The 57,671-nt window shown below is 45.5% G+C and carries 57 protein-coding genes and 2 tRNA genes (1 of these 59 only partly in view); 25 read left to right on the top strand and 34 right to left on the bottom strand.

The window, feature by feature from the left end; all coding sequences use genetic code 11:
• The 3 genes in view from SD450_RS02330 to radC are tightly spaced (each overlapping or abutting the next) and all read right to left on the bottom strand, a layout consistent with a single transcriptional unit that may run on beyond the window.
• On the bottom strand, positions 1-289 hold the start of the coding sequence (locus tag SD450_RS02330) for a YjjG family noncanonical pyrimidine nucleotidase (RefSeq protein WP_318343024.1). 401 nt of this gene lie to the left of the window's left edge; 289 of the gene's 690 nt are visible here — the first part of the coding sequence; the start codon lies at positions 287-289; its stop codon lies off the left edge, out of view.
• On the bottom strand, positions 282-1,583 hold the full coding sequence (locus SD450_RS02335) for a polysaccharide deacetylase family protein (protein WP_404828213.1): 1,302 nt from the start codon (positions 1,581-1,583) through the stop codon (positions 282-284). Before SD450_RS02335 ends, SD450_RS02330 begins: the two co-directional genes overlap by 8 nt.
• Positions 1,580-2,278, bottom strand: coding sequence for a RadC family protein (gene radC / locus SD450_RS02340; protein WP_318343025.1), 699 nt, complete (start codon positions 2,276-2,278; stop codon positions 1,580-1,582). The genes SD450_RS02335 and radC overlap by 4 nt, the downstream gene beginning before the upstream one ends.
• 52 nt (positions 2,279-2,330) lie before the next feature.
• Between radC and SD450_RS02345 the strand changes: the two genes are divergently transcribed.
• Entirely contained in the window at positions 2,331-2,783 is a 453-nt protein-coding gene (locus tag SD450_RS02345; protein ID WP_318343026.1) for a DUF1569 domain-containing protein, read from the top strand.
• Between the two features lie 2 nt (positions 2,784-2,785).
• Here the strand turns inward: SD450_RS02345 and SD450_RS02350 are convergent, their stop codons facing one another.
• Positions 2,786-4,144, bottom strand: a complete 1,359-nt coding sequence (locus SD450_RS02350) for a UDP-N-acetylmuramate--L-alanine ligase (protein ID WP_318343027.1) — start codon at positions 4,142-4,144, stop codon at positions 2,786-2,788.
• A gap of 96 nt (positions 4,145-4,240) precedes the next feature.
• Between SD450_RS02350 and SD450_RS02355 the strand changes: the two genes are divergently transcribed.
• From SD450_RS02355 to SD450_RS02365, 3 genes are all read left to right on the top strand, one after another.
• Positions 4,241-4,552, top strand: a complete 312-nt coding sequence (locus SD450_RS02355; protein ID WP_318343028.1) for a cupin domain-containing protein — start codon at positions 4,241-4,243, stop codon at positions 4,550-4,552.
• Positions 4,553-4,554: 2 nt separating this feature from the next.
• The gene (locus tag SD450_RS02360; RefSeq protein WP_318343029.1) at positions 4,555-5,340 is read left to right on the top strand and encodes an SDR family oxidoreductase; all 786 of its coding nucleotides are present in this window, start codon (positions 4,555-4,557) and stop codon (positions 5,338-5,340) included.
• A gap of 96 nt (positions 5,341-5,436) precedes the next feature.
• A complete protein-coding gene (locus SD450_RS02365) occupies positions 5,437-5,814 on the top strand; it encodes a DoxX family membrane protein (protein ID WP_318343030.1) in 378 nt (125 codons plus the stop codon).
• A 36-nt stretch (positions 5,815-5,850) separates the two neighbouring features.
• Here SD450_RS02365 and SD450_RS02370 read toward each other — a convergent pair whose 3' ends face one another.
• The 6 genes from SD450_RS02370 to SD450_RS02395 form a co-directional block, all read right to left on the bottom strand.
• Positions 5,851-6,576, bottom strand: a complete 726-nt coding sequence (locus tag SD450_RS02370) for a LytR/AlgR family response regulator transcription factor (protein ID WP_318343031.1) — start codon at positions 6,574-6,576, stop codon at positions 5,851-5,853.
• Complete coding sequence (locus tag SD450_RS02375; protein WP_318343032.1) at positions 6,573-7,631, bottom strand: sensor histidine kinase; 1,059 nt, start codon at positions 7,629-7,631, stop codon at positions 6,573-6,575. Before SD450_RS02375 ends, SD450_RS02370 begins: the two co-directional genes overlap by 4 nt.
• Positions 7,632-7,690: 59 nt before the next feature.
• A complete protein-coding gene (locus tag SD450_RS02380; protein WP_318343033.1) occupies positions 7,691-7,900 on the bottom strand; it encodes a hypothetical protein in 210 nt (69 codons plus the stop codon).
• Positions 7,901-8,121: 221 nt separating this feature from the next.
• Complete coding sequence (locus SD450_RS02385; RefSeq protein WP_318343034.1) at positions 8,122-8,643, bottom strand: DUF4136 domain-containing protein; 522 nt, start codon at positions 8,641-8,643, stop codon at positions 8,122-8,124.
• Positions 8,644-8,708: 65 nt separating this feature from the next.
• Positions 8,709-9,710, bottom strand: coding sequence for a GTPase ObgE (obgE, locus tag SD450_RS02390; protein WP_318343035.1), 1,002 nt, complete (start codon positions 9,708-9,710; stop codon positions 8,709-8,711).
• Between the two features lie 44 nt (positions 9,711-9,754).
• Positions 9,755-10,861: an adenylate kinase gene (locus tag SD450_RS02395; RefSeq protein WP_318343036.1), complete on the bottom strand. Its 1,107-nt coding sequence runs from the start codon at positions 10,859-10,861 to the stop codon at positions 9,755-9,757.
• 119 nt (positions 10,862-10,980) lie between these two features.
• Here SD450_RS02395 and SD450_RS02400 point away from each other — a divergent pair, with 119 nt between their 5' ends.
• The 6 genes from SD450_RS02400 to SD450_RS02425 all read left to right on the top strand — a co-directional run bounded on the left by SD450_RS02400 (position 10,981) and on the right by SD450_RS02425 (position 16,036).
• A complete protein-coding gene (locus tag SD450_RS02400; RefSeq protein WP_318343037.1) occupies positions 10,981-12,138 on the top strand; it encodes a 5-(carboxyamino)imidazole ribonucleotide synthase in 1,158 nt (385 codons plus the stop codon).
• A gap of 62 nt (positions 12,139-12,200) precedes the next feature.
• On the top strand, positions 12,201-12,692 hold the full coding sequence (gene purE, locus SD450_RS02405; RefSeq protein ID WP_072881179.1) for a 5-(carboxyamino)imidazole ribonucleotide mutase: 492 nt from the start codon (positions 12,201-12,203) through the stop codon (positions 12,690-12,692).
• A gap of 18 nt (positions 12,693-12,710) precedes the next feature.
• Positions 12,711-13,112 carry a hypothetical protein gene (locus SD450_RS02410; RefSeq protein ID WP_318343038.1) on the top strand — a complete coding sequence of 134 codons (402 nt, stop codon included), beginning with the start codon at positions 12,711-12,713 and terminating at the stop codon, positions 13,110-13,112.
• The gene (locus SD450_RS02415) at positions 13,109-15,139 is read left to right on the top strand and encodes a M3 family metallopeptidase (RefSeq protein ID WP_318343039.1); all 2,031 of its coding nucleotides are present in this window, start codon (positions 13,109-13,111) and stop codon (positions 15,137-15,139) included. The genes SD450_RS02410 and SD450_RS02415 overlap by 4 nt, the downstream gene beginning before the upstream one ends.
• A gap of 109 nt (positions 15,140-15,248) precedes the next feature.
• Positions 15,249-15,803: a sigma-70 family RNA polymerase sigma factor gene (locus tag SD450_RS02420; protein ID WP_318343040.1), complete on the top strand. Its 555-nt coding sequence runs from the start codon at positions 15,249-15,251 to the stop codon at positions 15,801-15,803.
• A gap of 2 nt (positions 15,804-15,805) precedes the next feature.
• Positions 15,806-16,036: a hypothetical protein gene (locus tag SD450_RS02425; protein ID WP_318343041.1), complete on the top strand. Its 231-nt coding sequence runs from the start codon at positions 15,806-15,808 to the stop codon at positions 16,034-16,036.
• Here SD450_RS02425 and SD450_RS02430 read toward each other — a convergent pair.
• Positions 16,033-16,857, bottom strand: a complete 825-nt coding sequence (locus SD450_RS02430; RefSeq protein WP_318343042.1) for a UbiA prenyltransferase family protein — start codon at positions 16,855-16,857, stop codon at positions 16,033-16,035. The two genes, SD450_RS02425 and SD450_RS02430, sit on opposite strands and share 4 nt — an antisense overlap.
• A gap of 126 nt (positions 16,858-16,983) precedes the next feature.
• Here SD450_RS02430 and gcvP point away from each other — a divergent pair, with 126 nt between their 5' ends.
• From gcvP to SD450_RS02455, 5 genes are all read left to right on the top strand, one after another.
• Positions 16,984-19,833, top strand: coding sequence for an aminomethyl-transferring glycine dehydrogenase (gene gcvP, locus SD450_RS02435; RefSeq protein ID WP_318343043.1), 2,850 nt, complete (start codon positions 16,984-16,986; stop codon positions 19,831-19,833).
• A gap of 164 nt (positions 19,834-19,997) precedes the next feature.
• Entirely contained in the window at positions 19,998-21,056 is a 1,059-nt protein-coding gene (locus tag SD450_RS02440) for a 3-oxoacyl-ACP synthase III family protein (RefSeq protein ID WP_318343044.1), read from the top strand.
• A 151-nt stretch (positions 21,057-21,207) separates the two neighbouring features.
• Complete coding sequence (locus SD450_RS02445; RefSeq protein ID WP_318343045.1) at positions 21,208-21,726, top strand: methyltransferase domain-containing protein; 519 nt, start codon at positions 21,208-21,210, stop codon at positions 21,724-21,726.
• A 190-nt stretch (positions 21,727-21,916) separates the two neighbouring features.
• Positions 21,917-22,759, top strand: coding sequence for a glycosyltransferase family 2 protein (locus SD450_RS02450; RefSeq protein ID WP_318343046.1), 843 nt, complete (start codon positions 21,917-21,919; stop codon positions 22,757-22,759).
• Between the two features lie 211 nt (positions 22,760-22,970).
• Positions 22,971-25,961 (top strand): MopE-related protein, encoded by a 2,991-nt coding sequence (locus SD450_RS02455; protein ID WP_318343047.1) that lies wholly within the window; start codon positions 22,971-22,973, stop codon positions 25,959-25,961.
• A 7-nt stretch (positions 25,962-25,968) separates the two neighbouring features.
• On the opposite strand, the gene pafA is transcribed toward SD450_RS02455, so the two are convergent.
• Positions 25,969-27,645 carry an alkaline phosphatase PafA gene (pafA, locus tag SD450_RS02460; RefSeq protein ID WP_318343048.1) on the bottom strand — a complete coding sequence of 559 codons (1,677 nt, stop codon included), beginning with the start codon at positions 27,643-27,645 and terminating at the stop codon, positions 25,969-25,971.
• A gap of 119 nt (positions 27,646-27,764) precedes the next feature.
• On the opposite strand from pafA, the gene SD450_RS02465 reads away from it, so the two are divergent.
• Both SD450_RS02465 and SD450_RS02470 read left to right on the top strand, forming a co-directional pair.
• On the top strand, positions 27,765-28,502 hold the full coding sequence (locus SD450_RS02465) for an MlaE family ABC transporter permease (RefSeq protein ID WP_318343049.1): 738 nt from the start codon (positions 27,765-27,767) through the stop codon (positions 28,500-28,502).
• The gene (locus SD450_RS02470) at positions 28,502-29,269 is read left to right on the top strand and encodes an ABC transporter ATP-binding protein (RefSeq protein WP_318343050.1); all 768 of its coding nucleotides are present in this window, start codon (positions 28,502-28,504) and stop codon (positions 29,267-29,269) included. The genes SD450_RS02465 and SD450_RS02470 overlap by 1 nt, the downstream gene beginning before the upstream one ends.
• A gap of 171 nt (positions 29,270-29,440) precedes the next feature.
• On the opposite strand, the gene SD450_RS02475 is transcribed toward SD450_RS02470, so the two are convergent.
• The 9 genes from SD450_RS02475 to porV form a co-directional block, all read right to left on the bottom strand.
• On the bottom strand, positions 29,441-30,895 hold the full coding sequence (locus SD450_RS02475) for a DUF389 domain-containing protein (RefSeq protein ID WP_318343051.1): 1,455 nt from the start codon (positions 30,893-30,895) through the stop codon (positions 29,441-29,443).
• Between the two features lie 3 nt (positions 30,896-30,898).
• A complete protein-coding gene (locus SD450_RS02480) occupies positions 30,899-31,978 on the bottom strand; it encodes a mannose-1-phosphate guanylyltransferase (protein WP_318343052.1) in 1,080 nt (359 codons plus the stop codon).
• 14 nt (positions 31,979-31,992) lie between these two features.
• Positions 31,993-32,616: a SprT-like domain-containing protein gene (locus SD450_RS02485; RefSeq protein WP_318343053.1), complete on the bottom strand. Its 624-nt coding sequence runs from the start codon at positions 32,614-32,616 to the stop codon at positions 31,993-31,995.
• A 49-nt stretch (positions 32,617-32,665) separates the two neighbouring features.
• Entirely contained in the window at positions 32,666-33,343 is a 678-nt protein-coding gene (locus tag SD450_RS02490) for an SDR family oxidoreductase (protein ID WP_318343054.1), read from the bottom strand.
• 101 nt (positions 33,344-33,444) lie between these two features.
• Positions 33,445-34,434: a M28 family metallopeptidase gene (locus SD450_RS02495; protein WP_318343055.1), complete on the bottom strand. Its 990-nt coding sequence runs from the start codon at positions 34,432-34,434 to the stop codon at positions 33,445-33,447.
• Between the two features lie 107 nt (positions 34,435-34,541).
• Positions 34,542-36,173, bottom strand: a complete 1,632-nt coding sequence (locus tag SD450_RS02500) for a pyruvate dehydrogenase complex dihydrolipoamide acetyltransferase (protein WP_318343056.1) — start codon at positions 36,171-36,173, stop codon at positions 34,542-34,544.
• A 4-nt stretch (positions 36,174-36,177) separates the two neighbouring features.
• A complete protein-coding gene (pdhA, locus tag SD450_RS02505; RefSeq protein WP_318343057.1) occupies positions 36,178-37,176 on the bottom strand; it encodes a pyruvate dehydrogenase (acetyl-transferring) E1 component subunit alpha in 999 nt (332 codons plus the stop codon).
• 81 nt (positions 37,177-37,257) lie between these two features.
• Entirely contained in the window at positions 37,258-37,749 is a 492-nt protein-coding gene (gene cdd / locus SD450_RS02510; protein ID WP_318343058.1) for a cytidine deaminase, read from the bottom strand.
• Positions 37,750-37,829: 80 nt separating this feature from the next.
• Positions 37,830-38,981 (bottom strand): type IX secretion system outer membrane channel protein PorV, encoded by a 1,152-nt coding sequence (gene porV / locus SD450_RS02515; protein WP_318343059.1) that lies wholly within the window; start codon positions 38,979-38,981, stop codon positions 37,830-37,832.
• A gap of 376 nt (positions 38,982-39,357) precedes the next feature.
• Between porV and gldJ the strand changes: the two genes are divergently transcribed.
• Both gldJ and SD450_RS02525 read left to right on the top strand, forming a co-directional pair.
• Positions 39,358-41,010, top strand: a complete 1,653-nt coding sequence (gene gldJ / locus SD450_RS02520) for a gliding motility lipoprotein GldJ (protein ID WP_318343060.1) — start codon at positions 39,358-39,360, stop codon at positions 41,008-41,010.
• Between the two features lie 68 nt (positions 41,011-41,078).
• The gene (locus tag SD450_RS02525; protein ID WP_318343061.1) at positions 41,079-42,353 is read left to right on the top strand and encodes a UDP-N-acetylmuramoyl-tripeptide--D-alanyl-D-alanine ligase; all 1,275 of its coding nucleotides are present in this window, start codon (positions 41,079-41,081) and stop codon (positions 42,351-42,353) included.
• 135 nt (positions 42,354-42,488) lie between these two features.
• On the opposite strand, the gene SD450_RS02530 is transcribed toward SD450_RS02525, so the two are convergent.
• From SD450_RS02530 to SD450_RS02540, 3 genes are all read right to left on the bottom strand, one after another.
• Positions 42,489-43,412, bottom strand: a complete 924-nt coding sequence (locus SD450_RS02530) for a toll/interleukin-1 receptor domain-containing protein (RefSeq protein WP_318343062.1) — start codon at positions 43,410-43,412, stop codon at positions 42,489-42,491.
• Positions 43,413-43,595: 183 nt separating this feature from the next.
• Positions 43,596-44,708: a YaaC family protein gene (locus tag SD450_RS02535; protein ID WP_318343063.1), complete on the bottom strand. Its 1,113-nt coding sequence runs from the start codon at positions 44,706-44,708 to the stop codon at positions 43,596-43,598.
• Between the two features lie 102 nt (positions 44,709-44,810).
• On the bottom strand, positions 44,811-45,017 hold the full coding sequence (locus SD450_RS02540; protein ID WP_318343064.1) for a helix-turn-helix transcriptional regulator: 207 nt from the start codon (positions 45,015-45,017) through the stop codon (positions 44,811-44,813).
• Between the two features lie 166 nt (positions 45,018-45,183).
• Between SD450_RS02540 and SD450_RS02545 the strand changes: the two genes are divergently transcribed.
• Positions 45,184-45,345 (top strand): hypothetical protein, encoded by a 162-nt coding sequence (locus SD450_RS02545; RefSeq protein WP_318343065.1) that lies wholly within the window; start codon positions 45,184-45,186, stop codon positions 45,343-45,345.
• A gap of 6 nt (positions 45,346-45,351) precedes the next feature.
• Here SD450_RS02545 and SD450_RS02550 read toward each other — a convergent pair.
• Positions 45,352-45,426, bottom strand: a tRNA-Val gene (locus SD450_RS02550).
• Between the two features lie 30 nt (positions 45,427-45,456).
• Entirely contained in the window at positions 45,457-45,867 is a 411-nt protein-coding gene (locus SD450_RS02555) for a 6-pyruvoyl trahydropterin synthase family protein (protein ID WP_318343066.1), read from the bottom strand.
• A gap of 168 nt (positions 45,868-46,035) precedes the next feature.
• Between SD450_RS02555 and SD450_RS02560 the strand changes: the two genes are divergently transcribed.
• Positions 46,036-46,719, top strand: a complete 684-nt coding sequence (locus SD450_RS02560) for a metal-dependent hydrolase (RefSeq protein WP_318343067.1) — start codon at positions 46,036-46,038, stop codon at positions 46,717-46,719.
• A gap of 37 nt (positions 46,720-46,756) precedes the next feature.
• Here the strand turns inward: SD450_RS02560 and SD450_RS02565 are convergent.
• From SD450_RS02565 to SD450_RS02575, 3 genes are all read right to left on the bottom strand, one after another.
• Positions 46,757-46,831 (bottom strand) — tRNA-Val (locus tag SD450_RS02565).
• Between the two features lie 73 nt (positions 46,832-46,904).
• The gene (locus SD450_RS02570) at positions 46,905-48,149 is read right to left on the bottom strand and encodes an OmpP1/FadL family transporter (RefSeq protein ID WP_318343068.1); all 1,245 of its coding nucleotides are present in this window, start codon (positions 48,147-48,149) and stop codon (positions 46,905-46,907) included.
• Positions 48,139-49,473: a DUF4270 family protein gene (locus tag SD450_RS02575; RefSeq protein ID WP_318343069.1), complete on the bottom strand. Its 1,335-nt coding sequence runs from the start codon at positions 49,471-49,473 to the stop codon at positions 48,139-48,141. The genes SD450_RS02570 and SD450_RS02575 overlap by 11 nt, the downstream gene beginning before the upstream one ends.
• 223 nt (positions 49,474-49,696) lie before the next feature.
• On the opposite strand from SD450_RS02575, the gene SD450_RS02580 reads away from it, so the two are divergent.
• From SD450_RS02580 to SD450_RS02595, 4 genes are all read left to right on the top strand, one after another.
• Positions 49,697-50,692, top strand: coding sequence for a Kelch repeat-containing protein (locus SD450_RS02580; RefSeq protein ID WP_318343070.1), 996 nt, complete (start codon positions 49,697-49,699; stop codon positions 50,690-50,692).
• 75 nt (positions 50,693-50,767) lie between these two features.
• Positions 50,768-51,109 (top strand): DUF4907 domain-containing protein, encoded by a 342-nt coding sequence (locus SD450_RS02585; RefSeq protein WP_318343071.1) that lies wholly within the window; start codon positions 50,768-50,770, stop codon positions 51,107-51,109.
• A 6-nt stretch (positions 51,110-51,115) separates the two neighbouring features.
• On the top strand, positions 51,116-52,147 hold the full coding sequence (locus SD450_RS02590) for a sensor histidine kinase (RefSeq protein WP_318343072.1): 1,032 nt from the start codon (positions 51,116-51,118) through the stop codon (positions 52,145-52,147).
• A gap of 22 nt (positions 52,148-52,169) precedes the next feature.
• On the top strand, positions 52,170-52,901 hold the full coding sequence (locus SD450_RS02595; protein ID WP_318343073.1) for a LytR/AlgR family response regulator transcription factor: 732 nt from the start codon (positions 52,170-52,172) through the stop codon (positions 52,899-52,901).
• Positions 52,902-52,905: 4 nt separating this feature from the next.
• On the opposite strand, the gene SD450_RS02600 is transcribed toward SD450_RS02595, so the two are convergent.
• From SD450_RS02600 to nhaD, 5 genes are read right to left on the bottom strand one after another with little or no spacing between them, the layout of a single operon-like run.
• On the bottom strand, positions 52,906-54,117 hold the full coding sequence (locus SD450_RS02600; protein ID WP_318343074.1) for a bifunctional folylpolyglutamate synthase/dihydrofolate synthase: 1,212 nt from the start codon (positions 54,115-54,117) through the stop codon (positions 52,906-52,908).
• Entirely contained in the window at positions 54,117-54,995 is an 879-nt protein-coding gene (locus tag SD450_RS02605; RefSeq protein ID WP_318343075.1) for an energy transducer TonB, read from the bottom strand. The genes SD450_RS02600 and SD450_RS02605 overlap by 1 nt, the downstream gene beginning before the upstream one ends.
• Positions 54,995-55,381, bottom strand: coding sequence for an ExbD/TolR family protein (locus tag SD450_RS02610; protein WP_072881092.1), 387 nt, complete (start codon positions 55,379-55,381; stop codon positions 54,995-54,997). Before SD450_RS02610 ends, SD450_RS02605 begins: the two co-directional genes overlap by 1 nt.
• 13 nt (positions 55,382-55,394) lie before the next feature.
• Positions 55,395-56,087, bottom strand: a complete 693-nt coding sequence (locus tag SD450_RS02615; protein WP_318343076.1) for a MotA/TolQ/ExbB proton channel family protein — start codon at positions 56,085-56,087, stop codon at positions 55,395-55,397.
• Positions 56,088-56,144: 57 nt separating this feature from the next.
• On the bottom strand, positions 56,145-57,530 hold the full coding sequence (gene nhaD, locus SD450_RS02620; protein WP_318343077.1) for a sodium:proton antiporter NhaD: 1,386 nt from the start codon (positions 57,528-57,530) through the stop codon (positions 56,145-56,147).
• Positions 57,531-57,671 lie beyond the last annotated feature (141 nt).

The raw sequence follows: 57,671 nt of genomic DNA on the forward strand, positions 1-57,671 counted from the left end.
ATTCATGGGACAGCGCATGGATGACCTCATCGGTTATGGATTCCTTCAAGGTGTCGAAGGTACGTCTGAGCCGCTGATAGCGCAGTTCCGATTGTGTGATCCCATTTTCGCGGTACAGCTTCCACATCTCTAGGTTGATCGGGGAATAAATTTCCAAAAAGCCATCGAGATCGACTTTCACCCGATTGCTTTCCAAAATCTTGGCAAAGGCCAGTGCCGAATTCTTTTCAAAGTCCCACAACGTATGATCTAGATCAAAGAAGATGTCCGTAATCTTATGATCAAACATAATATCGTTTTAAAAAAGATTGATAGAGCTCCATCCAGTCCAAATGTTGCTTGCTGCCCAAAAGTTCATTGGAGAACACCACGATGAAATCCCCTTTCACCTGTTTCACCATACGGTACATCTTATCCATTTTTTCAAAGATTTCCTCTTTGTCCCGATAGTTGACCAAGGCATAATCGTGCATGGCGAAGGGATGCACTTTCAGCGGTTGCCTTACTTCCATATTGATGTCATAAAAATGGAAAGGCGTGCAGGTCCCTGCCCGAAAACCGACTTCGTGGGTATAGCCCATGGAGAAATCGTCTGTAAACTCCGTTTCTACCAAATTGCGATAGGTCGCGGGGACATTCACCCTATTGTACCGAAGTCTGGAATAGCTGATGGGCCTATTGATGAGGTTGCCCAACTGCTTCTTCTCTTCCTTCAGCACGGTTTTGTCCGTGGAGGACAAAAACGAAGTACTCAGCGAAACCACACTATAATCCGCCACTGCTTTTATCAAATACCTGAACTTGTTATGGTTCGTGGAGACATTTTTGTCATGGGCCGAATGCTTGGCAAACTGAAAGAAAAACATGGTCCTTATGGGAAACTTTTTATGGATGTCGATCAGCTCATAAAAGTTGTCATAGGGATCTTTCTTCAAGCCCAGAAGCACCGAAAAACGGTCTAGCACACTACGGAACCTCAAATTTCCGAGGTCCAGGAAAAAACCTCCGAGTGTCCGCGCCAATCCCCTCATGGCAAAGGCATGTGAGGTAGTGACATTGATGATGGATGTAAAACTATAGGCCTTTTCCTTGTGCTCAAGGTCGGGGAAACGCTGTTTGAGCGCATCCAATAGCTTGAAGGCCCATAGATCCACCACGGGCAGTTCCAAGAATTTGTTTTGATAGGCAATGCTTTCCTTGACCGGAAATCGGCCCACACTGTCCTTCACATGGGGAAGGTATTCCTCATACCTGCTGAGGAGAAAAAAACTTGCCGAAAAAATGTCGAAGGGCAAGGTACTTTTGTCCCCTGCCGAGAAAAAACAGGGCACCCCTTCCCAATCCATCACTTTGATATCCAAATCATTGATCCCCTGCTCGAACAAGAGGTCATTGCTCCGTATAAAAAATTCATTTTGGAGGGGCTGCTTGGAATAGGTCATCTTGGGCCCGGAATGCTTGATAAAATCCTCGACCTTAGTGGTAAAGGTGATTTCCATCCCCAGTATTTTCTCAAATAGCTGCTTCGCCGTATAGGTGAGCCTGTTCGTGATCTTGTGGGTGAATATCAGCAACATGGTCATAAGATTCCTTTATCCGCAAAGCTCAGGTATTGGTGCTGGGCCACGATCAAGTGGTCCAAGATCTTTATATCCAACGCTTCCGATGCTTTTTTGAGCTTTTCCGTAATCTGTTTGTCCGCCAAACTGGGTTTGAGGGTACCGGATGGATGGTTGTGTGCCAAAATGATGCCCACGGCCCCCAGTTCCAACGCCTGCCTCATCACCAGCCTCACATCTACCAAAGTACCCGTGATGCCTCCTTTGCTCAGTTGCGATTTATGGATGACCTTGTTGGAGTTGTTCAGGTAGAGGATCCAGAACTCTTCGTGTGGCAGCTCGCCTATCAACGGGCACAAGAGTTCAAAAGCATCCTTGCTGCTGGTTATGACAGTGATTTTCTTGGTATCGTCCTTCCTCCTTCGGCGACCCATTTCAAGTGCTGCAGCTATGCTGACTGCTTTTGCCTCCCCGATGCCTTTGAACTTCATCAACTGGTTCACGGAAAGCTTGCCCAATTCATTGAGATTGTGGTCCACAGAGGCCAAAATGCGTTTGGCGAGCTCCACGGCGCTTTCATCACGACTTCCAGAGCCTATCAGAATGGCGATCAGTTCGGCATCCGACAAGGCAAAACAGCCCTTCTGCACCAATTTTTCCCTTGGCTTGTCATCGTCTGCCCAATTTTTGATGGAAAAAGAAGCTAATTTTTCTTGCATGGTCTAAAGATAGGAGATTAATTTTATGTAATTTCCATCATAAACGCCACCAATGAAATCATTGTTCAACACAGAGGTCCATGCCGAAATCGTGGCAAGGACAAATCAACTGACCGAATCATCCCAAGGCCTTTGGGGCAAAATGACCGTGGGCCAAATGCTGTGCCATTGCCAGTTTCCGCTCAAGATTGCCCTTGGAGATCATGACAACTTTAAAAAAGTGAATCCCCTGATGAAACTCCTTATGAAAAGTTTCAAGAAAAATATGTATGATGACAAGCCCTGGCGACACAACTTGCCCACGGCCAAGGGCCTCAAGGTCACAGATGACAAGGATTTTTCAACAGAAAAGAAAAAATTGACCAAGCTAATCGATGATTTCCATCAGCAAAAGGGCAAGAAAGTGTGGGACCCCCATCCTGTTTTTGGTTCTTTCACCTATGACCAATGGGGACAGATGCAGTACAAACACCTGGACCACCATTTAAGACAGTTCGGCGTTTAAGCCTATTTCAAAAAGATAGTCCCGAATTTTTCAAAATCGATGCCGCCATAGTTCCCGGAGCTCATGAACAATAATGTGGTATCCTTAAAATTCTGGGCGAACAGGTAGTCCTGAAAGGCGAAGGAATCCGTGAAAATTTGGGCATCCATCCGATTCAGGGCCTCCATGATCTGTTCTTTGGTCACTTCCTGCAGCCCTTTCACCTTTACCGATTCCGGGGAATAAAAGACCACTGCAGTGTCAGCGGCATCCAAAGCCCCTCGGTATTGTTTCAGGAATTCGGGGTTCAAACTGCTGTAGGTGTGCAGTTCCAAACAGGCGATCAGCCGGTGTTGGGGATATTGCTCCTTCACCGCTTTTGTGGTGGCACTGACCTTGCTCGGCGCGTGGGCAAAGTCCTTAAAGGCTACCCTATCTTTTCCTTCCACCAATTTTTCCAAACGTTTGGCCGCACCTTTAAAGGTGGCCATGGCCTCATAAAAATCCATTTCGTCCACCCCCATTTGCTGGCAGATCCATTTGGCGCCTGCCAAATTGCCCAAATTATGTCTTCCAAAAATTTCAAGCGGCATTTCGCCATCTGGCGTATCCAGTAGGGTTTTCCCGTCTTCTACTCGGTACGAAGGCGTGCTGTACGGGAACTTTCGTATGGGATTTTCCGTGGTCTCCACTATTTTGCTTACTTCGGGATTTTCCGAATTGTAGGTGATGCTCCCTCCCTTTACAATGCTGTCCACAAAAATGCGGAACTGTTCCACGTAGTTTTCAAAAGTGGGGAAAACGTTGATATGGTCCCATGCAATGCCGCTCAAAAGGGCAATGTTGGGCCTATACAAATGGAACTTGGGCCTTCTGTCCGTTGGTGATGAAAGGTATTCGTCCCCCTCCAAGACCATAAAATCGTTTTCCTCGGTAAGGTGCACCATTTTATCAAAGCCATCCAGCTGGGCCCCCACCATATAGTCCACCTCAATGTCATGATAGCGAATCACATGCAGGATCATGGAGGTAATGGTGGTCTTGCCATGGCTCCCACCAATGACCACCCTGGTTTTGTGTTTGGAATGTTCGTAGAGAAATTCAGGATAGGAAAAGATTTTCAATCCCAGCTCTTGGGCCTTCAACAGTTCTGGGTTGTCGGCCTTGGCATGCATGCCCAAGATCACGGCATCCAGACCGCCATGAATTTTTTCAGGGAACCAACCAAACTCTTCCGGCAACAGGCCATTGGCCTGCAACCTGCTCCTGGACGGTTCAAAAATGACATCGTCACTCCCTGTTATTCCATGTCCCTGTTCCTGCAATGCTAGGGCAAGATTGTGCATGGCACTGCCCCCGATGGCTATAAAGTGTATGTGCATCAATACGGTTTATGGTCCAAAAATAGCCATTGGACCTACCAATGCAAACAAAGAAACCATCTTATTAATTTATATCTTGCCAAAAAATTTGTCACGATGAACCTATCTGAACTACAATCAAAGGAAATCATGCCGGGCTACCACGGAAAATTGGTCCATGGGGAGCAGATGAGCTGGGCATTCTGGGAGGTGGAAAAAGACGCCGTTGTGCCTGAACATAGCCACATGCACGAACAGATCATGCACGTGGTGGAAGGAACTTTTGAATTTACCCTTGACGGAAAAACAGACACATATGGCCCTGGGGATGTGGTAATCATCCCTTCCCATGCGCCACATAGTGGAAAAGCCATCACAGCTTGTAAATTGATGGACATTTTTAGTCCCGTTCGCGAAGAATACAGATAGCCATGAACATTTCACTCAAAGGAAAAACTGCCCTCGTGGGCGGGAGCAGCAAAGGAATCGGCGAGGCCATAGCCAGACAATTGGCATCCAGTGGGGCCAGTGTAACGCTTATGGCACGGAGCGAGGAACGCATGAAGGCCATCGTAAGGGAAATGGACACCTCCCAAGGGCAGCAACATCACTATCTAGTGGTCGATTTCTCCAACTTTGAAGCGTTCAAGGCCCGTATTTCTACATTTTTCAATCACCATACCATCGATATTTTGGTGAACAACACCCAAGGTCCACAGGCAGGTGGCGCCTTGGAAAAGAAGGTCGGGGACTACCAAGAGGCTTTTGACCTGTTGTTCAAATCCGTGGTTTTTACCACAGAACTTGCATTGAAACACATGCAACAGAAGAAATGGGGAAGGATCATCAACGTGGCATCCATTTCGGTGAAGGAACCACTGAACTATTTGGCGCTCTCCAATTCCATCAGGGCGGCCGTGGTGACCTGGGCCAAAAGTCTGGCCTATGATGTGGCCAAGGACGGAATCACCATAAACAGCACCTTGACGGGTTATTTTGACACGGACCGCATTGCCCAACTCAACACAAAAAAAGCAGAAGCCCTCGGCATATCATCCGATGAAGTACGCTCCAATATGGAAGAACAAGTTCCTATGAAGCGGATAGGCAAACCCGAAGAATATGGTTTTTTGGTCACTTTTCTAGCTTCGGACCAAGCTGCTTTCATTACCGGGATCAACATCCCCATTGATGGAGGATTATTGAAATCTCTATAATCATTTTTTTATTATAAATAAAAATATATACCAAAAAAATTAACATATGTTTATTTTTTGAATACATTTATTGGATAAACCCTAAAATCCAACTCTATGAATTCAAAAGTTTTTTTGGTGGTCCGCATACTTTTAGGACTCCTAATCCTAGTATTTGGGCTCAACAAGTTCTTAAATTTTATACCTGCTGGCGGTGAAATGCCCGAACCTGTCATGAACTATTTCGGTGCAATCTCTTCCACACACACCATAAGCTTGGTGGGCATTGTTGAGGTATTGGCGGGACTTGCCTTGATACTCAACAAGTATGGTGCCCTCATGTCGTTGATCTTGATGAGCGTATCTGTAAATGCCGTTATGTTCCACGCTACATTGGCTCCTGAGGGCATTGGTCCTGCCTTGGGTCTTTTGATATTGAACATTGTTGTATTGGTCGGATACAAAGACCGGTACAAAGATTTGTTGCGCGCATAACTCCAAAAGAAAAGCCTTCAGACCTGAAGGCTTTTTTTATAAACTCATCCGGTCTTTAAAAATATAAGATTGCCGACGGGACACTTCCACCTCTTCCCCGTTCCTTAGGGTAAGTTTTAACTTGCCATTGAACCAAGGCACCACGTTTTCGATGTAGTTGGTGTTGACGATCTGTTGCCGGTTGGCCCTAAAAAAAGTATCCTCTGGAAGTTTTTCCTCCACTTGGTTGAGCGATTTGTACAGCAACGGTTTCTTATCGTCAAAAAACACCCTGGTGTAATTGCCGACAATCTCGAACAACGAAATGTCCCCGATCTTTACCAACCAGCAAGACTCGCCATCCTTGATGAATATCTGGCTGCCCTCCGTCAGTTTTTTTGTCTTGTCACTGTCTCGTTTCGAGGTTTCCATCTTGGCCCTTACTTTTTCCAGTGCCATGGCAAAGCGCTTTTCGTTCACGGGTTTGAGCAGATAGTCGAGGGCATTGTATTCAAACGATTTGATGGCATACTCATCAAAGGCCGTGGTAAAAATGGTCATGGGCACCTCATCCAACATCTCAAGAAGCTCAAAACCATCTTTCTCCGGCATATTGATGTCCAGGAACAAGAGGTCTGGATTTTCGGACTGTATCAACCCATACCCTTCATCCACGTTCTCCGCTTCCCCAACCAGCGTTATGTCATCATATTTTTTCAAGAGCTCTTTGAGCTCATTGCGTGCCAATCTGGAATCTTCTACTATGACTGCCCGGATATTCATGTGAGTGGAATGGTTATTTGGGCCACGACCTCATTGGCCACTTCCTCCAATTTAAACGATGCACGGTCGGCATACAACAATTTCAGTCGTTGTTTTATGTTTTTCAGTCCCAATTGCGTGGAATCCTTGGATATGTTCAGTTGTCCCGTGTTCCTTACCTCTATGAGCAAATGATCTTCTTTTCGGACAATTTTCAAAAGGATCCTGCCCCCGTTTTTCAGATTGGCGATTCCGTGCTTGGCAGCGTTCTCCACCAGCAATTGGATCACCATGGGTGGGATCCTGAGGTCGAGGGTGTCGGCATCCACTTCTTTTACAAATTCCAACCTGTCCTCAAACTGTATCTTGGAGAGGTCGATGTAATTGTCCACCACTTCCAGTTCTTCCCTCACCGCAATATCGTTGATGTTGTTCTTGGTCAATGAGTACCGCAAGATCTCCGAAAGCTTTGTGAGCATTTCCCTAGATTTTTCCACATCTTCCAACATCAAACCACGGATATTGTTCAAACTGTTGAACATAAAGTGGGGGTTGATCTGCCCCTTCAAAGTGTTCAGTTGCGCCTGTTTCAAATTCGTGTTGAGTTCCAAGCGTTCTATCCTGTCCTGATTGAGCTTGAGCAATAAAGTAATGACCAAATAGGTGACTACCCATGCACCGACCAAGAAGAGTGAGTTCATCACTTGGATCCAGAAATTGTCATAGCTCTTGAACATGTAGATCTCATTCTCGGTGAGTGGCGGTCCAAATTTGGCATATAGGAATCCAAAAAAAATGTTGAGCAGCCCAAATACCAAGGCCGTCAATGCCAATGAAACAAGAATCCGCACCACATCCTTTGCGCCAAAAGCATCAAAATGCACATTCCGTTTGAGATACCCTCTCAATATGGAAGTGGGGAGAATCCCAATGAAAGTTCCGACTACCACCGAATAAATGGTCAATTCCACACTGATACCCTTCGGCACGAAGGCCGCTATGGAATTGATGAAACCCCAACCCAAAAACTGCAGGATCCAAAAAATCTGGTTTCTTCTTTTTTTGCTTAATTCCATATCACTTGGCTATGCTGCCAAATATAATCCATTGTTTTCTTGAAAATTGACCAATGTCCCTAGGATTCCTGTGCCCTTTTTCTTTTGAAAAGCCCACAACATGATTTGCTGGAAGGCAAAAAGACGATCCAGACCATGGTCATGCCAGTATAGAAGAATGGAAAATAATCCCCATACTCCCAACCATTGAACCTGCCATATATACCAGTGATTCCTCCTAGAATTCCCATGGCCATGACCACTTTTTGGGATGTGTTGAATTTTTTCATTGGATTGAATTTTTAACTGTTGATCTAAAGAAGAATGCTAACCAAAAGGGTGATGATCAATTTTGCCAGTGCTATCATGATGGTTTGCTTTTTATGTTACGCAAGGCTAAAGTAGTGGATGGGGACCTTGTACCAAATGGGTTTATGACCAATGGTCATATGGATCACCTGAACGGTAATGACACTCAGACATCCTTCAAAAAAGCTGTGGAAAAACTGTGCTAATTTTTCGGGGGGAATTTGGAAAACACCTTTTTCACCAATACTTCGAGCCTGTGCTCCCTTTCACTGGGCGATGCATTTTCCCGATACCCGCTTTCCGCAGTGGCCTGCCAGAACAGGGCATCCCTTTGGGCATCCACAAAATCGAACTGAATGCTACGCTGGACGCTTGGGCTTCCCAAGGGCAGTCCCACGGATATGCCCCCACCCACATTTCTTCCGCCCCCACCAAGACCTACGCCCACGGAATTGTTCGGGGCCGCTTGGAACTCGTTGCTCATTATATTGACAAAGATTTCGGGTTCCTCGGCCAAGCGATATCCCCGCGATTGAAGGGTGGAATCCAAAATGCGGACGAGCCGCTTTTCATCCAACTGGCTCAACCCAGAATTCATTTCAGGGAAATAATTATAGGTGGTGTAACTGGAGAAATCGACTTCCTTGTCGTAGTCATAATTCACTCGAACTGAAGAACAGGACGCCAACAACAAGCTGAAAACCACGATCAAAGTATTGCGCATAACGGTCGTTTCTGGATTCCTTAAAAATAATCAATATATTGATTATGAGTGCAGAAGTGAAAGCTTTATTCGTTCAAAAACACCCAAAGCTTATCCTTGAGTTCCTGTATGCCCAAACCACTTACCGATGAGATGAAGAGATAGGGAACATCCTTGAAATCTTCCTTCATGTCCTCCTTCATTTCTTCGATGAGTTCAGCGTCCAGCATATCACATTTGGAAATGGCCACCAATCGGTTTTTGTCCAACAGCTCTGGATTGTACCTTCGCAATTCGTCCAAAAGAATGGCATATTCCTGACTGATGTCCTTGCTATCCGCAGGGATCAGGAAAAGCAGGGTGGCATTCCGCTCGATATGGCGCAAGAAATAGTGCCCCAGCCCCTTGCCTTCGGCTGCCCCTTCAATGATTCCGGGGATGTCCGCCATCACAAAGCTCCTAAAGTCCCTGTACTCCACAATACCCAAATTGGGCTTGAGGGTGGTGAACTCATAATCGGCGATCTTAGGTTTTGCCGAAGTCATCACCGAAAGCAGTGTCGATTTTCCTGCATTGGGAAAACCGACCAGGCCAACATCGGCCAGTACTTTGAGTTCCAAGGTAATCTTGGCCTCTTGCCCGGGAATGCCCGGTTGCGCATAGCGCGGTGTCTGGTTGGTGGGACTCTTGAAATGCCAGTTGCCACGGCCTCCCATCCCCCCTTCCAGGACAATTTTTTCCTCTTGGTCCTCGGTAATCTCGAAAAGCACCTCGTTGGTCTCCGTATCCCTGACCACAGTGCCCAACGGCACTTCCAGATACACGTCGGACCCATCGGCCCCGGTGCTCCGGTTTTTACTGCCGTGCTCCCCGTGTTCGGCCTTAAAATGCTTTTTGAACTTGAAATGGACCAAGGTCCATAGGTTTTTGTTACCCTTTATGATGACATGTCCGCCTCGGCCCCCATCACCTCCATCGGGACCTCCCTTGGCCACATACTTTTCGCGGTGCAAATGCGCAGAGCCCTTGCCCCCGTTTCCGGAGGAGACAAACACTTTCACATAATCCACAAAATTCCCCTCGGTCATCTTCTTGGTATTTTTATAGCAGCCTTAAAACTGCTTCTCCTTTATTACAAGGTATCGATTATCTTGCTCAGTCGCTCTGTAATGTCGTCGATGTTGCCTATCCCGTTCACGGAATGGAATTTCCCCTGTTTTTCGTAGTAGGCCTTTAACGGGGCCGTTTTCTCGTTGTATTCGTCAAAGCGGTTACGGATTTTGTCCTCATCCTGATCATCGGAACGACCACTGCTCTTGCCGCGTTCCAGTAATCGTGCCACCAATACGTCATCATCGGCCTCGAGGGCAATGGTAGCGTTCACCTTCATGTTCTTGGACTCCAAAAAGTTGTCCAGTGCCTCGGCTTGGGCGGCCGTGCGTGGAAAACCATCAAAAATGAATCCTGCTGCGTCCGGGCTTTTCTCCACCTCGTCCTTCAGCATGTCTATCGTTACCTCGTCCGGTACCAAATCGCCCTTATCGATAAAGGATTTGGCCAATTTGCCCAGATCGGTGCCATTTTTAATGTTGTAGCGAAACACATCCCCTGTGGAGATATGTTTCAGGTTATACTTTTCCTTCAAGAACCCTGCTTGGGTCCCTTTTCCAGCTCCTGGCTTTCCAAAAAGCACTAGGTTGATCATATCTGATTCATTTAATTGGTAAACTTCCCTAAGATTTCTGCCCAACTCATTGTAATCCAATCCATACCCCACGATAAAATTGTCGGGGATCTCCAGACCCACATAGTCGATGGCATACTCACCATTATATATTTCGGCCTTGTAAAAAAGGGCCGCTATCTTAAATTCCTTCACATTGGTATGGGAAAACAGGTGCACCAACTGTTTCAGGGTACGGCCCGTATCCACCACATCCTCCAAAATAATCACGCTCTTGCCCTCCATATCTTCCGGCGCGTCCAGTAAGGTTTCCACAATTCCCGTGGAAGTCAACCCATGGTAGGAACTCAGCCGCACAAAGGAAACCTCACAGGGATTCTGGTAGGCCTTCAAAAAATCGGACACGAACATAAAGGCCCCGTTCAGCACACCCACAAAGAGAGGCGTCTCATCCTTGTAATCCTTGGCAATTTCATCGGCCATCTTTTTTATGGCGGCAAGAATCTCCTCTTCCTTCAAATAGGGTTTAAAAAACTTGTCGTGAAGCTTGATCAATGTTCTGCAATTATTAAGTCAGGTTGGCAAAGATAGTATTTTTGGGGTGGTATGTCCACCTATCTTTTATCCCTTCAAGGAATTCATGTATTTTTGCTTTCATTCCAATTCGCTGATCAATGCAATTTTTTTCATCCGATTTTAAACTGGGCATCTTGGGAGGAGGACAGTTGGGCAAAATGATGCTCTACGAGACCCGCAAATGGGACATTCGCACAAAGGTGATGGATGCCTCGCCCGAAGCCCCCTGCAAAATAGCCTGCAACGAATTTGTACTGGGCGATCTGATGGATTTTGACGCCGTTTACCACTTTGGGAAGGACGTGGACGTGCTCACCATCGAGATCGAGAACGTAAATGTGGACGCCCTTGAAAAACTGGAACATGAAGGCATCAAGGTGTACCCGCCTACCAAAACCCTTCGGACCATACAGAACAAGGCCACACAGAAGCTTTTTTATACGGACCATGGCATCCCTACGGCACCGTTTACCCGTTTTGCCTATACTTCGGAAATCGAGGACAGCATATATAACGGAGGCCTTCAACTGCCCTTTGTATGGAAAAGTGCCCAGTTTGGCTACGATGGCCAGGGCGTGAAGGTGGTCAGGAAGATGGAAGACCTGCAAGGCCTGCCCAATGTGGAGTGCATTGCGGAACAAATGATCGGTTTCAAAAACGAATTGGCCGTTATCGTGGCAAGGAGCCCCAAAGGTGAGGTGAAGACCTACCCTGTGGTGGAGATGGAATTCCACCCCGAGGCCAACCAGGTGGAATATGTGATCTGTCCCGCCCGAATCGATGCGGCCGTTGCCCAAAAGGCGCAGGAAATTGCACTGAAGGTTTCGGAACAGATGAAACACATTGGCCTACTTGCCGTGGAAATGTTCCAGACCCAGGACGATGAGATCTTGGTGAACGAAGTGGCGCCAAGACCGCACAACAGCGGACACTACAGCATTGAAGCAAGCTATACCAACCAGTTTGAACAACACATCCGTGCCATTTTGGGGCTTCCCTTGGGAAAAACCGACAGCAAGGTGGCCGGTATCATGGTCAACCTGGTAGGAGCCGAAGGACATACGGGCGATGTGGTCTATGAAAATATGGCCGACATTTTGGAAATGGAGGGCGTGACCCCGCACATTTATGGAAAAAGAGAGACAAGACCCTTCCGGAAAATGGGACACGTCACCATTGTGGACGAGGATATGACCAGGGCCCGAAAAGTGGCCCAAGAAGTAAAGGAAACCATCAAGGTAGTCACAGTAAAATAAAAAGTGTCAAGTCCAAGCATCAGGTTCAGGTTTGGCAATTGGGATTTAAAGATTGAAATTTTATGAAAAAAGTAGCCGTGATCATGGGAAGCACCAGCGACCTTCCCGTTATGCAAGACGCCATCGATATATTGAAAGAATTTGGGATTACCGTTGACGTGGACATTGTTTCCGCGCACCGTACCCCCGAAAAATTGTTCGATTTTGGCAAAAACGCCCACACGAACGGATATTCGGTGATCATTGCCGGGGCCGGAGGGGCCGCCCACTTGCCCGGAATGGTAGCTTCATTGTCCCCATTGCCCGTGATAGGCGTGCCCGTAAAGAGCAGCAACTCCATAGATGGCTGGGATTCCGTCCTCTCCATTCTCCAGATGCCCGGCGGGGTGCCTGTTGCCACCGTAGCGTTGAACGGCGCCAAGAATGCAGGCATCTTGGCCGCACAGATCATTGGCAGTTCCGATGCGGAGATCCTGAACAAGATCCAATCCTACAAGGAAGGACTGAAGGAAAAAGTCATCAAAGGAGCGGAAGAGGTGCAGAAAAGAGGCTAATACATACCTTGATTGATTATGGGCTATAACCAAATAGGAATATTGCTCGGGATTTGCGCTATTGCCTTTTTGGGCTTCACTATGAAGAAAATACGCAATCCATATATAAAAGGTATTTGGAAAAGCGCCCTATTAGTGTTTACCCTCTATGTGGCCCTCTTGATTTTCATTGAAATACGTTGGCAGTTTATTTCCGAATATGCCAGCACATATGATTTGAACGGAAACGGTTTTGTAGATCTTGACGAATATTCAGATAAAGCCATAGAGGCCATGAACAGGAAGACCTATGGTGCAAACATCAGAATATATGCCCCATTGACCATGGCCGTATTTTCTTCCATGATCGGATTCGCCTACTTGATCAGTGATTGGGCAGTAACAAATTTGAAAAATAAAGAACAGAAAAAATTAGGATGAACAACCCACTATTGGAGCCTTTTGACCAAGCTCCCTTTTCCAAAATAAAGAACGAACACTTCAAACCGGCTTTTCTTCAGGCCATTGATGCTGCCAAAAAGGAGATTGACGACATCGTGGAAAACCCGGATACCCCCACTTTTCAAAATACCTTGGAGGCCTTGGATTTTGCAGGGCAGCAGTTGGACCGTATTTCCAGTGTGTTTTTCAATCTGAATTCCGCGGAGACCAATGAGGAGATCCAAAAGATAGCCCAAGAAGTGTCTCCCCTATTGTCCGACTTCAGCAATGACATCACCTTGAACCAAGGCCTTTTTGAACGCATCAAGGCGGTCTATGAGCAGAGAGATGTTTTGGAACTCACTCCTGAGCAGCAAACCCTTTTGGAAAAGAAATACAAAAGCTTTAGCAGGAACGGGGCCAACTTGAACGATTCGGATAAAAAGCGATTACGGGAAATCGACGCCGATCTTTCCAGACTGAAATTGAAGTTCGGGGAAAATGTTTTGGCCGAGACCAACAAGTACGAAATGCACCTTACCGATGAGAAAGACCTCAAAGGTCTGCCTGAAGGTGAAAAAGAAGCCGCTGCACAGTTGGCCGAATCCAAAGGAAAAGATGGCTGGCTGATCACGTTGGATTACCCCAGCTATATCCCCTTCATGAAATATGCAGAGAATAGGGAGTTGCGCAAGGAACTTTCCATAGCGTTTGGCAGTAAGGGCTTTCATGGTGATGAGCTGGACAACCAGGAAAATATCCTAAACATAGTTTCATTGCGCCACGAACGTGCCAACCTTCTGGGCTATGCCACCCATGCCCATTTCGTTCTGGAGGAGCGTATGGCAGAGACCCCTGAAAAAGTAATGGATTTTCTTAACGAGCTGCTCGAAAAGGCAAAACCGGCCGCAGAAAGGGAGTTTGGGGAACTGGAGGCATTTGCCAAGGAACTGGACCAAATCGACCGATTGGAAAAATGGGACAGCTCCTTCTATTCCGAAAAGTTGAAGCAAAAGTTGTTCAATTTGGATGATGAGAAGCTGAAACCTTATTTCAAACTGGAAAATGTGATCAACGGCGTCTTTAAAGTGGCCGAAAAACTCTTCGGACTTAGGTTCAACGAGGTACAGACCGTAGAAAAATACCACCCGGATGTGAAGACGTTTGAAGTGTATGACGACAAAAACAACTTCATTTCACTCTTCTACGCCGATTTCCATCCCAGACCCGGAAAGCGTGGTGGAGCTTGGATGACCTCGTTCAAATCCCAGTACACGTTGAACGGAAAAAACAACAGGCCGCACATTTCCAACGTCTGCAATTTCACCAAACCGACCAAATCCAAACCCTCGCTGCTCACTTTCAATGAGGTGACCACACTTTTCCACGAATTCGGACACGGGCTACACGGCATGTTGGCCAACACCACCTACCCTAGCCTTTCGGGCACTTCGGTCTATTGGGATTTTGTGGAACTGCCCAGTCAGATCATGGAAAATTGGTGTTACGAGAAAGAGGCCCTGGAACTTTTTGCCTTTCATTATGAGACCGGGGAGTTGATCCCCATGGAATTGGTGGAAAAAATAAAGGAATCCGCTACCTTTCAGGAAGGAATGGCCACGGTGCGCCAATTGAGCTTTGGCTTTTTGGACATGGCATGGCACGGCAACAATCCATCAAACATCAAAGATGTTAAGGCATACGAGGCCAAGGCGTTTGAAAGTACGGACTTGTTCCCCGATACCCCTCAAACCTGTATGAGCACATCGTTTTCCCATATTTTCCAAGGAGGTTATTCCTCGGGATACTACAGTTACAAATGGGCCGAGGTGCTGGATGCGGATGCTTTTGCCCATTTCAAGGAGAATGGTATTTTCAGCAAAACGGTCGCCGATAAGTTCAAGGAAAATGTGCTCTCCAAAGGAGGTACGGAGAACCCGATGGAACTCTACAAACGTTTCAGGGGAGCGGAACCCAACATTGATGCACTCTTGGTAAGGGCCGGACTCATCAAAAAAGCCAGCTAAATGCAGTAGATGCGCAACGGTCCGGTGGTTTTGGGGGAAAATTGGGACACATCTTATCCCCGACCATCCTTTGCAGCATAAAAACCACTATTTTTGCTACTTCGAAACTATGGGCAAGCACGAACTCCATCCGCAGAATTGGGTAGATCTCTATGCAGATTACCTTTTCAACTACGCCGTAGCCAGGGTCAGCGATGCAGAAATTGCCAAGGATTTGGTGCAGGAAACCTTTTTTGCCGGACTCAATTCTTCCAAAAATTACAAGGGTGATGCCGCCGAGCGCACTTGGTTGGTCTCCATATTGAAACGAAAGGTCATAGACCACTACCGCAAGAGCAATTCAAAAAAAGGAAAGGCAGAAGTACGCATCAATTATAATGCGGATTCCGAATCCGAAGGGGATTGGTTGGAAGAGCAAGTGGCCGACCCGTTTACCAGGGATGGTGACAATATATTGGAGAACGAGGAGCTGGGACTCGCCTTGCAGGAATGTTTGGACAAATTGCCCAAAAAGCAGGCACAGGTCTTCAAGATGAAGACCATCCAAGGAATGGAAACTGAAGATATTTGTAATGAGTTGGACATTAATCCGTCCAATTTGTGGGTAATGATCCATAGGGCAAGGACCTCGCTTATGGGTTGTTTGAACGAAAATTGGTTTTAGCTATGAAGATTTCATGCGAAGAGGCATCACACATCTGTAACAAATCCCAATACAAGGAGGCAAGCTTTTGGGACATTGTAAAGCTTCGGTTCCATCTGTGGTATTGCAAGACCTGTAAAACGTATTCCAAAAAGAACTCCAAGTTGACCTCCCTTTGTGATCGTGCGGGGCTTTCCATGCTATCTGACCATGACAAGGAATGCATGAAACGTGACCTCGAAAAAAGACTTTAAAAATACCGCTCCACCCACCAGAACATCACAAACCAGAAAACTGGGATAGCCTCCACCCAAAACGATACAAAGTATCCGGATTTCATTTTTTCATTGGCGATAAGCACAAAGATCATGACTATCATGAGGGCCAATCTCAGTACGACCTCAACTTGATGGACCCCATCCTTCAAAAAAGTGAGGAGAAAAAAAACGACGGCCAGAACAATCCCCAGATTTCGGGTCTGTTTTGTCCCCAGCACCTGAGGCAATGTCTTAAGATCTTTGTCGTCCCATTGCATATCCCTGATCTCAAAAGGGATGATGAGCACCAGCACCAACAACACCCGTTGCAGGAAAAGCACACAAAAGTCCCAACTGATGGGCATTTGCGCATCCAAAACAGGCAAAAGCACCGTGAAACCGGCCCACACAAAGGCCACAATATAGATTTTGAGACCGCCCAGACTCCTGAGGTTTTTCGCGCTGGGCAAAAAAGGAACGGCATACAATGTGGACAATAGGCCCAAAATCACCGTGGCCCACCAAATCTTGGTATCCAGTTGCAGCAAAAAATACAGTGCAAAGCCAAACGACACAAAACTGAAGACTTGGATAATCTTGTGATAGGCATTGGAAACGATCAAATATTTGTAGGCCTCCACCCCATATTTGATGAAATTGTAACAGACGATCACACCAAAAAAAATGAACCCCAGCAGGTCGATATCCGAAGAAATGCCCAACAAATGAAAGGTGACACCCGCCAACGACAATACGGCCAAGGCCACATGGATACTGGCATCCAGATAAAAATCAAAAATGGTCTTCAAGGTCTTCATCTTCACGGGTTTTCCCTTCGTTTCCAAACAGTTGATCAGTGGTTAACAACTTTGCCCCACTCACCTTCAAAATTGCCTATTTTCATTGAATTTATCCCTAATTTTGTGCACTTTATTGGATTGAACATGAATACAGAAGTGTTTGCCGCCAGACATATCGGCATATCAGAAAAAGACCTTCCCCAAATGCTTAAAACAATCGGGGTGGACAGTGTGGAACAGCTCATCTACGAGACCATTCCCGATGATATCAAACTCAAAAAACAACTGGACCTTCCCGAAGGGGTCAGTGAGCACGAGTTCCTGAACCATTTGCAGGAGCTGGCCCAAAAGAACAAGGTCTTCAAGACCTATATTGGCCTGGGCTACCATGAATCGCTCACTCCTTCCCCCATCAAAAGAAACATTTTGGAAAATGCGGGATGGTACACTGCCTATACGCCTTATCAGGCTGAGATTGCCCAAGGAAGGTTGGAGGCCCTGCTCAATTTCCAGACCATGGTGAGCGACCTCACGGGCATGGAAATCGCAAATGCATCCCTTTTGGATGAAAGTACTGCTGCAGCCGAGGCCATGACCATGCTGTTCGAACTGCGCAGTAGGCAACAAAAAAAGGATAACGCTGCCAAATTCTTTGTTTCGGAGGAAGTACTCCCGCAAACAGTGAGCCTTCTCGAGACCCGTGCCATACCTTTAGGTATCGAATTGGTGATCGGCAACCATGAAAGCTTTGATTTTTCTTCCGAATACTATGGTGTCCTCTTGCAATATCCCGGAAAGCATGGGCAAGTACATGATTATGGGTCCTTTATGGAAAAAGCAAAGGCCAACGACATCAAAGTGGCCGTAGCCGCCGATATCCTAAGCCTTGTCCTATTGAAAGCTCCCGGTGAATGGGGTGTGGACGTAGTGGTGGGCACTACCCAGCGATTTGGAATTCCATTGGGCTACGGAGGTCCCCACGCGGCCTTTTTTGCCACGAAGGAAGAATACAAAAGAAGTATTCCCGGTAGGATCATTGGCGTGACCAAGGATACGGATGGCAACCGTGCCCTACGTATGGCGCTACAGACCAGGGAACAGCACATCAAAAGGGACAAGGCCACATCCAACATCTGTACCGCACAGGTTTTGTTGGCCGTCATGGCCGGCATGTATGCCGTGTACCATGGCCCTGAAGGATTGAAATATATCGCCAATAAAGTACACAAGCACGCAAGAGTATTGGCCAGCACGTTGGAATCCCATGGATTCCAGCAGACCAATACCGCTTATTTTGACACACTATCGGTCAAGGTAAAACAAATCGGAAAACTAAAAGAGATTACCGAAGGAAAAGGGATCAACCTAAATTATATTGACCCTGAAACCGTCTCCATTTCGTTGAACGAAGCCGTTTCCGATCAAGATGTGCAAGTATTGGTTTCCTGCTTCTTGGAAGCCCATAACATCCAAAGAAAAGAAGCCAATGGTGCCAAAGAAGAGGTCATTCCAACTGCCTTGCAACGAAAGACCCCATTTTTGGAGCATGAGGTGTTCAATTCCTACCATTCCGAGACCGAGTTGATGCGCTACATCAAACGATTGGAACGCAAGGACCTTGCCCTCAACCATTCCATGATCTCCTTGGGCAGCTGCACCATGAAGTTGAACGCAGCTTCCGAAATGCTTCCCTTGAGCTGGCCACATTGGGGAAACATCCACCCTTTTGTTCCTTTGGAACAGGCCCAGGGCTATCAAGAAGTATTGAAATCGTTGGAAGACCAGTTAAATGTCATTACCGGGTTCTCGGCCACTTCCCTTCAGCCCAACTCAGGAGCACAAGGCGAATATGCCGGTCTGATGGTCATTCGTGCCTATCATGAATCCAAGGGCGAAGGACACCGCAACATCTGTTTGATCCCAGCTTCCGCACATGGAACCAACCCAGCATCCGCTGTTATGGCAGGTATGAAAGTGGTGGTGACCAAAACGGATGAAAAAGGGAACATCGATGTGGCCGACCTCGAAGAAAAAGTACAGTTGCATGCTGAAAACCTTTCCGCTTTGATGGTGACCTATCCATCCACGCATGGTGTTTTTGAATCGTCCATCAAACAGATTACCCAATTGATCCACGACAACGGGGGACAAGTCTATATGGACGGTGCCAACATGAATGCACAGGTCGGGTTGACCAACCCTGCCACCATTGGTGCGGACGTCTGCCACCTCAACCTGCACAAGACTTTTGCCATCCCTCATGGCGGTGGTGGTCCAGGGGTAGGACCTATTTGTGTGGCCGAACAATTGAAACCGTTCCTACCCTCCAATCCTGTGATCAAAACGGGAGGTAAAGAAGCCATCACGGCCATTTCCGCGGCCCCTTGGGGAAGTGCATTGGTCTGTTTGATCTCTTACGGCTACATCAAGATGTTGGGTGCCGAAGGACTTACGAATGCCACAAAAGCGGCCATACTGAACGCCAACTATATCAAAGACCGCCTCAAAGGCAAATTTGATGTGCTCTACGCCGGTGAAAGAGGAAGGGCAGCCCACGAAATGATCATCGATTGCCGACCTTTCAAGGCCAATGGAGTTGAGGTAACGGACATTGCCAAACGTTTGATAGACTATGGCTTCCATGCCCCGACCGTATCTTTCCCTGTAGCTGGAACGTTGATGATAGAACCCACCGAAAGTGAAAGCCTTGCTGAACTTGACCGTTTCTGTAATGCGATGATTTCCATTCGGGAGGAAATTGATGAGGCGAATATGGACGAACCAAACAATGTACTCAAAAATGCTCCACACACGTTAGGGATGATCACCAACGATGTCTGGGAACACCCGTATAGCCGTCAGAAAGCCGCGTTTCCGCTTCCCTATGTGGCCGAAAACAAGTTTTGGCCCAGCATCCGAAGAACGGATGAAGCGTTTGGGGATCGTAATTTGATATGCACCTGTGCACCTATTGAAGCTTACGCTGAAGTATAGCAAATCCTTATAAACCCACATAAAAAGCCTTGGCACAAATTACTGGTCAAGGCTTTTTTCTTTCTGTGAGATATTGGAAGGTTTGTTGAGCATTGTACAATTTATTATGCATGCATAACAATGAATTTTGAATAACTTACCTTTAAGTACCAAACAACCTCGATATGAAAATTGGCATTACTGGCTCAGGCAGCTACATTCCGACCGTTGTCACCAAAAACGACGATTTTTTACAGCACCACTTTATGGAAACCGATGGCACCACTTTTGGTCAGGATAACACCGTGATCATTGAAAAGTTTAAGTCCATCACGGGAATAGCGGAGCGACGTTACGCCAAACCTGAACTCAAGACTTCCGATATGGGCTACTTGGCCGCGGAAAAGGCCATCTCTCATGCCCGAATTGACAAGGAAGAACTGGATTACATCATCTTCGCCCATAATTTTGGTGACCTTGCTTATGGGAAAATTCAAGGGGACACCTTGCCCAGTTTAGCCACACGAGTGAAGCACCTGTTACGGATAAAAAATCCAAACTGTGTGGCCTATGATCTTATTTTTGGTTGCCCAGGTTGGATCGAGGGTGTTGTTCAGGCAAGTGCTTTCATCAAAAGTGGAATGGCCAAAAAATGTTTGGTGATCGGCGGGGAGACCTTGTCCCGTGTCATAGACCCGCACGATCGTGATAGCATGATCTTTTCCGATGGGGCCGGGGCGACCATTTTGGAAGCCAATCCCTCCTCCGGGGAAATCCTTTCCCATGCCACCCAAACTTTTGCCGAGGAAGAAGCCTACTATCTCTATTTTGACAAGACCAATAGCGCCGAGGGCTGCAAGGACACCCGATATATTAAAATGCAAGGGCGAAAAATCTACGAATTTGCCTGCATCCATGTGCCCAAGGCCATGGCAAGCTGTTTGGACAAAAGTGGTGTGGGCATCGATGCGGTGAAAAAGATATTCATTCACCAGGCCAATGAAAAAATGGACGAGGCCATCATCAAACGGTTTTACAAGATCTACGGAAAGGATGTTCCCGAAAACATCATGCCCATGAGCATCCACGAACTGGGCAACAGCTCCGTGGCCACTGTCCCTACGTTATACGACCTAGTGTTGAAAGGCGAATTGCCCCAGCATGAACTCCAAAAAGGTGATGTAGTCATCTTTGCGAGCGTTGGCGCAGGAATGAATGTCAATGCAGTTGTTTATCGACAGTAAACGGCAAGTTCAAGGATCAAGTTCAAAAGGGTCGTGTAATTTGTCTCCAACAAAGATGCAGGACTCAAAAAACAAGAATCCAATAACTCAATAACCAAATAACTCAATAACTTAATTGGGATTTGTGGTTTGTTTTTTGGAATTTTAGCGAATGTACGAGAACAACTTTCCCAACAAACGCTACAAGCACACCTTGGCGTTTTTGCAAAAGCATATTGGCACCTCAGAATCCATTTTGGACCTAGGGGTCGAAAATCCCTTTTCAGAAATCATGAAGGCCAACGGATACCAAGTGGAAAACACCAAAGGTGAGGATCTGGATGTGGATTTTGAAGCCATTTCCCGATCCGATGCCAGTGTGGTGACCGCCTTTGAAATCTTTGAACACATGGTGGCACCTTACAATGTGCTGAAAGAGATCAAGGCCAATAAATTGGTGGCCAGCATCCCCATGCGACTTTGGTTCTCCCCTGCCTATCGGAGCAAGACCGATCTTTGGGACAGGCATTACCACGAATTTGAGGACTGGCAATTCGATTGGTTGTTGGAAAAGGCCGGGTGGACCATAAAGGATTCGGCAAAATGGACCAATCCCGCTAAAAAGATTGGAATCCGACCACTACTGCGGTATTTCACCAATCGATACTATATTGTGTACGCGGAAAGATAATTTAATCGACAAGCTCAGGTTCAAGTTTCAAGTTCAATGGCAAAAAGGTTTGTGGAAATTCGTGGAGTTCCTGCCTTCGGCAGACAGGCATATCATTTGAAGACATTGGATACATGAAACAAGAACCAAATAACTAAATAACCTAATAACTTCATTGGGATTTATGGTTTGTTTTTTGGAATTTTAACGCATGTGGATCAGCATTGTCATTCCAGCGCACAACGAAGCAATTTATTTAAGGGATTGTCTGGATTCCTTTGTGGGACAGACCCATTTGCCGGATGAGTTGATCGTGGTGGACGACAACTCTTCAGATGCCACTTTTGCAATCGCCCAAGACTTTGCCCTGAAACACCCATGGATCAAAGTGTTCCAACGAACCTCCGCAGATGAGCATATCCCCGGCAAGAAAGTGGTGGACACCTTCCACTTTGGCCTGCAGCACACTGCTGAATTTGACCTTATCGGAAAGTTCGATGCGGACATCATCCTACCTCCCCATTATTTTGAAAGCATGGTAAACTTGTTTCAGGCCAATTGGAAACTGGGCATGTGTTCCGGTTTGCTCTTTGTCCAAAAAGGAAGAGATTGGGTGTATGAGAACATTGCGGACAAGACCCATATCCGGGGGCCTATCAAACTGTATCACAAAGCCTGTTTCAATAAGATTGGAGGATTGCGGCCCGGCGTGGGCTGGGACACTGTGGACACCCTCTTGGCCAAGTACCACGGTTTTGAGACACAGACCGTTCCTGACCTGAAGGTCAAACACCTCCGCCCTACCGGGCATGGATACAGCTCCAAGAACTATCAGGCCAAGGGGATAGCACTCTACAAAATGCGCTACGGTATTGTTCTGACCAAAGTGGCAGCACTCAAAATGGCATGGCAGGCCAAAAGTCCTGGACTTTATTTTCAAACCGTATTGGGATTCCTAAAAGCATACTTCCAACAAAAGGATTTTTATGTTTCCAAGGAAGAGGGAAAGTTTATCCGAGGGTACCGCTGGAAGGGGATTTGGTCCAAAATATGAGGTTTTACACGTATTTACAGCCCTTATCGTATTGATTGTCCTACAAATTTCACAGCAAAAATCAATCCGTCAATTGAAAAGGGACATCCATCAATTCAACACCTATCCAATACTCAAGTTTTCTATCTTTATTGTGATGTAGCATAACCCGTATCCATGGCAACCGTACCTGATATGATCATCAGGAAAGGGCCGCAAAACGGTTATGCAAATGAAAACATATCCCTTTTCCCCTTCGACACTGTTTTATACCCTTGTCCTTGGCTTGTTGTCCACTTGGGCCACGGCGCAACAGCCTGGTCAAAGTTATTTCCCTAATGGCAACAATTATGTGGAATACATCCACGGGAACCATCCCATTATCATTTCCGTTCCACATGATGGGGACCTAAACCCGATCGAGATACCCGATCGGAATTGTATGGGGTGCATCTATGGAAATGACACCCATACTCAAGAGATGGGAAGGGCCATTGCCCAATCATACTTCAATAAAACAGGATTCTATCCGTATGTGGTCATCAATCGATTGGCACGAAAAAAATTTGACGCGAACCGTAATAAAACAGAGGACAACAATGATAATAATGAAACAGTTCAAGAAGCCTTTGACAATTACCATGCATACATCGAATCTGCCAAGAGCAAGATTATTCAAGAGTTTGGAAGGGGACTTTTCTTGGATTTACACGGACATTCACATGATATTGAAAGGGTCGAGCTCGGATACACCCTAACCGGAGCGGAACTCCGCCTTTCCGATGCATCTTTAAATACCAATACCTATATCAACAGAAGCAGCATCCGAACCTTGATCAATGACAATAGTGACGGATTGACACATGTACAGCTGTTGAAAGGGGCAAAAAGCTTTGGAACCTTACTGCATGACAAAGGATATCCGACAGTGCCAAGTACTCTCGATCCATTCCCCAATGTAAACGAGGACTATTACAATGGCGGCTACAATGTTTGGACACATGGATCGCGATTAAATGCCGGTGAAATTGATGGTATCCAGATTGAAGTCAACCAAGATGTTCGCTTTGACCAAGCGGATAGAGCACTCTTTGCGGAATCCTTGGCACAATCCATCATCCAATATTTGAGTTTGCATTATGGGATTGGCGTTATAGATTTTGACCAAGATGGATTTACTTCCGATCAAGAATGTGACGACAATGACCCAAATATCAACCCAAATGCCGCCGAGATTCCATACAACGGAATTGACGACGACTGTGATCCCGCCACTTTGGACGATGACCTTGACCAGGATGGCTTTGCCAATGCGGATGATTGTGATGATGACAATCCCAACATCAACCCTAATGTAGCTGAGATACCATACAACGGTGTCGATGACGACTGCAATCCTGCCACTCTGGATGATGACCTTGACCAGGATGGCTTTGCCAATGCTGACGATTGTGACGATAACGACCCGAACATCAACCCTAATGCAGCGGAGATTCCCTATAATGGCATTGATGACGATTGTGATCCTTCCACTCTGGACGATGACCTGGACCAGGATGGCTTTGCCAATGTGGATGACTGTGATGACAACGACCCAAACATCAATCCCAGTGCCATGGAAATCCCGTACAATGGCATCGACGACGACTGTGATCCCGCCACCTTGGATGATGACCTCGACGAGGATGGTTTTGCCAATGTGGATGATTGTGACGACAACGACCCGAACATCAACCCTAATGTAGCTGAAATACCATACAACGGCATTGACGACGATTGTAATCCTGCCACCCTGGATGATGACCTTGACCAGGACGGTTTTGCCGATGCGGACGATTGTGATGACAGTAACGCCAACATCAACCCAAATGCAGCTGAAATCCCGTACAACGGCATAGATGACGACTGCAATCCCGCCACCTTGGATGATGACCTTGACCAGGACGGCTTTGCCGATGCGGACGATTGCGAAGACAACGACCCGAACATCAATCCAAGTGTCATGGAAATCCCGTACAACGGCATTGACGAAGACTGCAATCCTGCCACTCTGGATGATGACCTTGACCAGGACGGCTTTGCCGATGCGGACGATTGTGATGACAGCAATGCCAATATCAATCCAACTGTTCTAGAAATTCCATACAACGGTATCGATGACGACTGTAATCCCGCGACCCTGGATGACGACCTTGACCAAGATGGTTTTGCCAATGCGGACGATTGTGATGACAGCAACGCCAACATCAACCCAAATGCAGCGGAGGTTCCATACAATGGCATTGACGACGACTGTGATCCCGCGACCTTGGATGATGACCTTGACCAGGACGGATTTGCCGATGCGGACGATTGTGATGACAACAACCCAAACATCAATCCAAGTGCCGTGGAAATCCCGTACAACGGCATCGACGATGACTGTGATCCCGCGACCTTGGATAATGACCTCGACCAGGACGGATTTGCCGATGCGGACGATTGTGATGACAACGACCCAAACATCAATCCAAGTGTCATGGAAATCCCGTACAACGGCATCGATGACGACTGCAATCCCGCCACCCTGGATGATGACCTTGACCAGGACGGATTTTCCGATGCGGACGATTGTGATGACAATGACCCCAACATCAATCCAAATACCGCCGAGATTCCATACAACGGCATTGACGACGACTGTAATCCTGCGACCCTGGACGATGACCTTGACCAGGACGGTTTTGCCAATGCGGACGATTGTGATGACAACGACCCAAACATCAATCCAAGTGTCATGGAAATCCCGTACAACGGCATCGATGACGACTGCAATCCCGCCACCCTGGATGATGACCTTGACCAGGACGGTTTTGCCAATGCGGACGATTGTGACGACAGTGACCCTAGCATCAATCCCTTAGCAACTGAAATACCAGACAATGAAGTAGATGAAAACTGCGACGGGATATTGGAAACAACTCCCACACCTATCACAGAGCCAGAAATTAAAAGTGGGGTAATCATTTATCCCAACCCGGCAAGAGATCAAGTCTTTATCAAAAGAGATCATACTTCCGATTTCTTGGTCAAAATTTTCGATGCCAATGGTAGATTGGTGCTAAGGGGAGAAAACCAAACCACTCTCCATATTGACCACCTTTCCAGTGGGACTTACCTATTGATCTACACAGACCCCGCTTCCAGAGAGGTCATCAGAAAAAAGATCATCGTGTTGAGGTAAAATGCCTTTACTCCAACACCTCCCCAATGGGCCTGCCCGTGGTCCCGCTCGGGAACGCAATGCCCAATAAGGCCGAAATGGTTGGGGCAATGTCGGGAATCTCGGTACGGTTCACGGTACTTCCCTGCTTTATGCCCTTTCCGTAGAGCAATAGAGGCACATGCGTATCATAGACCTGTGGGGAGCCGTGCGTGGAACCCGTTCTGCCACTTGAATAAATGAATCCCAGATTGGGCACGATGAGCACATCTCCCGACCGTTTTTGGTTGTAGCCGTTTTGCAGAATATAGGGAATGCCCTTCGTATAATTGTTCGCCCACATTTGATGGGCCGTATAGACCTGACCAATGCCTTCATAACTCAAAAGTTCCTTTGCAATATCTTCTTGCGCCTCTTTTAGGTCGATGTCCAAATTGGCCAAAATCTTATGGTCCAGAAAAAGTTGATGGTTGGAGAGGTCTTTTACCACATCTGTAGTCCCATATTTATATTTTAGGAACTCCGCAAACTTGGACTGTAGCCCTTTCATGTCCAAATAGCCCGCTGGTATTTTTGAATCCTTCAAATAAGCCGGCACATCGATGGCAGCATGGTCGGCCGTAAGAAAAATCGTGTATTCGCCCTCTCCCACTTTTTCATCCAAAGCAGCAAAGAGACGGGCCAAATCTTGGTCCAATCGTATGTATGTATCTTCGATTTCCTTGGAATTAACTCCAAAGAAGTGGCCCACATAGTCGGTACTGGAAAAACTGACCGCCAAAAAATCGGTAATGGTATCAACTCCCAAATCCTCACCGTCCAAGGCTGCCAAAGCAAAATCAGCGGTCATACTGTTACCATAGGGAGTGCTTCGTAGCAGCCCAAATTGCCCATTGGCCTCCCACAAAGTGGGAAGGTCATGCGGAAAAGACGAAGTGGTCTCTCCTTTGAACATTCCTTCATAGGTATTGGCATCGGTACCACTCTCCACATAGGTTTCTATCGGTTTCAGCGTAGTCCAAGGCTTTTTATAAACCTCTACGGCATCGGAGTTGTTAAAATCAACCACCCATTGTGGCAGTGCATCCATGTAATAGGAACTGGTGATCCAGTTTCCTGCTGCCCCACCTTCAAACCAATAGGCAGCATTTGCCGCGTGACCTGCAGGAAGTACGGCACCCCTGTCCTTCAAAGCCACTCCAATCACCTTGCCCCTCTTTTGGGTATGCATCCGCAACTCGTCGGTAACAGTTGTCGTGAGCATTCGATGGGGCGACATTTTCCCAGCATCGGAAGTGGTCCCTACTGAAGTATAACTATCATCCCCGGCACAGTACACATCTGCGCCCAATTCCTTATCGTACCAATCGTTGCCAATGATCCCATGTGTGGCCGGTGTTGTTCCGGTATAGACCGATGCATGGCCCGGACCGGTGCTTGTCGGTGCATAATTATAATGGTGGTTTTTACAATTGAATCCTTGGTTCACCAACCTTTTGAAGCCACCTTCGCCATATTGGGCCCAGAAACGGGTGAGATAGTCGTAACGCATTTGGTCCACCACTATCCCCACCACCAGTTTGGGCGAATGGGCTATAGGTTCGGGCTGTACTTCGACTTCTTCGTTCTTTTTTTTGCGTTGACCATAGGATAAACTGGTCATGAACACTACTAAAAGCAATAAAACAAGGTTGGTCCTTTTCATGGTGTGGATTTAATCAAACAAGGGCAAAGCTATTCAATTATCATCTTTAAAAAGTTTAAATCAAGGTTAAATGCCCAACAATATTCTTATTTTTATCACCTCAAGTCCATATCGAACACATGAAACACCTAGAAGCGATCGGAAAATACTTCATCATGGTTTGGGAAGTATTTAAAAAGCCGACCAAGTGGCCCATCATGAAATCCTTGATCCTAAAGGAAATCGATGAGCTGATCTATGGGTCCATGGGCATCATCATCTTTATTTCGTTTTTCATCGGTGGGGTGGTCACTATCCAGACGGCCCTCAACCTGAACAGCCCTTTATTGCCCAAAAGCCTTATCGGATTTGCCACCCGACAGTCCGTGATCTTGGAATTTGCCCCTACCTTCACCTCCATCATCATGGCAGGGAAAGTGGGGTCCTATATCACATCGAGCATTGGTACCATGCGGGTGACCGAACAGATAGACGCCCTTGAAGTGATGGGTGTGAATTCCCTCAATTATTTGGTGTTCCCCAAGATCATCGCCACCATGATGTATCCTTTTGCCGTGGCCATTTCCATGTTCGTAGGGATATTGGGCGGATGGATAGCCGCTGTTTTTGGGGGATATGCCCCAAGCGGGGAGTTCATCAAAGGGCTCCAGTTGGATTTTGATTCGTTCCACGTTACATATGCCTTCATCAAATCGGTGGTATTTGCCTTTATTATTGCCACAGTACCCTCCTACCATGGTTTTTATATGAGGGGGGGAGCGCTGGAAGTGGGCAAGGCGAGCACCACGTCCTTTGTTTGGACCAGTGTGGTCATCATCATTACAAACTATATCCTAACCCAATTACTGCTAGGCTGATGATAGAAGTGGAAGACATACACAAATCGTTCGGGGACAACCATGTCCTGAAAGGCATATCCACCGTTTTTGAAAAAGGGAAGACCAATCTTATCATTGGACAGAGTGGATCGGGAAAAACCGTTTTTCTCAAATGTCTCTTGGGCCTTTTTGAACCTGATGAGGGGCAAATTTGCTACAACGGCCAATACTATTCAGAGCTTTCTACCAACGAACGTCGCGATTTGCGACAAGAAATGGGTATGGTGTTCCAAGGGAGCGCCCTGTTCGATTCCATGACAGTGGAAGGCAATGTGATGTTCCCTTTGGATATGTTCACCAGACAGTCCAAATCGGAAATGCAGGACCGGGTGGATTTTGTACTGAAACGCGTCAACTTGGTCGATGCCCATAAGAGATATCCATCGGAAATCTCTGGAGGGATGCAAAAGAGGGTGGCCATTGCGAGGGCCATCGTCATGAACCCAAAATACCTGTTCTGCGACGAACCCAATTCAGGCCTTGACCCGAAGACCGCTATCTTGATCGACAACCTGATCCATGAGATCACCCAAGAATATGACATCACCACCATCATCAACACGCACGATATGAACTCCGTGATGGAAATCGGGGAAAAAATCATCTTCCTTAAAAATGGGTACAAGGAATGGGAAGGCACCAATAAGGAAATCTTCAAGACGGACAATGAAGCGGTGACCAATTTTGTGTACTCGTCCGAGCTTTTCAAAAAAGTCCGGCAGATGTATATTGAGGAACGGAACTGATTTGTTTGGTTATTGAGTTATTGGAATTTAGTGCTTGCAATTTGTTATCCCCTCCTGACCTCCCCAAAGGGGAGGAATTACCGTTTGGATTATTTGGGGTTGTCAGGCTATTCAGTGTTTGGCACTCGTTGACTACCGACTTCCCACTGACTTCTGACTTCTAAAAATACATCACTCCACTTCCTTCAGCACAATCGTGGAATCCCGCAAACGTATTTTTAGCCACGCCTGCATTTTTTTGATATCGGCCTGCTTTTGGGCACTCTGTACGCCTTGCTTCCATTTTACTTCAAAGACAGGGATTGTGTCCAATTTCTTAAAATCAGTCTGGATTTGATATGAGAACCCGAATCTGTCCATGTTGGCATAATTGGCTCTGGCCTCGGCACTCACATCTTGGAAGGGAATCTGTTTTCCCATTCTTTTTGTCAAATTGACCACTTCTTCCTCCAAGAGTTTTATTTGCTCGTCTTTGGTCAGCAGTTCCGCCTTGTTCTTTTCATAAAGCTCGCTTACAAAATTGAACTTTTCCTCGGAATCGTCCTTTCCACCTTGGATGACGTGTAGTTCGGCATTCTTCAGACGTGAATATTGGTTCTTTTGGGTCCTCCAAGTGTTCACCACATTTTCGGGGATAAGTTCATCGCCCATACAGACCACTTCTATCAATGAAGTCCCATCATCCACATATTCAATCTTTGTAAGGTTGTCCACATATCTTCCCGCTCCTTGGAACTGGTACACTTCAATGGTTTCATCCAAAAACTGCTGCGCCTGTTTTCTGAAAAGGGATTCCTGAAAGACGTTATAAAAGGTAAAACCCGCAGGGATCATCACCAAAATACCCGTGATGGAGGCCAGCCTCGCTATCATCCGTCTTCTCTGGGAGTTGGCGTAGCGCACCATGGGGAACCGCAAAAACTTGATGACCAAAAAGGTGGCTAGACCTATGAAAATCGTATTGATGATGAACAGGTACATGGCCCCGGCCGCATACCAAAGTTTGCCAATGGCCAACCCAAAGCCCACCGTACAGAGTGGTGGCATCAGTGCAGTGGCAATGGCCACCCCGAAGATCACACTGGCTATGGTTCCCTTTTTAGCTCGGGCTATCACGAGTGCCAAACCACCAAAAAAAGCGATCAACACGTCGCGGATGTCCGGTTTTGTACGTGCCAAAAGCTCCGAAGATTCATCCCGAAGCGGAAAAAGGTAGAAAAACAGAAAGGCCGTGATCACACTCAGGACCACCATTACGGTAAAGTTCTTCAAGGATCGTCTCAACGTATCGATATCATTGATGGCCAAGGACATGCCCATACCCAAAATGGGGCCCATCAAAGGAGAAATCAACATCGCTCCGATCACCACCGCCGTGGAATTGGCATTCAAACCAACGGAGGCGATAAAAATGGAACAGACCAAGATCCATGAAGTATGCCCCTTAAATGAAATGTCGGCGATAATGGATTCCTTGGTGGCCGAAGCATCCGTATTGCTACGGATTTCCAACAACTCGGAAAGAAACTTCCGCACACTGCCCAAAAGCCCCTTGAAATCTTTTTTTACTTCATCCCCACTATCCTGATTGGGAGAAGCTCCCTTTTCCAATTGATCTTCGCTCATATGTTATGCAAACTCGTCGCCAAATGTTTCCTTTACTTGGCCCAATACTTTTTTGATGTCCTGTTGTTTGGACTTGGGGTAAATCAGCAGGACCTCTTCCTTGTCCACAATGATATAATCCTCCAGTCCGCCCACGACCACAATTTTCCCCTTTGGGGAACGGATCATATTGCCCTTGGCATTTTCCAGAACAACACTGGCGTTGACCACGGCGTTGCCCAGTGGGTCTTTGTCCAATTTATCATATAACGCGCCCCACGTTCCCAAATCGTTCCAATCAAAAGATGCGGGCAGTGTGTAAATGGAACTGGACTGTTCCAAGATAGCATAATCTATTGATATGTTTTCCGCCTTCGCATAGTTCTCTTGGATGAACCCCTTCTCTTCCCCAGTATTATAGCAGGAAATTCCCTTGCCAAAAAGCTCGTACTGACTGGGTTGATAACTTTTGAACGCTTCCACTATGGTCTGAACACTCCACATAAAAATACCTGCGTTCCAAAGGAAATTGCCTTGGGCCAAAAATTCCTTTGCGGTCTCATAGTCGGGCTTTTCCCTGAACTGGGACACCGTTTTCAACTTTTCGTCACTCCCTTTTTCAAATTCGATGTACCCGAAACCAGTATTGGGGAATGTGGGCTGAATGCCGAGGGTGCAGAGCACATTTTCTTTCTCACATTTGTCAAAACATGCGGTGACATCGCTCTCAAAAGCTTCTTCATCCTCGATCCAATGGTCGCTGGGAGCCACGATCATCACAGCATTGGGATTCATCTTTTGGATTTTCAGTGAGGCGTAGAGAATACAGGGGGCCGTGTTGCGCATGGCAGGCTCCAAGACCACCTGCTCCGGTCTTACCTTTGGTAATTGCTCCAGCACCAAATCGTTGTAGCGCTCGTTGGTCAAAATCAATATGTTCTCTGTGGGGATGAACCTGTTCAACCTATCGAAGGTCTTTTGGATCAATGTCTTCCCCGTTCCCAACATGTCGTGGAACTGTTTGGGATTGGCCGTTGTGCTCACGGGCCAAAATCGAGATCCTACTCCTCCTGCCATCAAAACGGCATAATAATTCTTGTTCATTTTTCTTGTTGCTTTTACATTGATGGCCCTTCGGGCTTATCCCGGACCAACTCTACTTCGGCATTGGGCTGGAACAAATATAATCTGCCCGTGGACAATTCCACGCATTCATAGCGTTTCACTTTTTTGTCCCCTTTTTGGAACAGCCTTCCATTGTACATCCTAAAAATACTGCCTTTTGGCAATTCATACACATAACTCCCCTGTCTTTCCTCCTCATCAAAGGCCTTGAGTGCAATGGACAAACGGGCATCCGTACTGCTGCTCGCCTTTGGGTTCTTGAAATGGTTCGCGATGATGGGCAACAACTGATTTGGAAACACTTCTGGCCGGATGAACGGAACCATTAAATGCTGAAAGGTACGCTTCCACTCCACCCCGTGTGGCAAGATTCGGCGGCCATATTTTTCAAAGGCCACCAAATGTGCAATTTCGTGAATGAGGGTGATCAAAAATCGATACTTGTTCAGCGATGCGTTCACCGTGATCATGTGTAGCCCGTTGGGCAGCCTGCGGTAATCGCCATGGCGGGTGACCCTATGGTTCACGACCTTGAGGTGCACCCTGTGGGTCTTGATGAGCTCAAAACATGGGGGCACAGCGCGTTCCGGTAAATATTTTTGAAGAGTGGTGTTCACTGGAGCAAAGATACATTTTAAGTATGGACTACCACTTCCGCAATCATTGTCATGGCGTACTATTGCTCACCTGAAGCAATTTCCCGTTATAAAGCTTTTGTCCGGTCAAAGAAAACTCCTTGATGTAAGTGGCCATTTCGAAAGCGGTCACGGGTGCCTGATAGCCAGGGAAGGCTTCTTCCAACATTTCGGTCTGTACTGCACCCAAGGCCAGTACGTTAAAGTTGGGGCCGGTTTCCTTGAATTCCTCCGCCCAAAGTTCCGTCAAGGTGATGACCGCCCCTTTACTGGAACTGTAAGCGGACAGCCCTGGAAACTTGACACTTCCCTGCACACCACCCATGGAACTGATGGTGACCACATGGCCTTTTTTGCCCATTTTGGGGAGTACGGTCTTCGTCATTTCCGCCACACCGAAAACATTTACTTTGTAAACGTCCTCAAATTCCTTGGGGGTGATCTCCAAAAAAGGTTTGTTGAGCAGTCGACCCGCATTGTTGATGAGTACGTCCACGGTGTCCCATTCCTTCAAAAAATCCTTCAGTTTTTCATAATCATTGGGATTGCCCAAATCAAAGGGAAACGCATGGACATTGGGAAGTTGCAAGTCTTGGACAGGTCCGGCATTTCGGGAAAGGGAGAGCACGTGGTGCCCTTCTTCGGCAAAAAGTTTTACCAATTCAAAACCGATGCCCCTACTGGTTCCCGTGATAATAATGTTCGCCATACCGCTATATGCTTATGTGTCATTTCGACCATAAGGGAGAAATCTTTTGGCTTCTTGGGATTTCCCTCCTTCTATAAAAGGGATTCGAAATGACGTTTTAATTACTTTTTCTGGATTTCCTGCGTTGGCGCATTGGCAATGCCTTCCAAAACAGGTATGGTCTTGTTCACCAAGGTGGCCATATGTCCAAAATCCATGAGGTCCACCTCGTCACCCACTTTGTGGTAATGTTGGAAATTGGTAAAATCGAACGTGCAGAAGGTATGTGATGGCACCCCGAACTCTTGGTGGAACGGATAGTTGTCCGAACGTTGGAACAAGTTATATTCCTTGGCCGTTGGTAAAAATCCGACCAAATTTTCCTTTGCATATTTGTTGCTCACTTCAGCGAGGTTGGACATATCGTACCCTGTGATGTACATAAAATAGTCATTTCCTTGCAAGGGCACCCCGGTCATCTCAAAATTGAGCATGGCATACAGGCTCAGCTCCTGTTCCTTGAGTTTTTTGGCCAAATGCTTCGACCCCAACAGTCCCTTTTCCTCGGCACTGAACAGGGCAAAGATCAAACTGCGCTTATTGGTCTTCCGTGTCCCAAAATATCGGGCTAGTTCCATTACCGTGGTGGTTCCCGAAGCATTGTCATTGGCACCATTGGCTATGGCGTCACCATTTTCCATCTGTACGATACCAATGTGATCATAATGGGCCCCGATGAGGATGTATTCGTCCTTCAATGCAGGGTCGTTGCCTTCCACTACGCCCACAATATTATAGGAAGCATCCTTAAAATTGGAAAGCGTGTCACGGTAGCTTTCAAAATAGGGCTTTACCCCATACGATTTGAAATGGTTCTCAATATATTTTGCAGCCATTTCTATTCCCTCACTCCCGGAATCACGCCCTTTTAAATCATTGGATGCCAAATAGTTCATCATTTCACCGACACGTTCAGCATTGGTGAAACCCGGTTCTTCTTTTTTGGTCGCCGTGGATTTGGATTTTGTACCCAATGTTGTGGTTTGCTCAATTTTGGTCGAACCACAGGACATCATCACTAGGGCGGTAAAGGCATATAATATAGTCTTCATCTTTTTGTTTTTTGGATTTTCTAAAGATAAAAAAAGCATCCTTAAAAGGATGCTTTTAAATCATATGTTCTCTGTTTCCTTTCGACTTCGCTCAGGGACCTTTAAGATCAGGCCAACATGGTCACCGGGTTTTCCAAATAGGCCCTCAATGTCTGCAGGAACTGTGCCCCAACTGCACCATCCACTGTTCTGTGGTCGCAGGCCAAGGTCACTTTCATGGTATTGCCCACTACGATCTGTCCATTCTTGACCACGGGTTTTTCCACGATGGCACCTACGGACAATATGGCCGAGTTAGGTTTATTGATGATGGACGTGAACTCCTGGATACCGAACATTCCCAAGTTGGAAACCGTAAAGGTGCTTCCTTCCATTTCATCGAGCTTGATTTTCTTGGCCCTGGCCCTTCCTGCCAAATCCTTTACAGCTGCACCTAGTTGGGTCAGTGTGAGTTGGTCGGCAAACTTGATTACGGGCACTACTAGACCTTCATCTACTGCCACGGCCACTCCCATGTGGATATGGCGCTTGTATATGGTGGCCTCATCGGTCCAAGTGGTATTTACCTGTGGGTGTTTCTTCAATGCCATGGCACATGCCTTCAACACCATATCGTTGAAAGATACTTTGGTATCGGGCAGATTGTTGATCTGCTCCCTTGATGCCTTCGCATTGTCCATGTCCACTTCTATGGTCAAATAAAAGTGTGGTGCGGTAAATTTCGATGCGCTCAAACTCTTGGTGATGGCCTTGCGCATAGGGGAATTTTTCACCTCCTCGAAACTTTCCTCGCCGACCGGCAAATTCATAGGAGCCACTGGAGCCGCTTTTTCAGGTGCTTTTTCCGCAACTGGTGAAGTGGCTTGCGAAGGTGTAAAGCTCTCAACGTCCTTTTTCACGATTCGCCCGTGGTCTCCACTACCTTTAACATCAGACAGGTTGATTCCTTTTTCACTGGCGATCTTCTTCGCCAAAGGCGAGGCCAAAATACGCTGACCATCCTGTGCAGTGGTTGTAGCCTCAACCGTCTCTGTTTTTTCTGCCTTTGGTTTCTCTTCTTCCGCCTTTTCAGCTTTGGGGGCAGAGGAGCCTCCACCTGCTTGGGCTTTCAATACGGCATCCACATCGGTTCCTTCTGGGCCGATGATGGCCAAAAGGGAATCGACCGGGGCGCCTTGTCCTTCTTCGATACCAATGTGCAACAAGGTCCCTGAATAGAACGATTCAAATTCCATAGTGGCCTTATCGGTCTCGATTTCGGCCAATATATCACCTTCCTCTACCTTGTCGCCGACTTTTTTCAACCAGCTGGCCACGGTTCCTTCTTCCATGGTATCGCTCAAACGGGGCATGGTCACGATTTCTACACCGTCTGGAATTGAACTGGGGGCACTTGCCGGAGCTTCGCTTTTTTCGGCTTTGGGCTCGGGCTCGCTTTTTGTTTCTTCTTTTTCTTTAGCAGGGGCCGCACCTCCGTTCAAAAGAGCGGAAATGTCCTCCCCTTCTTCTCCGATGATGGCCAAAAGTGAATCGACCGGGGCTCCGTCGCCCTCTTCAATGCCGATATGCAGGAGCGTTCCTTGATGAAAGGATTCAAACTCCATGGTGGCCTTATCGGTCTCAATCTCGGCCAATATATCGCCTTCCTCTACTTTGTCCCCTACTTTTTTGAGCCATTTTGCCACGGTTCCTTCTTCCATGGTATCGCTCAATCTAGGCATGGTGATTACTTCTGCCATCTACTTAAAGTTTATGTTGTAAAAATGGATAGTCTTCTTGTTCGTATACGGTGTCGTACAATTGTTCCTTTGGTGGGAAATCCGACTCTTCCGCAAACTGTTCGCACTCGCTCACCAAATCTTTCACTCGCTTATCGATTTTCTTGATCTCGTCCGCGGTTGCATAGCCTTTTTCCAAGATAATGTCCTTCACTTGGGTGATCGGGTCAATTTTTTTGTACTCCTCCACTTCTTCCTTGGTCCTATAGTGCTGCGCATCCGACATGGAGTGACCACGGTAACGGTAAGTTTTCATTTCCAAGAAAGTGGGTCCTCCACCGGTACGGGCCCTTTCCACGGCCTTGTCCACTTCTTTGGCCACTATTGCGGGATCCATTCCGTCCACAGGACCACAAGGCATTTCATAGCCCAAGCCCAATTTCCAGATTTCGGTGGAATGTGAGGTACGGGCCACCGATGTTCCCATGGCATATCCGTTGTTCTCACAGATGAAGACCACGGGCAATTGCCACAACATGGCCAGGTTGAAGGATTCGTGCAGGGAACCTTGTCTCACTGCCCCGTCCCCCATATAGCAAAGGGTTACGGAATCCCTTTTGAAATACTTATCAGCAAATGCCAATCCAGCACCTAGAGGAATCTGTCCACCCACAATTCCGTGTCCACCATAAAAACGGTGTTCTTTGGAAAAGATGTGCATGGAGCCTCCCATCCCTTTTGAAGTACCTGTCACCTTGCCATACAGCTCGGCCATCACCTTTCTGGGATCCACACCCATTCCGATGGGCTGGACGTGGTTACGATAGGCGGTGATCATCCGGTCCTTGGTGAGGTCCATGGCATGGAGCGATCCTGCCAGAACGGCCTCCTGACCATTGTACAGGTGCAGAAAGCCCCTGACCTTTTGTTGAATATATACTGCGGCCAATTTGTCCTCGAACTTTCTCCAGAACAACATGTCCTCATACCATTTTAGGTAGACTTCTTTGGTGATTTTTTTCATCAACGGTAGTATTAATTGAAATCCCTCTTCGGGGAGAGGAGCAAAAATACATATATATCTCCTTTTGGAAAAAGAATTGATTTAAGAATCGCCTAAAAATGAACTGTTGAAGGCCAAGGGTAAAATATCGGCCAACGAACTGCATTTATAAATGGGTCCTTTCTCCCCTTTTAGGAATATGGAAATGGGTGATTTTTGCTTTTGTTCGTACTCGATCAAAGACTGCCTGCAATTGCCACAAGGGGCCGCCGGAACATCCACTTGATGCTCCTCCGAGGCTGCCGTTATGGCGATGGACACAATGGGAACACCCGGAAACCTTGCACCGGCCTGAAAAACGGCCACCCGCTCGGCACAGAGCCCAGATGGGTAGGAGGCATTCTCTTGGTTGCTCCCAATGACCGTTTCCCCATTTTCCAACAGAACGGCGGCCCCAACCTTGAAATGCGAATAGGGCGCATAGGCACTTTCCCTTGCGCGCACTGCGGCACGTAACAATTTTTGCTCGTTTTGTGACAACTCATCATCACTTTGGAAAATGAGCAGTTCAAAGCCAATCCTTTTTTTCTCCATTCAAGTTTCAGTGTGTCCCAAAAATAAGAAAACCCATCCACGGGGATAGGTTTTTTGAGGTAATATTATGTTGTTCTTTGTCAGTCGTTGAAAAATTCCTCCCCAAAATTGAAGGTCAACGAAAAACGAAGGGTATTCTCCAAAGGGTTCCTGACCTGCGAAGTAGAGAACAGATAGGAAAGGTCTATTTGTGCCGTTTTATATTTGAATCCCGCACCCAATGTAAAAAACTTTCTAGATCCCTTTTCTTCGCTCTCATTGAAATAACCACTTCTCAGCATGAAGGCCTCCCTGAACCGATATTCGGCACCAAGTGCCCATGTGACCTCTTTGAGCTCTTCACTGAAACCGTCGGGGGCATCCCCAAAAGATTCGAATATTCCATTAAAGAAACTGATGTTTTGGTATTCGGTATTGTCTTCGATATCAATGTCCCCATCCCCATCAAAATCCCTGGGGGTAGGTACCAATAACTTGTTGAACTCTGAATTTAGGGCCAGGACATTGTCCTCATCAAAGATGAAATCAAACCCTGCCCCAAACTTAAGATTGGTGGGCAAAAAGTTTTCTTGGCCGCCCTCGTCATATTGAAGCGAACCTCCAATATTGGATATGTTGAACCCAAGCCTCCATCTGCCATTGTAATTGTTGTACGCTATTTCCGGAGACCGATAGAACCCAGCCACATCCACTGCAAAAGCATTGGCAGCCTGCGAATCCTGTGTTCCGTCCTGGAACCTCAAATTGGAGCTGATGAACCTTCCGGCCACGGCCATGGAAAAACTTTGGCTCAATTTTAAGGAATAAGATCCATCCAAAGCAAATTCATTAGGCTTCACCAAGGTGGCCTCTTGCTCAATGGTCTGGCGAAGCTCAATATCCCCAAGACCGAAATATCTAATTCCAAAAGCAAAGGCACTCCTGTCATTCAGCTTGTTGTAATAATTGGCACTCAGCAGCGAGACATCGTTCACAATGGTCTCCAAGTAAGGGGTGTAGCTCACGCCCACGCCCGATTTTTGGGTAGCGAAGGCATATTTGGCCGGGTTCCATTGTTGTGAATACGCATCAAAAGAAGTGGCAACTCCCATGTCCCCCATTCCGGATGCCCTGGCATCTGCGGCTATGGTCAAAAAAGGGACTGCCGTTGTGATCGCTCTTTCTTGTTGGGCACTTAGCTGTTCGGGTAGAGCCACAGTAAGAAGGACTGCCAATATCAGTAACTTTTTCATGCTATGATTTAAGCGTTTAGTAAAGTTTTGCTCCAAAAAGCTTTGGACACATTACAACATAAACGGTGTTTTACAAAAATTCTTGTAATGGGATGTATTTTTTTACGGTATAAAATTAGGTGATGTCGCACCTATATACATTGCATCCCTTTCCCGAAACCGTTAAAAGCCGAAAGGCCAATACTATTTCACATCCATTTGCGTTACAAATGTATAGCAAATGTTGGCAACGGCATTGCCGCAATTATTTGACGAGCACAAAATATAATGGCAAAAACATCGTTCTAATGCCATCGAAAGGATTAAATAAGATCAAAACAAGTTGAATTGATTGGGGCGGAAAACCCCAAGTATTTTAAGCATTCAAGCCCAAATTATGAAAAAACACTTCATTAAAGTTGTACTTTCTTGCGCCATTGTGATGGGAAGTTTTTCCAGCTGTAAAAACTCCTCATCTTCCAAGAATGTTTCCAGAGCCACTGGGTGGAAAATAAATGCCAAAGAAGGCGGATTCCAGTACAATTCGGACTTCAAGGAGCAGGAAACCCCTCCAGGGACTGTTTTCGTTGAGGGCGGAACCTTTACCAAAGGTAAGGTCCAAGATGACATCATGCACGATTGGAACAACACACCTACACAACAGCACGTCCAGTCCTTTTATATGGACGAGACCGAGGTGACCAATGTGATGTACCTTGAGTATTTGGATTATCTGAAGGCAGTCTATCCTCCAGACAACCCCAACTACGCCAACATCTATACCGGTGCCCTACCTGATACCTTGGTGTGGAGAAACCGATTGGGCTTCAACGAGACCATGACCAACAACTACCTTAGACACCCCGCCTATGCTGAATATCCCGTAGTAGGTGTAAACTGGGTGCAGGCCACTCAATATGCCGAATGGAGAACGGACAGGGTGAACGAAGTGATGTTGGAAAGGGAAGGTTATTTGGCCGAGGATGCCAAATACAAAGTATTGAACGGCGAAATCGACGGCACGTTCAGCACTGAAGCCTACCTGAACAATCCAGAATCTGTGTATGGAGGGGAAATAGATTCCCTTCAAGGAAAACAAAAACGTGATTCCATCAATGCGTTCGCCAAAAGGAGCAGTGGTGTCATCATGCCAGAATACAGGCTCCCTACGGAGACCGAGTGGGAATATGCGGCCCAGGCCCTTGTGGGTACCAGGGAGTACAACAACTACCGTGGTAGAAAAAAATATCCATGGGAAGGTGACTACACCCGTAACGGACAGCGTGTAGGACGTGGCGATCAATTGGCCAACTTCAAGCAAGGCAAAGGTGATTACGGCGGTATTGCCGGATGGTCCGATGACGGTGCCGATATCACTGCACAAGTAAAATCATACAAACCCAATGATTTTGGTCTATATGACATGGCCGGAAACGTGAGTGAGTGGGTTGCCGACGTTTATCGCCCCATTGTGGATGACGAGATCAGCGACTTCAACTACTATAGAGGGAACGTATTCATGAAAAAGGCCATTGGAGAAGATGGCAAGGTTGAAATCCTCGAGGACAAAATCGTGTATGACACATTGCCCAACGGCAAAATTGTGGCCATCAACCTGCCCGGCGAGATCAAGGAAGTCCCTGTTACCGATCAGGAGACCTATTTGAGGACCAACTTTGATAAGAGTGACAACCGCGGTTTCAGGGATGGAGATCCAGGATCATCAAGGTTCTTTGACAAGTTCAACGATGAAGAGGACAACAGAAAGATGTACGATTCACCCAAGCACAAAGTAGAGCGGGATTCCACTGGAAAACTTATTCGCCAGTACGACACTTCCAACTACAGGACCTCATTGATCAACGACGAGGTACGTGTCTACAAAGGTGGCTCATGGAGGGATAGGGCCTTCTGGCTAGATCCTGCCCAACGCAGGTACCTGCCCCAGTACATGGCAACCGACGATATTGGTTTCCGATGTGCCATGTCAAGGGTTGGATCCAAGTCCAAGACCAACAACAAAACGGTCAGGCATAAAAAAGCCAAATAAGTACATCCCATAAAGCATTTTAAAAAAGCCCCGATCAAAACATCGGGGCTTTTTTCTATCTTCGGTCCATGAGTTTGGAACAGCTTCACGCTCTTTTCTTAGAGCACCCCACGATATGTACGGACACCCGGAAAATAACCCCAGGCTGTCTTTTTTTCGCTTTAAAAGGGCCCAGTTTCAACGGCAACGCCTTTGCCAAGGAGGCCTTGGAAAAAGGTGCGGCCTATGCCATTATCGATGAGGAGGAACATAAGACTTCGGATCGGTTCGTGTTGTGCGATGATGTCCTGAAAACCCTTCAAGACCTCGCCACATACCATAGGAACCAATGCAAGGCCAAAGTGGTCTCGCTTACGGGAAGCAATGGAAAAACCACCACCAAAGAGCTCATCCATGCCGTACTTTCCAGAAAGTACCGGACCATTGCCACCAAAGGCAACCTGAACAACCACATTGGTGTACCGTTGACCTTGCTCTCCATAAAAGAGGATACGGAAATTGCCATTGTGGAAATGGGCGCCAACCACAAAAGGGAAATTGCTTTTCTATGTGGGATTGCCCATCCTGACTTTGGGTACATCACCAATTTTGGGAAAGCCCACTTGGAAGGTTTTGGAGGAGTTGAAGGGGTCATTCAAGGGAAAAGTGAGCTGTACGACCACCTTATGGTCCATGATAAGCATCTCTTCATGAATGCCGATGATCCTATCCAACTGGAAAAGTTGGGCACCTACATCAAAAAAACAGGGTTCAGCACAAAAGACCCACAGTATTACAACATCAAATTCATTGAAGCCAATCCGTATGTGGTCCTTGAGGTGGAAGGAATGCGCATGGAAACCCAACTTATTGGAAAATACAATTTCCCCAACTGCTGTGCCGCCATTTTGATGGGCAAATACTTCAACGTCCCGCTGGATGGTATCAAAACGGCTATAGATTCATACCAACCCCAAAACAACCGTTCGCAGATCATATCCAAGAACGGCCACGAAATTGTACTGGACGCCTACAACGCCAACCCCACAAGCATGAAGGCCGCTCTGGAAAACTTCAGCTCTATGGACGCCAAGAACAAAATCCTCATCATTGGGGATATGTTCGAGTTGGGCGAAACTGCGGGCGAGGAGCACCAAGCTTTGGCCGACCTGACCCAGAAATTGGGATTTGAAAACGTTTTTCTTGTTGGCCAGAATTTTTTCAAGACAGATGCCATGGCCAAAAAGTTCCAGACCTTTGAAGATTTGAAGGAGTATGTTTTAAAAAATCCCTTTGAAAAGGGCACATTCCTCATCAAGGGCTCCCGTGGCATGGCCTTGGAGCGGGTACTGGATGTACTGTAGACTTATCGTTTAATTTAGTATTGCTAGCATTGAGTATGAGAATAGTAGCCGACTGCGTGGCACTTCCCTGTCAAGTTACAAGAAAGTTGGAGCGGGCTACAACCCTTTAATTTACGAATGTACCATCTATTATTTTTATAAATTGTTAGCAGTTGTTGGTTTTGTAATTTCAGTGTGAATTTTACTGATGATTTTTTCAACTTCCTTATTATAATCTTCTTCTGATATTGCTTTTTTGTCTGGCCAAATTAATGCTACAGTATCTGCTAATGCAGGAGAATAATCATAAACATCCTCCTTAGTTACTTTATGCCAAATTGGAAGAACTATTCTTTCATTAAAAATCATCTCACGAGTAAATATGGAGTTAAACTCCTTTTTTGTCCACCCAGGATTTGAAAGAAAGTGGGGAGTTAAAATCAATACACATTTCTTTGCTTCTTTTATCCCTGCTTCAATTGACTCCCGCAAACTATCGCCGACTTTTAATGAAAATTCATCATACCAAACAAAGCACAATCTTGAATGCAATCCATTTGATAAAGGTCTTGCAATTAAATCTTTATCTCTGGAGTCGTGTGATATAAATGCCATTGGTTTTTCTAATTCCATACGCTTGTTTATATAATCTTGACTTCTAATTGTTATATATAACCCCAGTTTATTAGCAAACTTTTCCAATTCCTTAATTTCCACAGAGGAAAACTGGGTCTCAGTATATAAAAAGATTCTATTTGAGTAGATAATTGAATGGTTTCCTATAGTGACATCACCAGTATAGCCACCAATAGTTTCAATACCATCAGCATGCTTTTTCCATTTTTCAATATCATTCAATATTGTTTGGGCAATAAATAAAGAATCCGTTGTTTCAGGAATATAATATGTAAAAAGTCTTGCTGAATTATCGGTTCCTTGTCTAATTCGTTGTTTTACTTCTATTTTGAAATCATAGATTTCTTGACTTACAGAGTCTTGTTTTCGATATTGAACATTGATAGGAATATCAAGGCTTAATTCTTTAAAATCATTATTAAAATATTCTATTAGTTTTGCCATTTCTTTCCTTTAATAACTGCTAACGGTCTCGTATAAACGTCAGTTACGGGTTAATATGCATTGATGTTCGGTTTAGCACTGGCGTTAGCAATTCCGAGTGGATTAGAGAGGTTGCCCTGAGCGCAGTCGAAGGGTAGTCGAATCCGCCGTAATTGCGGTTATAAATTGTTGTAATAAGTTTTTTTATGACCAGTATGAATGTCCTGCAAAAAGGAAATTTCTACCATAGAATTTATTTAAAAATAAGTTTGGAATTATTCTTTCTGATGATTCTGTTAAAATATTAAAGAGAGATCTGTAATTGTCATATTCTCCCTCATAAATTTCTCTCCAAAGATTTGGTCTATATCTTGTCCAAATACTTAAAATATAGAATGTCTTAAAGTAAATTAGCAAAACATCATCAATTCCTAAAATTGGTTTAATTGTACAGGCTATAGAAATAGGGGAATGATATTTTGGGTCTCTTTGGATAAAATCACTTGGAATATTTTCACAATAGAATCTTTCATCTAATGTAGATGTAGGACTTTCTTTTTTGTATTCAAATAGATAGTCTTTAGGTAAACTTAAAATATCATTAATATTTTCAGACTTTAAATAATAAGTATTTTGATACTCGTTAACAGATACATTATAATAATCCTTATCTTTTTTCTCGTAGTTTTTTGAAGCGTGAAAATTTAAATAATTAGGTTGTTCCTTAAAAAGTTCAACATATATATTCTTGAGTTCCGGAATCCTTGATAATAAATCTTTTAAAGAAATTAGTTTTTGTTTTTCTTCTAAGGGGATTTGGTCAATTTTAGGATAATTTTTCTGGGTAACAATGTCTTCTACGTTATAACCAAAACTTTTCAAAACCTCTTTGTAAAATCCATTGTTGCAACAATAAATGAATTCATTTTCAGATAAATTAGAAGTTTCTGATTCATAAATGGTTTTAAGTCCGTGACCACCATTTTTAGAAAATTTTTCTACACTCTCAAGTGTTAAATCATTTGTTACGTTTCCAATTAATAAAGCACTTAACAAATTATAGGTGCCGTAATATATTGACGTTAAACTTGGGGTTAAATTTTTAGAATCTGAATGTTTAAATAAATCTCTGGCACTCCTTAAACAAAAGGCAATTCCTTTAGCTTTGTTGGTTATTAAGTCTTCATCAATGGGAATGTTTTCTTTTTTGCATTTTTCTTTTAATGCTTCTTTTGTTCCATTGATTGTGGTAAGAATATCTATTCTATCCCAAATAGATGATTTTGGGGTTTCTGTAAATATTCTTTCGTTTTTCATTTTTCAAATTTGTTACAACTTGTTTATATAAATATAAAATACATCTATATACGCCCAAAATGGCATAAAATCGATGTATTTGATCATCTTCTATCAGAATCGTTATTTGGTGGAGACCAAAAGCTCCCGTACATCCACACCCAAAGCATTGGCAATCTGAAACAAGGTTTCAACCCTTGGCTGCATATCATTCCGGCACCATTTTGAAACCGTATTTGTGTTCATATCCAATTCCTCCGCCAACCAATTATTGGTTTTTCCATTTTCGGCCAAAACCGCTTTGATTCTATTATAGAATGGTTTATCCATAGTATTTCCTCTCACTGAGCAATAAAAATAATTAAGAAAAATAAATGCTATACGTATTAAAATATGCCTTATTAGGAGATTTAAAAATCTTTACATAACTTTGAAATGCTTTATTGGGAGATAAATAGACCTTTAAAGTTTTTTAGTAGAGATTAAAAACATAATTATGGGTAAAACCTTCACCAAATCTGACCTGGAAGAAATCATCGGCCTACAACAAGAGAGCCTACAAGCTATACAAAAGGCATTGGCCCGATTACGGCACCAAAACGAACGCTTGGAGCACAGTAACCAAAAACTAAGAAAAAGGGTAGCTAAATATGAGTAGAAAAAGTGGGATATACTGGATTCGAACCAGTGACCTCTGCCTTGTCAAGGCAGCGCTCTAAACCAACTGAGCTAATATCCCATTGAAAAGCGGTGCAATATCGGAAAAAAGTTACCAATCTCCATACTCTGCCGAATTCTTTTGTGTTTCGTGCAGAATAATTTGCAACAACTGGTCCTTTTGCAGCTTGGGTTTCAAAATATCGTAGATGACCTTCACAAAATGTTCCGTGGTGGGCAACAGGTCCTGAAATTCCGGACAGTCCTCATTGAGATTTTTATGGTCGAAGCGTTCCTCCACCTCGTTCCGTATCAAATCCCCCAATACCGCAAGATCCATCACAAACCCCGTATCGGGGTCCACTTCCCCCTTGATCCGTACCTCAAGACCAAAATTATGGCCATGATAGCTGGGGCTATTGCACTTGCCAAAAACTTCGATGTTCTTTTCCTTGCTCCAATTGGGATTATGGAGTCTGTGCGCGGCATTAAAATGGGCCTTTCTGCAAATTGTGGCAATCATGTTGCAAAGGTAAGTTGTTTTTCCACAATCAATATTTGCAGGGTCAAAAAATTCCGCAAAATGACACCCATGAACTTTGGCACCGATTGACTTTCACGAACGTTCTTGTTAACTTAGTCAGCAGATTCCGGAAATTAAGCGTATCCAAAACCCATTAAAAGACATATCATGAAGATCACCTATTTAGGCCATGCCACTTTTTTAGTTGAAATGAACGGGAAGAAAATTGTGTTCGATCCCTTTATAACAGGAAACGAACTGGCCACGGATATTGACGTGGACAGCCTTGAGGTGGATTACATTTTTGTGACCCATGCCCACCAAGACCATGTGCTCGATGTGGAGAGGATCGCAAAGAACAACCCAAATGCCCTTTTGGTCTCCAATTTTGAGATTGTGACCTGGTTCGGGAACAAAGGAATCAAAGGTCACGGCATGAACCACGGCGGGAAGTATTCATTTGATTTTGGCACTGCCAAATATGTGACCGCCATACACTCGAGCATGCTGCCCGACGGCAGTAACGGGGGAAATCCCGGTGGATTTGTGCTATGGAATGGATCAACCTGCATTTACATGGCCGGGGACACCGCTTTGACCAAGGATATGGAGCTCATTCCCAAAACCTGCCCAAAACTGGACGTGGCCATTTTGCCCATAGGGGACAATTTCACCATGGGATATGAAGATGCGGCCTTGGCAAGTGACTTTGTTGCGTGCGACCATGTGATAGGATGCCATTACGACACTTTTCCCCCCATTAAAATCGATAAATCCAAAGCAATGGCGCATTTCGAGAAAAAAGGCAAGAAATTGATGTTGCCCGATATTGGGGAATCCATCAATATATAAAAGAAAAAGCCTTCGAAAATCGAAGGCTTTTTTGTTGTGGGCGCTGAGGGATTCGAACCCCCGACCCCCTCGGTGTAAACGAGGTGCTCTGAACCAACTGAGCTAAGCGCCCATTCAATTTGCTAAATGGGAGTGCAAATATAAAATAGTTTTTGAATCCCCGAAAGAAAAAAACAAAAAAGCAATCAATCTATTTTTCGCTTTGCAAACCAAAGATCTTCCAAGCTCAAATTAAGGGTAATCGAATGATAGTTTTCTTCCACCAGAATGTTGTTGATCTGTCCCTTGCTTCCATATGCATATGACAAATTAATGAGGGAGTTGGTAGCATATCCCATGGGCAGTCCAATGCCCACAGTGATATTGTAGCCGTCAATTTTATTATCGTTCAGGGCCAAATATCCATTGTCATAATTAAATCCTGCACGGTACCTGATGCGCTCCCAATACTTGTATCCCTTGGAATTGTTGAGATACTCCAACCCAATCGCATAGATATCTTGGTCACTATAGGTCCCGATACTCTCGGATTGGTTGGTGGCGTCCCAGAAATTCTTCTTATAGTCTGCATTCAGGGTAAAGGATTTGAGAATCTTTGTACTAATACCAAAACCAAGCTCCAAAGGAAGTTTAAAGTCCGAGCCATCATCGTTTTCTTCATCCTCCACTATGATTTCCTGCCCATCCAAGGTCTTGCTTACCGAACGCGTGAGGTTCCCGGTCAAGGTAACGGGAAACTGGACGGTACTACCCACCGAAATCTTGTCCGTAATATCATACTGCATACCGAGCCCGAGTCGGAATGCACTATAGTTTGTAGTTTCATTGAGTTCAAAATAGCTATTGCTTATCAGAAAACTTTCCTTCTCCTCTATATTACCAAAAAGTACCGAGGTCCTAACACCCAAACGTAACCGGTCCGTTATCCCATAACCAAGGTTGATCCCAAGGTCGTTGAGTCCACCAATACCAGAAACGTTGCTCTCAAAGGTCTCATCGGAGCCCTCTATGTTGGATACCAAGCCCAAAAGCGTATATCCTACATCACTATAGGGTATAAGGGATATCCCAGCCCCCAATCTGTTGGCTATCCGGAAAGCGAAGGCTAGATTGGAGAAGTTGAACGTTGTCTTGGACTCGTCATCCCCTCTATTGCTATAGCTATTATATTCCCCCACTACCCCAACATCATAAAAGAAGGAGTTTTGGGGCACTAGGGCATAGTTTGCCGGATTGAGGTTGTTGATCCCCATATCCGTTCGGTGGGCTATGCCCGAATATCCCAAAGCGTTGGATTGTCCAATGCTGGTCTGGTTAATGGTGCCCAGCCCATATAGTGAGTAGGGGGAGCTCGTCAATCCTTCAGACTGCGATCGGGCTACCATTTGGACCAGAAAAAGTAAGCCCATCATCAAAAATCTATTCGTCATCTTCATCGTAAATTGCATAAGTAAGCTCAAGAACAATACTGTTTTCCGACTGGTCCATGCCATGCAGCACAAACCGGTCCACCGTGGAATTATAATCATCGGGCAATAGAATAAGGGCCTCATCGGTTTCCCTGTCTGCCAACAATATTTTTTCGATATAGCTGCCCAAAGGAATTTCATAGTAAATGTCATTGAATTCCTCATTGTTCCGGTTAAGGATCCCCAAAACCGAAGTGGCACCATCAGAATATAGCAACTGTTCTGTAAGTTCATTGTTCTGGTCCACCACGTAAACAGAAAGAGTATCCCTGAGAATAAACTTGTCATCAAAGGTGCCCAAAGCAGGCCTTACCTTTAGTACGGCGTCCAAAATGGTTCCCTGTCCCCGGATGTCATTGATGGTTTTTATGTGTGGAAACTCTATCCTTGTTGTCATTCCCACACCAGCTTGTATAAAGCTTAAATTGTCGGCATCCATGCTGCCCAGGTTCACCTCCGTGTCGGTCAGCACCTGCAATGGCTCTATCGGATTTTCCGCAATGATCTGATTGAAAAAAGGAACTGGTGAAGAGGATTGGTCCAAATTGATGTCAATATAGCTCTGCACCCGCTCGCTCTCTTCCGAAGAACTGAAGTACAACCGCATGAAGCTAGCCCCGGTTTCTTTTGAAAATCCAATAATGGAGCCATCGTCATCCTCCCCCGGCAGAAGGGCCAGTCCTTTGAAATAATCCTTGAATTGATCTGTATTGGTGATCAGTTTTTCCTGGAACTTTTCAAAGAAATCCAAGCCCAGTTCATCGGAAATCTTGATTTCCAGGGTATCTGAGTCCAATGGTCTCGGAGCATAGGAGATGGCACCAAGATCATCTTCGTAGTACTCCGCTTCCGCAGTGTTATAAAAGTAGCTTCCCTCATCCGGTTTCAGGGTTTTGGCCAATTGCTTTATATGAATGGTATTGGTACGAAGGGTGTCATTGTAATAGTACTTGTCCAACTTCAGATAAAGGGCGATGCTGTCATATTCCGCTTCGCTGTCAATGGTAAAACTGCTCGGAACCATGCCCATATAGCTCGATGTACTGACCGTCCCGAATATGGGGTCGATATATTTCCCCACCAAGATCCTACTTGATTCACTGCTGACAATACTGTCAAACTTCATGGTCGAAGTTTCCACAGTGAGCGTATCCAACAAAACTACCCGCATGTTGCTCCCCGTGAAAGCCTCCCCAGCCAAAAAATCGGATGTATTGATGTTCTCCGAACTACACGATACAAACACTACAATGAATGGACATAGAAGTCCCAAATATTTTCCCATAAACTTTGTTTTCCGCAAAAATATATGCTGTGCAAAAGCCTTGGGATGGGAATGGACAAACCCTGTTTCTTTGGAGACGAAGGCACCAAATACCCCTACCAACCGGGGTTATCCGTTCGTAGATAATTTGTACCCGTTCATATATTAAAAACCAAGCTTCATATATTCCCTTACAGGAGCTTAGGGCCGAAAATTACCTTTGGAAAAAATTTAAACGTTAGGCATGAAAAAAACAACACATTACCACAGACCCATTTTTTTTACCCTAGTATCGCTCCTTTTATTTTCTGCATGTTCCGATGACTCGGATGATGAAGATCTGGGCAACTGGGTGAACAGATCTGTTTTTGACGGCAGCCCACGCAGCAGCATTTCAGGTTTTGTGATAGACAATGTGGGATATATGGGTGTTGGGTATGATGGGGACGATTATTTGAACTCATTCTGGTCCTATGATATGGAAGGGGACTATTGGTCACAAAAAGCTGATTTTCCCGGCACGCCCAGAAATGCGGCGGTTGGATTTGAAATCGATGGCAAAGGCTACATTGGTTCCGGCTATGATGGTGTGGATGAACTCAATGATTTTTATTCCTATGACCCATCGAGCAATAGTTGGGTCCAAATCGCTTCCTTGTCCAACACAAAAAGGAGAAGTGCGGTTGCCTTCGGGGCCAACGGTCATGGATATTTTGGGACTGGGTACGACGGCGAGAACGACAGGAAGGATTTTTGGAAATATGACCCAGCATCCGACACTTGGACCGAACTGCAGGGATTTGGGGGCAACAAAAGAAGATCGGCCACAACCTTTATGATCAACGGGACTGTGTATTTGGGAACTGGGGTCTCCAATGGTGTCTATTTGGATGACTTTTGGGCTTTTGACACATCCAGTGAAACCTGGACCAAAAAGCTGGATCTGGACGAAGAGGATGATTATGCCATTGCCCGTAGCAATGCAGTGGGTTTTGAATTGAACGGATACGGTTATGTGGCATGTGGCGAAAGTAACGGCGCCACCAATACCGTTTGGGAGTATGACCCTTCATCCGACACTTGGGTACAAAAAACCAGCTTTGAAGGTTCCACCCGACAAGATGCCATCGCATTTTCAAACTCCAGCAGGGCATTTGTAGGACTAGGCCGAACAGGAACGCTTTATTTGGACGACCTGGATGAATTTTTTCCTTTTGTTGAATATGATGATGAAGACTAGTCATCGCCAATGCTTCATCCAAAAGACAAGAACAGGAAATACCCTCCCTTTTGATCACTGTTTTGAAAGACAGTTATGGAAAAGAACATGAAAATCACAACGCTCTGTCTTTTTATAGGGCTCGCCTTATCAGCCTTGCTATTGTTCAAAAGTGAAAAAAAGGAAGCAGCCCTGCCGCTATATTCCAAGACCATCAAGCTTGAAAGAGGCTATGGCTATCAAATTTTCATGAATGGCAAATTATTGGTCCATCAAGAATTTATTCCTGCTGTAGCGGGCAAAATCCAGTTCCAATCCGAAAAAGATGCAGAAAAGGTGGCAAACAGGGTCATACAGAAGATCCAAAGAAAAATTGCTCCTGATATTACTTTGCAGGAACTCAAAGAATTGGATATTGTACTTTTGGGACAACAATAACCTCCTATGATCCTTAAGCGCAAAAACATACAGGTATTTGTCCTCCACTTGTTGCTATGGAGTTTTTTCTATGGCCTCTTTCTTTTTCCCTTTTTTTTCCAACTGCGACAAATACCTCCTGACCTGCCCCTAAGGCTCGTAATAGTAATCGTTTTTTTCTATGCCAATTATTTTTTGTTGGTCCCAAAGATTCTGCTCAAAAAGAAAACCCTATCCTACATTTTGATTTGTTTGGTGTTGATCGTGGGCACAGGGCTCATCTTAAATCTAGGTTTTGATCCCGGGCCCAAGATACCTCCCAATGTCAGAATGGACAGGTTTGTCCCACCAGAAAATAGACACACCATACTTTTTTTTGTAAACATCCTGAATCTCAGTGCTCCCTTTTTTGTAAGTGCCTTTCTTCGGGTCTATCTGGAATGGAAAAGGAATGAGGACAGCAGAAAGAAGGTGGAAAATGAAAAAGTGAACTCGGAACTCCAATTCCTGAAAACCCAGTTGAACCCCCATTTTCTGTTCAACTCCTTGAATGCCATATATTCCTTGGCGGTAAAAAACTCCAACATGACATCCGAAGCCATCATTTCCCTATCGGAATTGATGCGCTATATGCTCTATGAAGCCGATAAGGAAATGGTCCCCTTGACAAAGGAACTGGAATACATCAAAAATTATGTGCAATTGCAGAGACTTCGGCTATCGGACAGTGCAAATGTCAACTTGCGGATCTCTGGCGACGACAAGAACAAGCAGATTCCACCTTTGCTCTTTATCTCATTCATCGAGAATGCTTTTAAGTATGGAACGGATTATCAAGGAAAGACGTATGTGAGCATCAATTTTTTAATCGAAGATGGATCCATATCCTTTAGGGTAGAGAACAAGATAGGGTCCCACAGGAAAAATGACAAGAGTTCAGGCGTTGGTCTGGAGAACATAAAGAATCGGCTGAAGCTCCTATTCCCGGATTCACATAACCTACTCATCACAGATGATGGCAAAAACTATTGTGTAGATTTGAATTTACGCAGCATATAGACTATGACATAAACCCAAGGAAATGATGAAATGTATTATAATAGACGACGAGCCCCTCGCCATTGACGTTTTGATGGACTATTGCCAAAAAATGGATTTTATCCAACTGGAAGGGACCTTTACCAACCCTTTGGAAGCCATTTCGGTGATCAAGGAAAAAAAAATAGACCTTATTTTCTGCGATATTGAAATGCCGCAGATCAATGGTATTGACTTCATAACTTCTTTGGACAATATCCCGATGTTCATCTTTACCACCGCCTACTCCCAATACGCCGTGGAAGGCTTCAACCTAAATGCCATTGATTATTTGGTAAAGCCCATTCCATACAACAGGTTCATCAAGGCCATATCCAGGGCAAAGGAAGTGATGGCATATAAGGGCACACCGCCTAAGGAAAATGTGTTCCCATCCATTGGCGAAAACCAAAAATCGACCCCAAATTATATTTTTATAAAAGCAGAGTATGAGAGTGTAAAGATCAACCTGGACGATATTGAGTATATCCAAGGCTTAAAGGATTATTTAAAAATACATGTGGTGGGTACCAATAAGACCATTCTTACCCTGATGAGCTTTAAAGAGATTTTGGAGAAACTTCCGTCCAATCAATTTCTGCGGGTGCACAAATCATTTGTGGTGAACTTAAGCCGCATAAAAACGGTCCAAAGGAACAGAATTGTAATCAATGATGTACGGATACCGATTGGTGAGAGCCATAAAGCAAACTTTTTTTCCGCATTGGGGCTTTGATCCACTAAACCACTTCAGCAACGACAAAAGTACTCCCTCCCACATAGACCATATCTTCCCTTTCCGCAGTGGTCAAAGCGGTCTTCAACCCTTTCTTTACCGTCTTGTATGCTTTCCCCAATAGCCCTTGTTCCATGGCCATAGAGGCCAATTGCTCCACCTCCATTCCGCGAGGGATATTCGGCCTCACAAAGTAGTATTTGGCCTCTTTGGGAAACATCGCCAAAACGCCCTTTACATCTTTATCGCTCACAAATCCCAACACTATGTGCAGTTGCTTATACCGTTGTTTTTTGATCTGTTGCAACACCCATGTAAGTCCTTCCTTGTTATGGGCGGTATCGCAGACCACCAATGGGCTTTCCTTCAAAATTTGCCATCTTCCCATCAGTCCCGTATTGGGCACCACCTTCTTCAATCCATTGGAGATGTTATCCGCTGAAATGGCAAAACCTTCCAGCTGCCGGACACAGGCCAGAACCCCTTTCATATTGCGCTCCTGATAATCTCCCAGCAAATCTGTAGTATAGACAGGGAGGGACAGTTCATCCGCAAAAACAATCTTGGATTTCAATTGATGGGCGATCAAGTTGAAAACGGTCTCTGTTTCGGGTTGTCGTTCACTGATCACCACAGGTACACCGGGCTTGATGATGCCTGCTTTTTCGAGTGCTATTTTCTCCAAGGTATCCCCCAATATCTGGGTATGGTCCAACCCTATGTTGGTAATAAGGGACACTTCCGGGGTTATGATGTTGGTAGAATCCAATCGGCCACCCAGCCCCACTTCAACAACGGCAACATCCACTTCCTCCTTGGCAAAATAGCTGAAGGCCATTCCCACGGTCATTTCAAAAAAGGACAGTCTGTGATGCTCCAGAAAGGCTTTGTTCCCATCAATAAATTCTTTTACGAACTTCTTATCCACGGGTTTCCCGTTGATCTTGATGCGTTCCCTAAAATCCTTGAGATGTGGCGATGTATAAAGGCCTACTTTGTAGCCAGCCTCTTGGAGTATGGAGGCCAACATATGGCTACTGGACCCTTTTCCGTTGGTCCCGGCCACATGGATGGTCTTGAACTTTGTGTGTGGATTGCCCAAAAGGTCAGAAAAATGGATGATGTTGTCCATTTTAGCGTTCAGGGCCGCAGCACCTTTTTGCTGGTACATGGGCAACTGGCCGAACATCCAGTCCAAGGTTTCCTTATAGGTCACTACTGCCCCAGTTTAAAATTGACCACCACAAAGCCTTTTTGTTGAACATGGGCTTTGTTATCTGAGTTCCATCGATATGATAATGCTGTTTTTCTAGCAGCGTCCAAAAGACAAGGTGCAGTATTTTGAGTTCCTTTAACCCCAGGAGTTGCCTTTATGACCTGGCCACTTCTATCTACAATAATTTCTACGACTACCCTGCCCGATTCATTGCATTCCTGCTGAAACTTGTCACTACTGAGTAATTTTCTACCTTTTAACCCATAGCCACTTCCACCACTACCACTACCAGGATCACCATAATAGGAACTTGCATAAGGATCACCATCAGGCTGTCCCTTGTCCCCCGCCTTGTTGTCGTCGCCTTCGCTGCCTGTGGCGGTACCATCAGATTTTGCAACGCCTCCGATAAGGGCATCTATGTTCTTTTTCTTGGCTTCCTGTTCCTGTCGCTTTTTTTCTTCCGCGTCCCTTTTCTCCTTGGCGATGCGTTCCGCTTCGGCCTTGGCCTTTTCCGCTGCCTCATCGGCCTTACGCTTGGCTTCTTGCTGTTGCTTTATCTTGATGCTCTCCTCATCCTCACTGGTCAGCACCTTTTCCACGGGAGCCTCTTCCACAGTTTCCTCCTGGGGTTGCACTTCCTGCACCTGCTGCACGGGTTCGCTAACCACTTCTTGCGGCTCGGACCTTATTTTTTCTTTGGGTTGGACTTCCCCACTGCCAAATTCCATGGTCCCAAAATTCACCGCTATGCCATTCTCTATGGGTGGATCAAGGTACGTAAGACCTATATAAAAGAGCAATAGGAGCAATGCGCTTAACAGAAGTGTGGTAAGCGTGAAGGATTTTTTCTTGTGTCTCGTATCTAAAAATGACATTACTTTGGCCGCACAGCCAAGATGACCTTGTAATTGTTCCTATTGGCAATGTCCATAACGTTGACCGCTTCTTTGATGGCCACGCTTTCCTCTGCCCTTAGGATTATGGTAGGCTTGTCTTGACCTTCAAGTGCCTTTTTTAATTCAATTTCAATGTATTCTTTGTTGATCTGCTGATTGTTCACAAAATAGTTCAGGTCCTTGTTGATGGTCACCGAAACATTCTGCGTATTGGTGGATTTTCCCTTTGCCTTTGGCAAGAGCAAATCCAGCGCGTTGGGTGCATTGGAGGTCAGCATGAAGAACACCAACAACAGGAACACAATGTCCGTCATGGATGCCATGCTGAATTCTGGGCTTATCTTGTTCCTTCCCTTCAGTTTCATGACAGAAAAAATACTATATGGGTTCGTTCAATAGGTCCAGGAACTCCACGGCATTGGCCTCCATCTGGTGGACCACTTTATCCGTCCTGTTCACCAAGTGGTTATAGCCAATGTAGGCGATGATCCCCACGACCAATCCCGCAACCGTTGTGGTCATTGCGGTATAGATTCCCGATGCCAACGATCCCATTTCGGCCTGTCCGCCGCTACTTGCCATTTCGTGGAAGGCCAAGATCATCCCGATCACGGTCCCCAAGAACCCGATCATGGGTGCAGCTCCTGCCACGGTGGCCAAAACACTCACGTTTTTCTCCAGTTTGTAAACCTCGAGCGTACCTGCATTCTCTATGGCGGTATTGATGTCGTCCAAAGGTTTACCTATTCGGGATACGCCTTTTTCTGTGAGTCTTGCCACGGGAGAATCGGTCTGGGCACAAAGCAATTTGGCCGCTTCCAACTTTCCGTTCATGACATGGTCACGAATCTGGTTCATGAAGTTCTTGTCGATCTTGGATGCCGCCTTCAAGGCAAAAATCCGTTCAAAATAAATGTACATGGCTACGAACAGAAGCACAAAAAGCACAATAATGATCAAAATACTTCCTGTACCCCCATTAACGATAAGGTCTATCACGGAAAGGGTCTTCTCTTCTGAAATAGAGGCCATTGCCTCGGATCCTTCCGTTGCTTCTTGAAAAATAATCATATAAAATCCCCAATTTAAGTTGCAATTATAACGGAGATTTTCGGGCTAAAGTATGCTTTAGAACAAATATCGCATCACCATGAAGCATATTGCCCCTCCGATAAAGCCCAAAAAGGCCAACCAAGATATCTTTTTAAGATACCAAAAGAAATCTATTTTCTCCATTCCCATGGCCACAACACCTGCCGCGGAACCGATTATGAGCATACTGCCCCCCGTACCTGCGGAATAGGCAATGAAGTGCCACAACTGATCATCCAATGGTTCCGAGAACATGCCCAAACTGGCAGCCACCAAGGGCACGTTGTCAATGACGGCAGAGCCAACACCCAACAGCAACACCACCAAATCAGAGACATGGGTATTTGCCATTTCCGTACCCATCAACGGCATTCCCTGTTTGAGACTTTCTGCAAAATTGAACAGAAGGCCCAAGGACTCCAAAGCGGCCACCGCCATCAAAATCCCCAAGAAAAAGAGGATACTGGGCAGCTCAATTTTGGTCAGCGCTTTGTGCACAGGACTATGGTGCGATGCCTCATCACTGTCATGGTCAACAGATGAAATCGCAATTTTCCGGTTACTGTAGATTTCGGCAAACGTGGCCACTATGGCCAAGGACAGCATCATGCCCACATAGGGTGGCAAATGGGTAATGGTCTTGAATATGGGTACAAACACAATGGCGCCCAAGCCCAAGTAAAGCATTATGGAACTATATTTTGATTTTGACACTTCCTCATCCTCTACATCGATCTCCCCTTTGAAAGCCGGAAGAAAGGACGCTATGAACGAAGGAAGCAACATACAGACCAACGATGGCACCAATAAGTGCTCTATCAGCAATGCCGTGGACACTTTGTTGCCAATCCACAACATGGTGGTGGTGACATCCCCGATCGGCGACCAGGCACCTCCGGCATTGGCCGCAATAATGATCAGACCTGCATACCAAATCCTGACTTCTCTGTCTTTTACGATTTTTTGCAGAATGGAAATCAATACTATGGTCGCAGTAAGGTTGTCAATGATAGCGGAAAGAATAAAGGCCATAAAGGAGAATATCCAAAGGATCTTTTTCTTGCTCCTGGTCTTCACAAAGGATTTTATAGTGGAGAAACCGTCAAAATAATCGATGATCTCCACAATGGTCATGGCCCCCAAAAGAAAGACCAAGATTTCCGAGGTCTTACCCAAATGGTGCAGCAAGGTTTCTTCCAAAAGATGTGTCTTCTCCTCATGGTTAAAGGATGAAAAGTTTTCCAACAAGGCATGGTTCCCAGAATCGAACCAAGTGGTGAAACCGTCAAGTCCGAAAGCCATCATGGCCCAAAGAATGGCCATCATTGCCAAGGCCGGAATAAGTTTATCTATCTTCAGATTGTGTTCAAGCGTAATTGCCAAATATCCAATTACAAAAATGACAACTAAGAGGGTCTCCATGTTAAGTTTGGTTTAATTAAGGAATCGTTTTGTTGAGCAGTTATCTAAGCGTTAAAGATATTCAAAATGAGTTTTTCCGCATAATCTTATTCCCTTAAAATAATGTGAAAGCAAAAAATATCTCCTTAAGGTTTTCAAAAC

Origin of the sequence: Flagellimonas baculiformis (assembly GCF_033441575.1) — a bacterium.
In the GTDB taxonomy this organism is placed as follows: domain Bacteria; phylum Bacteroidota; class Bacteroidia; order Flavobacteriales; family Flavobacteriaceae; genus Flagellimonas; species Flagellimonas baculiformis.

Excerpts from the sequence above, each read along its gene's own strand:
- SD450_RS02335 (WP_404828213.1), bottom strand. The coding sequence starts at position 1,583 with ATGACCATGTTGCTGATATTCACCCACAAGATCACGAACAGGCTCACC.
- radC (WP_318343025.1), bottom strand. The coding sequence starts at position 2,278 with ATGCAAGAAAAATTAGCTTCTTTTTCCATCAAAAATTGGGCAGACGAT.
- SD450_RS02345 (WP_318343026.1), top strand. The coding sequence starts at position 2,331 with ATGAAATCATTGTTCAACACAGAGGTCCATGCCGAAATCGTGGCAAGG.
- SD450_RS02350 (WP_318343027.1), bottom strand. The coding sequence starts at position 4,144 with ATGCACATACACTTTATAGCCATCGGGGGCAGTGCCATGCACAATCTT.
- SD450_RS02355 (WP_318343028.1), top strand. The coding sequence starts at position 4,241 with ATGAACCTATCTGAACTACAATCAAAGGAAATCATGCCGGGCTACCAC.
- SD450_RS02360 (WP_318343029.1), top strand. The coding sequence starts at position 4,555 with ATGAACATTTCACTCAAAGGAAAAACTGCCCTCGTGGGCGGGAGCAGC.
- SD450_RS02365 (WP_318343030.1), top strand. The coding sequence starts at position 5,437 with ATGAATTCAAAAGTTTTTTTGGTGGTCCGCATACTTTTAGGACTCCTA.
- SD450_RS02370 (WP_318343031.1), bottom strand. The coding sequence starts at position 6,576 with ATGAATATCCGGGCAGTCATAGTAGAAGATTCCAGATTGGCACGCAAT.
- SD450_RS02375 (WP_318343032.1), bottom strand. The coding sequence starts at position 7,631 with ATGGAATTAAGCAAAAAAAGAAGAAACCAGATTTTTTGGATCCTGCAG.
- SD450_RS02380 (WP_318343033.1), bottom strand. The coding sequence starts at position 7,900 with ATGAAAAAATTCAACACATCCCAAAAAGTGGTCATGGCCATGGGAATT.
- SD450_RS02385 (WP_318343034.1), bottom strand. The coding sequence starts at position 8,643 with ATGCGCAATACTTTGATCGTGGTTTTCAGCTTGTTGTTGGCGTCCTGT.
- obgE (WP_318343035.1), bottom strand. The coding sequence starts at position 9,710 with ATGACCGAGGGGAATTTTGTGGATTATGTGAAAGTGTTTGTCTCCTCC.
- SD450_RS02400 (WP_318343037.1), top strand. The coding sequence starts at position 10,981 with ATGCAATTTTTTTCATCCGATTTTAAACTGGGCATCTTGGGAGGAGGA.
- purE (WP_072881179.1), top strand. The coding sequence starts at position 12,201 with ATGAAAAAAGTAGCCGTGATCATGGGAAGCACCAGCGACCTTCCCGTT.
- SD450_RS02410 (WP_318343038.1), top strand. The coding sequence starts at position 12,711 with ATGGGCTATAACCAAATAGGAATATTGCTCGGGATTTGCGCTATTGCC.
- SD450_RS02415 (WP_318343039.1), top strand. The coding sequence starts at position 13,109 with ATGAACAACCCACTATTGGAGCCTTTTGACCAAGCTCCCTTTTCCAAA.
- SD450_RS02420 (WP_318343040.1), top strand. The coding sequence starts at position 15,249 with ATGGGCAAGCACGAACTCCATCCGCAGAATTGGGTAGATCTCTATGCA.
- SD450_RS02425 (WP_318343041.1), top strand. The coding sequence starts at position 15,806 with ATGAAGATTTCATGCGAAGAGGCATCACACATCTGTAACAAATCCCAA.
- SD450_RS02430 (WP_318343042.1), bottom strand. The coding sequence starts at position 16,857 with ATGAAGACCTTGAAGACCATTTTTGATTTTTATCTGGATGCCAGTATC.
- gcvP (WP_318343043.1), top strand. The coding sequence starts at position 16,984 with ATGAATACAGAAGTGTTTGCCGCCAGACATATCGGCATATCAGAAAAA.
- SD450_RS02440 (WP_318343044.1), top strand. The coding sequence starts at position 19,998 with ATGAAAATTGGCATTACTGGCTCAGGCAGCTACATTCCGACCGTTGTC.
- SD450_RS02445 (WP_318343045.1), top strand. The coding sequence starts at position 21,208 with ATGTACGAGAACAACTTTCCCAACAAACGCTACAAGCACACCTTGGCG.
- SD450_RS02450 (WP_318343046.1), top strand. The coding sequence starts at position 21,917 with ATGTGGATCAGCATTGTCATTCCAGCGCACAACGAAGCAATTTATTTA.
- SD450_RS02455 (WP_318343047.1), top strand. The coding sequence starts at position 22,971 with ATGAAAACATATCCCTTTTCCCCTTCGACACTGTTTTATACCCTTGTC.
- pafA (WP_318343048.1), bottom strand. The coding sequence starts at position 27,645 with ATGAAAAGGACCAACCTTGTTTTATTGCTTTTAGTAGTGTTCATGACC.
- SD450_RS02465 (WP_318343049.1), top strand. The coding sequence starts at position 27,765 with ATGAAACACCTAGAAGCGATCGGAAAATACTTCATCATGGTTTGGGAA.
- SD450_RS02470 (WP_318343050.1), top strand. The coding sequence starts at position 28,502 with ATGATAGAAGTGGAAGACATACACAAATCGTTCGGGGACAACCATGTC.
- SD450_RS02475 (WP_318343051.1), bottom strand. The coding sequence starts at position 30,895 with ATGAGCGAAGATCAATTGGAAAAGGGAGCTTCTCCCAATCAGGATAGT.
- SD450_RS02480 (WP_318343052.1), bottom strand. The coding sequence starts at position 31,978 with ATGAACAAGAATTATTATGCCGTTTTGATGGCAGGAGGAGTAGGATCT.
- SD450_RS02490 (WP_318343054.1), bottom strand. The coding sequence starts at position 33,343 with ATGGCGAACATTATTATCACGGGAACCAGTAGGGGCATCGGTTTTGAA.
- SD450_RS02495 (WP_318343055.1), bottom strand. The coding sequence starts at position 34,434 with ATGAAGACTATATTATATGCCTTTACCGCCCTAGTGATGATGTCCTGT.
- SD450_RS02500 (WP_318343056.1), bottom strand. The coding sequence starts at position 36,173 with ATGGCAGAAGTAATCACCATGCCTAGATTGAGCGATACCATGGAAGAA.
- pdhA (WP_318343057.1), bottom strand. The coding sequence starts at position 37,176 with ATGAAAAAAATCACCAAAGAAGTCTACCTAAAATGGTATGAGGACATG.
- cdd (WP_318343058.1), bottom strand. The coding sequence starts at position 37,749 with ATGGAGAAAAAAAGGATTGGCTTTGAACTGCTCATTTTCCAAAGTGAT.
- porV (WP_318343059.1), bottom strand. The coding sequence starts at position 38,981 with ATGAAAAAGTTACTGATATTGGCAGTCCTTCTTACTGTGGCTCTACCC.
- gldJ (WP_318343060.1), top strand. The coding sequence starts at position 39,358 with ATGAAAAAACACTTCATTAAAGTTGTACTTTCTTGCGCCATTGTGATG.
- SD450_RS02525 (WP_318343061.1), top strand. The coding sequence starts at position 41,079 with ATGAGTTTGGAACAGCTTCACGCTCTTTTCTTAGAGCACCCCACGATA.
- SD450_RS02530 (WP_318343062.1), bottom strand. The coding sequence starts at position 43,412 with ATGGCAAAACTAATAGAATATTTTAATAATGATTTTAAAGAATTAAGC.
- SD450_RS02535 (WP_318343063.1), bottom strand. The coding sequence starts at position 44,708 with ATGAAAAACGAAAGAATATTTACAGAAACCCCAAAATCATCTATTTGG.
- SD450_RS02540 (WP_318343064.1), bottom strand. The coding sequence starts at position 45,017 with ATGGATAAACCATTCTATAATAGAATCAAAGCGGTTTTGGCCGAAAAT.
- SD450_RS02545 (WP_318343065.1), top strand. The coding sequence starts at position 45,184 with ATGGGTAAAACCTTCACCAAATCTGACCTGGAAGAAATCATCGGCCTA.
- SD450_RS02555 (WP_318343066.1), bottom strand. The coding sequence starts at position 45,867 with ATGATTGCCACAATTTGCAGAAAGGCCCATTTTAATGCCGCGCACAGA.
- SD450_RS02560 (WP_318343067.1), top strand. The coding sequence starts at position 46,036 with ATGAAGATCACCTATTTAGGCCATGCCACTTTTTTAGTTGAAATGAAC.
- SD450_RS02570 (WP_318343068.1), bottom strand. The coding sequence starts at position 48,149 with ATGACGAATAGATTTTTGATGATGGGCTTACTTTTTCTGGTCCAAATG.
- SD450_RS02575 (WP_318343069.1), bottom strand. The coding sequence starts at position 49,473 with ATGGGAAAATATTTGGGACTTCTATGTCCATTCATTGTAGTGTTTGTA.
- SD450_RS02580 (WP_318343070.1), top strand. The coding sequence starts at position 49,697 with ATGAAAAAAACAACACATTACCACAGACCCATTTTTTTTACCCTAGTA.
- SD450_RS02585 (WP_318343071.1), top strand. The coding sequence starts at position 50,768 with ATGGAAAAGAACATGAAAATCACAACGCTCTGTCTTTTTATAGGGCTC.
- SD450_RS02590 (WP_318343072.1), top strand. The coding sequence starts at position 51,116 with ATGATCCTTAAGCGCAAAAACATACAGGTATTTGTCCTCCACTTGTTG.
- SD450_RS02595 (WP_318343073.1), top strand. The coding sequence starts at position 52,170 with ATGATGAAATGTATTATAATAGACGACGAGCCCCTCGCCATTGACGTT.
- SD450_RS02605 (WP_318343075.1), bottom strand. The coding sequence starts at position 54,995 with ATGTCATTTTTAGATACGAGACACAAGAAAAAATCCTTCACGCTTACC.
- SD450_RS02610 (WP_072881092.1), bottom strand. The coding sequence starts at position 55,381 with ATGAAACTGAAGGGAAGGAACAAGATAAGCCCAGAATTCAGCATGGCA.
- SD450_RS02615 (WP_318343076.1), bottom strand. The coding sequence starts at position 56,087 with ATGATTATTTTTCAAGAAGCAACGGAAGGATCCGAGGCAATGGCCTCT.
- nhaD (WP_318343077.1), bottom strand. The coding sequence starts at position 57,530 with ATGGAGACCCTCTTAGTTGTCATTTTTGTAATTGGATATTTGGCAATT.